Annotated in this window: 55 protein-coding genes (2 of these 55 only partly in view); 40 read left to right on the top strand and 15 right to left on the bottom strand. The window is 49.9% G+C overall.

What is annotated here, in order from left to right:
* The 3 genes from atpA to psb29 all read left to right on the top strand — a co-directional run.
* On the top strand, positions 1–375 hold the 3' portion of the coding sequence (atpA, locus tag AWQ23_RS03820; RefSeq protein WP_030005968.1) for a F0F1 ATP synthase subunit alpha. 1,143 nt of this gene lie to the left of the window's left edge; only the last 375 of its 1,518 coding nucleotides appear in the window; its start codon lies off the left edge, out of view; it ends in the stop codon at positions 373–375.
* Positions 376–459: 84 nt separating this feature from the next.
* Positions 460–1,404 (top strand): F0F1 ATP synthase subunit gamma, encoded by a 945-nt coding sequence (locus AWQ23_RS03815; protein WP_030005967.1) that lies wholly within the window; start codon positions 460–462, stop codon positions 1,402–1,404.
* Positions 1,405–1,707: 303 nt separating this feature from the next.
* Positions 1,708–2,472, top strand: a complete 765-nt coding sequence (gene psb29 / locus AWQ23_RS03810) for a photosystem II biogenesis protein Psp29 (protein WP_062436490.1) — start codon at positions 1,708–1,710, stop codon at positions 2,470–2,472.
* A gap of 54 nt (positions 2,473–2,526) precedes the next feature.
* On the opposite strand, the gene AWQ23_RS03805 is transcribed toward psb29, so the two are convergent.
* Positions 2,527–3,000, bottom strand: a complete 474-nt coding sequence (locus tag AWQ23_RS03805; RefSeq protein ID WP_062432746.1) for a hypothetical protein — start codon at positions 2,998–3,000, stop codon at positions 2,527–2,529.
* 251 nt (positions 3,001–3,251) lie between these two features.
* On the opposite strand from AWQ23_RS03805, the gene cimA reads away from it, so the two are divergent.
* The 7 genes from cimA to AWQ23_RS03770 all read left to right on the top strand — a co-directional run bounded on the left by cimA (position 3,252) and on the right by AWQ23_RS03770 (position 11,251).
* Positions 3,252–4,868, top strand: coding sequence for a citramalate synthase (cimA, locus tag AWQ23_RS03800; RefSeq protein WP_062432743.1), 1,617 nt, complete (start codon positions 3,252–3,254; stop codon positions 4,866–4,868).
* Between the two features lie 350 nt (positions 4,869–5,218).
* Entirely contained in the window at positions 5,219–5,719 is a 501-nt protein-coding gene (locus tag AWQ23_RS03795) for a DUF2231 domain-containing protein (protein ID WP_062432740.1), read from the top strand.
* A gap of 3 nt (positions 5,720–5,722) precedes the next feature.
* Positions 5,723–6,322, top strand: a complete 600-nt coding sequence (locus AWQ23_RS03790) for a DUF2231 domain-containing protein (RefSeq protein WP_062432737.1) — start codon at positions 5,723–5,725, stop codon at positions 6,320–6,322.
* A gap of 19 nt (positions 6,323–6,341) precedes the next feature.
* Positions 6,342–7,235, top strand: coding sequence for a cytochrome c oxidase subunit II (locus tag AWQ23_RS03785; protein ID WP_062432735.1), 894 nt, complete (start codon positions 6,342–6,344; stop codon positions 7,233–7,235).
* Positions 7,236–7,317: 82 nt separating this feature from the next.
* On the top strand, positions 7,318–8,973 hold the full coding sequence (ctaD, locus tag AWQ23_RS03780; RefSeq protein ID WP_062432733.1) for a cytochrome c oxidase subunit I: 1,656 nt from the start codon (positions 7,318–7,320) through the stop codon (positions 8,971–8,973).
* A gap of 120 nt (positions 8,974–9,093) precedes the next feature.
* Entirely contained in the window at positions 9,094–9,687 is a 594-nt protein-coding gene (locus tag AWQ23_RS03775) for a heme-copper oxidase subunit III (RefSeq protein ID WP_062432730.1), read from the top strand.
* 73 nt (positions 9,688–9,760) lie between these two features.
* Complete coding sequence (locus AWQ23_RS03770) at positions 9,761–11,251, top strand: GMC oxidoreductase (protein ID WP_062432727.1); 1,491 nt, start codon at positions 9,761–9,763, stop codon at positions 11,249–11,251.
* On the opposite strand, the gene AWQ23_RS03765 is transcribed toward AWQ23_RS03770, so the two are convergent.
* A complete protein-coding gene (locus tag AWQ23_RS03765; protein ID WP_062432724.1) occupies positions 11,252–12,109 on the bottom strand; it encodes a pentapeptide repeat-containing protein in 858 nt (285 codons plus the stop codon). It lies immediately after the preceding gene.
* A 653-nt stretch (positions 12,110–12,762) separates the two neighbouring features.
* The gene (locus tag AWQ23_RS03760; RefSeq protein ID WP_228657462.1) at positions 12,763–13,404 is read right to left on the bottom strand and encodes a transglutaminase family protein; all 642 of its coding nucleotides are present in this window, start codon (positions 13,402–13,404) and stop codon (positions 12,763–12,765) included.
* A 222-nt stretch (positions 13,405–13,626) separates the two neighbouring features.
* On the opposite strand from AWQ23_RS03760, the gene ureE reads away from it, so the two are divergent.
* The 4 genes from ureE (at position 13,627) to AWQ23_RS03740 (ending at position 17,267) form a co-directional block, all read left to right on the top strand.
* Positions 13,627–14,076, top strand: a complete 450-nt coding sequence (ureE, locus tag AWQ23_RS03755) for an urease accessory protein UreE (RefSeq protein ID WP_062432722.1) — start codon at positions 13,627–13,629, stop codon at positions 14,074–14,076.
* A 107-nt stretch (positions 14,077–14,183) separates the two neighbouring features.
* Positions 14,184–15,542, top strand: coding sequence for an MFS transporter (locus AWQ23_RS03750; RefSeq protein WP_062432719.1), 1,359 nt, complete (start codon positions 14,184–14,186; stop codon positions 15,540–15,542).
* 23 nt (positions 15,543–15,565) lie between these two features.
* Positions 15,566–16,729, top strand: coding sequence for a glycosyltransferase family 4 protein (locus AWQ23_RS03745; RefSeq protein ID WP_062432716.1), 1,164 nt, complete (start codon positions 15,566–15,568; stop codon positions 16,727–16,729).
* 73 nt (positions 16,730–16,802) lie between these two features.
* A complete protein-coding gene (locus AWQ23_RS03740; protein WP_062432714.1) occupies positions 16,803–17,267 on the top strand; it encodes a hypothetical protein in 465 nt (154 codons plus the stop codon).
* A gap of 31 nt (positions 17,268–17,298) precedes the next feature.
* Here AWQ23_RS03740 and AWQ23_RS03735 read toward each other — a convergent pair whose 3' ends face one another.
* The gene (locus AWQ23_RS03735) at positions 17,299–17,595 is read right to left on the bottom strand and encodes a TatA/E family twin arginine-targeting protein translocase (RefSeq protein ID WP_012306345.1); all 297 of its coding nucleotides are present in this window, start codon (positions 17,593–17,595) and stop codon (positions 17,299–17,301) included.
* 34 nt (positions 17,596–17,629) lie between these two features.
* The gene (gene rlmN / locus AWQ23_RS03730) at positions 17,630–18,670 is read right to left on the bottom strand and encodes a 23S rRNA (adenine(2503)-C(2))-methyltransferase RlmN (RefSeq protein ID WP_062432712.1); all 1,041 of its coding nucleotides are present in this window, start codon (positions 18,668–18,670) and stop codon (positions 17,630–17,632) included.
* Between the two features lie 177 nt (positions 18,671–18,847).
* On the opposite strand from rlmN, the gene AWQ23_RS03725 reads away from it, so the two are divergent.
* The 5 genes from AWQ23_RS03725 (at position 18,848) to AWQ23_RS03710 (ending at position 23,807) form a co-directional block, all read left to right on the top strand.
* Positions 18,848–19,696, top strand: a complete 849-nt coding sequence (locus AWQ23_RS03725; RefSeq protein WP_071884902.1) for an alpha/beta hydrolase — start codon at positions 18,848–18,850, stop codon at positions 19,694–19,696.
* 9 nt (positions 19,697–19,705) lie between these two features.
* The gene (locus tag AWQ23_RS03720) at positions 19,706–20,461 is read left to right on the top strand and encodes a phosphonate ABC transporter ATP-binding protein (protein ID WP_062432707.1); all 756 of its coding nucleotides are present in this window, start codon (positions 19,706–19,708) and stop codon (positions 20,459–20,461) included.
* Between the two features lie 26 nt (positions 20,462–20,487).
* Positions 20,488–22,287, top strand: coding sequence for an ABC transporter ATP-binding protein (locus AWQ23_RS03715; RefSeq protein ID WP_062432705.1), 1,800 nt, complete (start codon positions 20,488–20,490; stop codon positions 22,285–22,287).
* 61 nt (positions 22,288–22,348) lie between these two features.
* A complete protein-coding gene (locus AWQ23_RS16145; RefSeq protein ID WP_012306340.1) occupies positions 22,349–22,522 on the top strand; it encodes a hypothetical protein in 174 nt (57 codons plus the stop codon).
* Positions 22,523–22,526: 4 nt separating this feature from the next.
* Entirely contained in the window at positions 22,527–23,807 is a 1,281-nt protein-coding gene (locus AWQ23_RS03710) for an FAD-binding oxidoreductase (protein WP_062432701.1), read from the top strand.
* On the opposite strand, the gene AWQ23_RS03705 is transcribed toward AWQ23_RS03710, so the two are convergent.
* Positions 23,804–24,298 (bottom strand): PH domain-containing protein, encoded by a 495-nt coding sequence (locus AWQ23_RS03705; RefSeq protein ID WP_062432700.1) that lies wholly within the window; start codon positions 24,296–24,298, stop codon positions 23,804–23,806. The genes AWQ23_RS03710 and AWQ23_RS03705 overlap by 4 nt on opposite strands.
* Before the next feature lie 277 nt (positions 24,299–24,575).
* On the opposite strand from AWQ23_RS03705, the gene typA reads away from it, so the two are divergent.
* The gene (gene typA, locus AWQ23_RS03700) at positions 24,576–26,369 is read left to right on the top strand and encodes a translational GTPase TypA (RefSeq protein WP_062432697.1); all 1,794 of its coding nucleotides are present in this window, start codon (positions 24,576–24,578) and stop codon (positions 26,367–26,369) included.
* Positions 26,370–26,466: 97 nt separating this feature from the next.
* On the opposite strand, the gene AWQ23_RS03695 is transcribed toward typA, so the two are convergent.
* A complete protein-coding gene (locus AWQ23_RS03695) occupies positions 26,467–27,084 on the bottom strand; it encodes a cation transporter (protein WP_062432694.1) in 618 nt (205 codons plus the stop codon).
* Between the two features lie 83 nt (positions 27,085–27,167).
* Complete coding sequence (locus AWQ23_RS03690) at positions 27,168–27,533, bottom strand: metalloregulator ArsR/SmtB family transcription factor (protein WP_062432691.1); 366 nt, start codon at positions 27,531–27,533, stop codon at positions 27,168–27,170.
* 260 nt (positions 27,534–27,793) lie between these two features.
* Here AWQ23_RS03690 and acsF point away from each other — a divergent pair, with 260 nt between their 5' ends.
* The 4 genes from acsF (at position 27,794) to AWQ23_RS03670 (ending at position 31,918) form a co-directional block, all read left to right on the top strand.
* Positions 27,794–28,873 (top strand): magnesium-protoporphyrin IX monomethyl ester (oxidative) cyclase, encoded by a 1,080-nt coding sequence (gene acsF, locus AWQ23_RS03685; protein ID WP_062432688.1) that lies wholly within the window; start codon positions 27,794–27,796, stop codon positions 28,871–28,873.
* Positions 28,874–29,130: 257 nt separating this feature from the next.
* On the top strand, positions 29,131–29,973 hold the full coding sequence (locus tag AWQ23_RS03680; protein ID WP_062432685.1) for an inositol monophosphatase family protein: 843 nt from the start codon (positions 29,131–29,133) through the stop codon (positions 29,971–29,973).
* A 62-nt stretch (positions 29,974–30,035) separates the two neighbouring features.
* Complete coding sequence (locus tag AWQ23_RS03675; protein ID WP_062432682.1) at positions 30,036–31,058, top strand: ATP-binding cassette domain-containing protein; 1,023 nt, start codon at positions 30,036–30,038, stop codon at positions 31,056–31,058.
* Positions 31,059–31,141: 83 nt separating this feature from the next.
* Positions 31,142–31,918: an alpha/beta fold hydrolase gene (locus tag AWQ23_RS03670; protein WP_062432679.1), complete on the top strand. Its 777-nt coding sequence runs from the start codon at positions 31,142–31,144 to the stop codon at positions 31,916–31,918.
* Here AWQ23_RS03670 and AWQ23_RS03665 read toward each other — a convergent pair.
* A complete protein-coding gene (locus tag AWQ23_RS03665; RefSeq protein ID WP_062436488.1) occupies positions 31,915–32,841 on the bottom strand; it encodes a homogentisate phytyltransferase in 927 nt (308 codons plus the stop codon). The genes AWQ23_RS03670 and AWQ23_RS03665 overlap by 4 nt on opposite strands.
* A 69-nt stretch (positions 32,842–32,910) precedes the next feature.
* Here AWQ23_RS03665 and AWQ23_RS03660 point away from each other — a divergent pair, with 69 nt between their 5' ends.
* On the top strand, positions 32,911–34,074 hold the full coding sequence (locus AWQ23_RS03660) for a class I SAM-dependent methyltransferase (protein ID WP_062432673.1): 1,164 nt from the start codon (positions 32,911–32,913) through the stop codon (positions 34,072–34,074).
* Between the two features lie 27 nt (positions 34,075–34,101).
* The gene (locus tag AWQ23_RS03655) at positions 34,102–35,178 is read left to right on the top strand and encodes a glycosyl transferase (RefSeq protein ID WP_062432656.1); all 1,077 of its coding nucleotides are present in this window, start codon (positions 34,102–34,104) and stop codon (positions 35,176–35,178) included.
* Here AWQ23_RS03655 and AWQ23_RS03650 read toward each other — a convergent pair.
* The 4 genes from AWQ23_RS03650 to AWQ23_RS03635 form a co-directional block, all read right to left on the bottom strand.
* On the bottom strand, positions 35,175–35,732 hold the full coding sequence (locus AWQ23_RS03650) for a hypothetical protein (protein WP_062432640.1): 558 nt from the start codon (positions 35,730–35,732) through the stop codon (positions 35,175–35,177). The genes AWQ23_RS03655 and AWQ23_RS03650 overlap by 4 nt on opposite strands.
* 10 nt (positions 35,733–35,742) lie before the next feature.
* Positions 35,743–36,981 (bottom strand): type II secretion system F family protein, encoded by a 1,239-nt coding sequence (locus tag AWQ23_RS03645; RefSeq protein WP_062432637.1) that lies wholly within the window; start codon positions 36,979–36,981, stop codon positions 35,743–35,745.
* A gap of 66 nt (positions 36,982–37,047) precedes the next feature.
* A complete protein-coding gene (locus AWQ23_RS03640; protein ID WP_012306326.1) occupies positions 37,048–38,154 on the bottom strand; it encodes a type IV pilus twitching motility protein PilT in 1,107 nt (368 codons plus the stop codon).
* 120 nt (positions 38,155–38,274) lie between these two features.
* Positions 38,275–40,296: a GspE/PulE family protein gene (locus tag AWQ23_RS03635; protein ID WP_062432634.1), complete on the bottom strand. Its 2,022-nt coding sequence runs from the start codon at positions 40,294–40,296 to the stop codon at positions 38,275–38,277.
* Between the two features lie 409 nt (positions 40,297–40,705).
* On the opposite strand from AWQ23_RS03635, the gene grpE reads away from it, so the two are divergent.
* The 12 genes from grpE (at position 40,706) to rimK (ending at position 53,325) form a co-directional block, all read left to right on the top strand.
* Entirely contained in the window at positions 40,706–41,455 is a 750-nt protein-coding gene (grpE, locus tag AWQ23_RS03630; protein ID WP_062432630.1) for a nucleotide exchange factor GrpE, read from the top strand.
* A gap of 116 nt (positions 41,456–41,571) precedes the next feature.
* Positions 41,572–43,527 carry a molecular chaperone DnaK gene (gene dnaK / locus AWQ23_RS03625; RefSeq protein WP_030005934.1) on the top strand — a complete coding sequence of 652 codons (1,956 nt, stop codon included), beginning with the start codon at positions 41,572–41,574 and terminating at the stop codon, positions 43,525–43,527.
* Between the two features lie 121 nt (positions 43,528–43,648).
* Complete coding sequence (gene dnaJ / locus AWQ23_RS03620; protein WP_062432627.1) at positions 43,649–44,776, top strand: molecular chaperone DnaJ; 1,128 nt, start codon at positions 43,649–43,651, stop codon at positions 44,774–44,776.
* Positions 44,773–45,027 (top strand): sulfurtransferase TusA family protein, encoded by a 255-nt coding sequence (locus AWQ23_RS03615; RefSeq protein WP_062432624.1) that lies wholly within the window; start codon positions 44,773–44,775, stop codon positions 45,025–45,027. Before dnaJ ends, AWQ23_RS03615 begins: the two co-directional genes overlap by 4 nt.
* Positions 45,003–46,100, top strand: a complete 1,098-nt coding sequence (rsgA, locus tag AWQ23_RS03610) for a small ribosomal subunit biogenesis GTPase RsgA (RefSeq protein WP_062432621.1) — start codon at positions 45,003–45,005, stop codon at positions 46,098–46,100. Before AWQ23_RS03615 ends, rsgA begins: the two co-directional genes overlap by 25 nt.
* A gap of 46 nt (positions 46,101–46,146) precedes the next feature.
* Positions 46,147–47,535 carry an IctB family putative bicarbonate transporter gene (locus tag AWQ23_RS03605; protein ID WP_062432612.1) on the top strand — a complete coding sequence of 463 codons (1,389 nt, stop codon included), beginning with the start codon at positions 46,147–46,149 and terminating at the stop codon, positions 47,533–47,535.
* Between the two features lie 153 nt (positions 47,536–47,688).
* Positions 47,689–49,899 (top strand): ATP-binding protein, encoded by a 2,211-nt coding sequence (locus AWQ23_RS03600; RefSeq protein ID WP_062432602.1) that lies wholly within the window; start codon positions 47,689–47,691, stop codon positions 49,897–49,899.
* 91 nt (positions 49,900–49,990) lie between these two features.
* Complete coding sequence (locus tag AWQ23_RS03595) at positions 49,991–50,512, top strand: hypothetical protein (RefSeq protein WP_062432591.1); 522 nt, start codon at positions 49,991–49,993, stop codon at positions 50,510–50,512.
* 81 nt (positions 50,513–50,593) lie between these two features.
* Complete coding sequence (locus AWQ23_RS03590; protein ID WP_062432590.1) at positions 50,594–51,127, top strand: DUF4330 domain-containing protein; 534 nt, start codon at positions 50,594–50,596, stop codon at positions 51,125–51,127.
* Between the two features lie 10 nt (positions 51,128–51,137).
* Positions 51,138–51,920: an ABC transporter permease gene (locus AWQ23_RS03585; protein WP_062432589.1), complete on the top strand. Its 783-nt coding sequence runs from the start codon at positions 51,138–51,140 to the stop codon at positions 51,918–51,920.
* A gap of 44 nt (positions 51,921–51,964) precedes the next feature.
* Complete coding sequence (locus tag AWQ23_RS03580) at positions 51,965–52,423, top strand: RimK/LysX family protein (RefSeq protein ID WP_012306314.1); 459 nt, start codon at positions 51,965–51,967, stop codon at positions 52,421–52,423.
* Positions 52,420–53,325 (top strand): 30S ribosomal protein S6--L-glutamate ligase, encoded by a 906-nt coding sequence (gene rimK, locus AWQ23_RS03575; RefSeq protein WP_012306313.1) that lies wholly within the window; start codon positions 52,420–52,422, stop codon positions 53,323–53,325. Before AWQ23_RS03580 ends, rimK begins: the two co-directional genes overlap by 4 nt.
* A 22-nt stretch (positions 53,326–53,347) precedes the next feature.
* Here rimK and AWQ23_RS03570 read toward each other — a convergent pair whose 3' ends face one another.
* Positions 53,348–54,232, bottom strand: a complete 885-nt coding sequence (locus tag AWQ23_RS03570) for an alpha/beta hydrolase (protein WP_062432588.1) — start codon at positions 54,230–54,232, stop codon at positions 53,348–53,350.
* A 316-nt stretch (positions 54,233–54,548) separates the two neighbouring features.
* Here AWQ23_RS03570 and AWQ23_RS03565 point away from each other — a divergent pair, with 316 nt between their 5' ends.
* Together AWQ23_RS03565 and trpE are read left to right on the top strand one after the other, a co-directional pair.
* On the top strand, positions 54,549–54,977 hold the full coding sequence (locus tag AWQ23_RS03565) for a photosystem I reaction center subunit II PsaD (protein ID WP_012306311.1): 429 nt from the start codon (positions 54,549–54,551) through the stop codon (positions 54,975–54,977).
* A 215-nt stretch (positions 54,978–55,192) separates the two neighbouring features.
* Entirely contained in the window at positions 55,193–56,713 is a 1,521-nt protein-coding gene (trpE, locus tag AWQ23_RS03560; RefSeq protein WP_062436486.1) for an anthranilate synthase component I, read from the top strand.
* 23 nt (positions 56,714–56,736) lie between these two features.
* Here the strand turns inward: trpE and AWQ23_RS03555 are convergent, their stop codons facing one another.
* On the bottom strand, positions 56,737–57,150 hold the 3' portion of the coding sequence (locus AWQ23_RS03555) for an MOSC domain-containing protein (protein ID WP_062432587.1). Its footprint extends 396 nt past the window's final position; 414 of the gene's 810 nt are visible here — the last part of the coding sequence; its start codon lies beyond the right edge, outside the window; the stop codon is at positions 56,737–56,739.

Here is a 57,150-nt window from a genome sequence, read left to right as displayed (position 1 = left end):
AAGCTGAAGTTGGAATTGGCCCAGTTTGCAGAACTCGAAGCCTTTGCCCAGTTTGCTTCTGACTTGGATGCAGCAACCCAAAACCAGTTGGCCCGGGGTCAGCGCCTGCGTCAGATCCTCAAACAGCCCCAAAACTCTCCCCTCTCCGTTGCTGAGCAGGTGGCGATTGTTTACGCTGGCTTGAATGGCTATCTTGATGATGTTCCTGTAGATAAAGTGGTTGAGTTTGCTGCTGGCCTCCGTCAGTATCTCGCCACCAGCAAAGCCCGGTACGGTGAAATCATTGCCAACGATAAAGTGCTTTCTGAAGAAGCGGAGAACCTCCTCAAAGAGGCGATCGCCGAGCACAAGCAAAGTTTCGCCGCTGCGGCCTAAGCAGATGATCATGTCGCCTGTGGCCTATGGCTAGCATCACCAGGGGTTGCAGGCGACCCAGAATCGAACTAAGGGATATTACTCATGCCAAACCTAAAGGGGATTCGCGACCGGATTCAATCCGTCAAAAATACCAAGAAAATTACCGAAGCGATGCGTCTGGTGGCCGCGGCAAAAGTACGTCGTGCCCAAGAACAGGTGACTTCCACCCGTCCCTTTGCTAACACCCTCTTGCAGGTACTCTATAGCCTCAAGAGTCGTCTCCGCCTTGAAGAAGCAGATTTGCCCCTCCTCAAGCAACGGGAAGTAAAGTGTGTCGGTCTGTTGGTCATCACTGGCGATCGCGGCCTTTGTGGGGGCTACAACGCCAACATCATCCGCAAAGCCGAACAAAGAGCAAAAGAATTAGCAGCGGCTGGTATCAGCTACAAGTTTGTGCTGGTGGGCCGTAAAGCGGTGCAATATTTTCAGAATCGCCAAGCTCCCGTTGCTAAAACCTATGCTGGTTTAGAACAAATTCCTTCGGCAGCAGAAGCGTCGGACATTGCCGATGAACTGCTCTCTTTGTTCCTCTCGGAAGAAGTGGACAAAATTGAACTGATTTACACACGCTTTGTGTCTTTGATTAGTTCTCAGCCCGTTGTGCAAACGCTGTTGCCTTTGGTACCTGAAGCGCTCACCAACCCTGACGACGAAACTTTCAACCTGATTACCCGGGGTGGTAAGTTCCAGGTCGAACGGGAAAAGGTGGCAACCGAAGTTAAAGAACTGCCCGCAGATATGATCTTCGAGCAGGATCCGAAGGACATTTTGAATGCTTTGTTGCCGCTATATCTCAGCAACCAACTGCTGCGGGCGCTCCAGGAAGGGGCAGCCAGTGAGTTGGCGGCGCGGATGACGGCGATGAACAATGCCAGTGACAATGCTTCTGAGCTGATGAAAACCTTGACGTTGTCCTATAACAAGGCCCGTCAGGCAGCGATTACCCAGGAGCTGTTGGAAGTGGTCGCCGGTGCAAATGCACTCTAAGAGGCGAACAAGTCATTCCCATTACCGTCACTAACGCTAACGGTTACTTGAGGACGGCTTTAATAACATGAAAGGGTGGCATAACCATGTCACTCTTTTTTTATAGTGGCCTAGGGAGGCGATCGCCAAAGAGTTTTAAGGAGTTTTTAGAGGGGATCAATTTACTGACCAAAGGAGATTTTTTGGGGTGAATTTTAATTGAAATATTGAGCCGTCAAGAATCCGTCCCAGACCCATCACCTTGGCAAACGCCTCTGGAAACGTCAAAATAGAATATTGAAATGTCAATTGTGGGTTCCATTTGTGAGTCAAGTTCGCACCGTTTCCGATACGAAGCGTGATTTTTATACACATCATACTCGGCCAATTAATTCGATTTTTCGGCGCGTCGTCGAAGAACTTTTGGTTGAAATGCATTTACTGTCGGTGAACGCCGATTTTCGCTACGATCCTTTCTATGCGCTGGGCGTCGTCACTTCCTTTGAGCGCTTTATGCAAGGCTATCGCCCAGAGGCGGATAAAGTTTCTATTTTCCAAAGTATGTGCCAAGCGATTGGGGGCGACGCCAACCGTTACAAAGAAGATGCAATGGCCCTGGTTGAACTGGCAAAACGTTGTTCTGGGACGCAACTGATTGAGTGCTTCCGGCAAGATGTGCCCCCCGAAGGTGCCCAGGAATTATGGGAAAAAATTGAGGCGATCGCCAAAAATGATCACTTTAAATATAGTCGGTTGTTTGCCATTGGCGTCTATACTTTTTTGGGTGAATCAGAGCCGCAACTCCTCGAAGACACCGAGAAGCGCGACGAAATGCTGACTACAGTCACCGCAGGTCTGAATCTCCCTGAGGAGAAAATGAAAAAAGACTTAGATCTTTATCGCAGCAATCTCGAAAAAATGAATCAAGTCCTAGAGGTCTTAGAAGATGCCCTCGCCGTAGAACGGCAACGTCGGGAAAAGGCAGAAGCAGAGGCGAAGGCCAAAGCAGCAGAAGCCACCGTAGCGACTGAAACCAACGACGAACAAGACGAACAAAAAGAAACCAGCGAATCCGGCTCCGATGCTTAGGATTACTTGTGCAAAACCTTGATTCTTAAATGTTATTTACTAACACTTTGATCTTCAGGATTTTTGATTGCCTTTGTGGGGTAAAAACTGCAGATCAAGGTGTTCTTTAATGGGTAATTGTGGCGGTGAAATCGTTCCCTCTTCTACGGTGTCGATAATCGCCTGTTCTTGAATAAAAAATTCCCCAAAATTTTGTTGCTGGAGTTGCAACTCATGGAATTGTAATTGCCCGGCGATCGCCAATTCTGCCCCAGGCTCCGGCAGCGGAGTTTCCGTAATCACCCAAATGCGCCCGGTGCTGTCCTGCAATTCGTAAGCACCTTGATCGAGGAGAGGTACCCGCTGGGTTACAGTTCCCTGGACATAGACCTCAGCCCCCGGTGACACAGCCCCAAGACTGGCGATGGGCTGCCTGATTGTACCCAGGTTTTCCTGTTGAGATAAAACTGTCCAAGGAGTACAGCCGATTAAATTTACTGCGATGAAGCCGCTAAGACACCACCGACTAACTTTGAAGGCGATCGCCATAGACAACACAAGCTTATAAACGCATCACAAAATCAAAAAAGTATCTCCAGTGTACTCGATTCCCCAGAAGCTTCAAAAATCTTGGGGCCAGTGATCAATGTTTCCAAAGAAATGTCTAGAAAATTTAGCGATGTACTGACCCCGAAATATCAACAAGATTGTCTAAGTTTGTGGAATCGTATCGAGGCCCGCCTTAGCCAGAAACTCCCTTGCTAGGATCAAAAGCAGCATTTCTAGCCGACGGTTCCCCTATGGTTTCTCCCCAAAACCCAGTTCAGATCTACGACACCACCCTCCGCGATGGTTGTCAGCGAGAAGGGCTTGCCCTCTCCCTCGAAGATAAAGTCCGCATCGCCCAACACCTCGACCGCCTCGGCATTCCCTTTATTGAAGGGGGCTGGCCAGGGGCAAATCCCAAGGATGAACAATTTTTTCTACATCTCCGGGAATATCCACTCCAGCAAGCGAAAATTGTCGCCTTTTGTTCAACACGACGTCCCCATTCCGCCGTCGAAACGGACTCTTTACTCCAGGCATCCCTCCGGGCGCAAACCCACTGGATTACTCTTTTTGGCAAATCCTGGGATCTCCATGTCACCCTCGGTTTAGGCACTACTTTGACAGAAAATTGCGCGATGATCCGGGAGAGTCTCGCCTATCTAAAATCCCAAAATCGGCGGGTAATCTATGATGCCGAACATTGGTTTGATGGCTACCAACAAAACCCCGAATATGCCCTCAAAACCCTCGAAGCAGCGATCCAAGGGGGAGCCGAATATCTGGTTTTGTGCGATACCAACGGCGGCACATTGCCCCAAGAAATTATGACCAGTCTCCAGGATATTCAACGGGCATTTCCGGATCTCAAGATTCCCCTTGGCATCCACACCCACAACGATTCGGGGATGGCGGTGGCCAACGCAGTAATGGCCGTGCAAGCCGGGGCCACCATGGTCCAGGGCACCATCAATGGCTATGGCGAACGGTGTGGTAATGCTAATTTATGCACGTTAATTCCCACCTTGCAACTGAAGTTAAATCAGCCTTGTCTCGCACCGGAAAAACTACAACAGCTCACCGGGACGAGTCGCTTAATCAGCGAAATTGTCAATCTAGCTCCCGATGACCATGCGCCCTATGTGGGCCGTTCGGCTTTTGCCCATAAGGGAGGAATTCATGTCTCAGCAGTGCAAAAAAATGCCCTTACCTATGAACACATCGATCCGCAAACGGTGGGCAATGAGCGGCGTATTGTCGTGTCAGAACAGGCGGGATTAAGCAATATTTTGGCTAAAGCGAAAAGCTTCGGCATTGCCTTAGAGAAAACGGATCTGGCCAGTCGAACAATCTTGCAGAAATTAAAGGATTTGGAGCATGAAGGCTACCAATTTGAGGCGGCAGAGGCGAGTTTTCAGTTGTTAATCCGTTCAGCATTGGGGCATCGGCAGGAATTTTTTAAACTGCGGGGGTTCCATGTGAATTGTGATGTGGGAGAAACCCAAAGTACGGCGATCGCCACGATCAAGTTAGAAGTGAACGGGAAAAATTTGCTCGAAGCAGCAGAGGGCAATGGCCCCGTTTCGGCGTTGGATCAAGCGTTGCGGAAGGTGTTGACGAAATTTTACCCAGAGATTGCCGAGTTTCAATTGACGGATTATAAAGTACGAATTTTGGATGGGGCAGCGGGCACTGGTGCAAAAACCAGGGTTTTGGTGGAATCAAGTGATGGCCTGGAACGGTGGACGACGGTGGGCGTATCAGCCAATATTCTTGAGGCATCCTATCGGGCTGTGGTCGAGGGTATTGAGTATGGTCTGTTGCGGCGATCGCCTTATCCCTCTGTGCCTTTACCTGTGGCAACCCTGTGACTCTAAATCTGCGGGGACGGTGTAGATTTTTTGACCCATTTTCCGATGCGGGAGAGTTGACATTTAGAGGCGATCGCCACCCCTCCTTTTTTGATCTGAGCTAGTATGGTTTGCAAGTCAAAATACCTAAAAAATTTTGGGTATCAGTATTCCTCATTGCCGTCTCTTGTTCTAGTTGCCGGACTCACTCAACTCAGATTTTTAGTTTATTTTCTGGTTCTGGTGTTGATCTACTATGACCCAAACCTACCAAACCCAAAGGACTCTCTTTTTGGAAAATTAGTAACTTAAAAGTTGCTAAGGCTTCAGAATTCTTGGGGACTGGGTCGCATCCTCTCCACGCAATTTTCATGTTTGATAATCTTCTTCCCCCCCTCAACGAGCATAATCTGCCCTATCCCGACACAATTCACCCGATTGTGGTGCATTTTGTGATTGCGATGGTGTTATTTGCTTTTTTCTGTGATGTGCTTGGCTATTTCAGCCGCAATAGCAAACTCTATGAAGTGAGCTGGTGGAATATGTTCGTCGCCACGGTTTCGATTTTTATTGCCATTATCTTCGGACAAATCGAAGCAGGTTTGGCGATCGCCTACGATGCCGTTGAACCCGTGCTGAATCTCCACACGATCATTGGTTGGTCTTTGTCGGGGATTATCGCGGCCTTGACGGGCTGGCGCTACGTGATTCGCTCTAAAAACCCGGAAACCTTGCCGATGTCCTATCTGGGTATGGGAGCAATTTTGACGGGGATTGTCTTTTTCCAGGTATATCTCGGCGATAAATTGGTCTGGGTTTACGGACTCCACACCACAGAGATTGTCAAAGCAGCGAAAGAGGGACTTTTATAAGCGATGTATTCTGATCTGATCCATCAACTCGATTTGGGGGCAAACGGCTTACCCTACAGCATTCCCATTCACCCGAATCTGGTGCATCTGACCCTGGGGCTGTTCATCATTGGCATTGCTTTCGATATTGTCGGTGTATTTTTTACTTTTGAGCGTCCCATTTTTAAATACCTATCGATCCCGGCCACCCGTTCTAATTTCTTTGATGTGGGCTGGTACAACATGGTGGCGGCGTCAATCATTACCTTTTTTACGGTGGCGGCAGGTTTCTACGAAATGCTGTTGATGGATGCCCCGTCTGAGGTAAAAAGTGCCTGGAATTTTACTGCGATAGATACGATGATTTGGCACGGCATCGGCGGCGTGCTGTTACTGGCGTTAATCGTTGGCATGACGGTTTGGCGGGGCTTTCAGCGGTATGTCTGGCGCAGCGATCGCAGTCGGCAGGTGCAGTGGTGGTATCTGTTGGCGGGACTGGTGATTATGTTTGTGATGTATGTCCACGGCACATTAGGCGCTCAGTTAGCCGCAGAATTTGGCGCGCACAATACGGCGGGTCATCTGCTCCGGCTCGGTGAAGATCCCAATGTGCTGTTGCGGTAGGGGTGAGAAAACTTAGGCTATGAAATTAAAAACAATTATTTCACTTTCGGCGATCGCCCTGATTTTGGGGGGATTTAGCTATTGGGTCGGGCAATGGTCCTACAGTTGGCTACCGCCCCAGGCTTCCGTGGAATCCCAACTGGTGGATCGGCTCTTTAGCACCCTGGTGGCGATCGGCACATTTATCCTGTTTGGCGTTGCCGGCACGATGACCTATTCGATCCTCTTCCACCGGGCAGGACGCTACGACACCAGTGATGGCCCCCCCATCGAAGGCAACGTCACCCTAGAAATCGTTTGGACAACGATCCCCTTCTTGATCGTGATTTATTTAGCCTATTTCAGCTATCAAACCTACCGCGAGATGAATATTCAAGCTCCGGGACATATGCACCAAGAGGCTTTAGTGACCAATGTTTCTACAGGGAAAACCACCATGGAGATGCCCGTCACCAACGTGGAAGTAACCGCCAAGCAATGGGCCTGGATTTTCCATTACCCTGAAAAAAATGTCACCAGCACCGAACTCCATCTCCCGGTAAACCAACGCGCCCACTTCATTCTGCGATCGCCCGATGTGATCCATGGCTTTTTCATTCCCGCCTTCCGGGTGAAGCAGGACGTGATCCCCTTTGAAGACACCGATTTTGAATTTACACCGATCAAAACAGGGAAATACCGCATCCGTGATTCCCAATTTAGTGGCACTTATTTCGCAGCGATGCAAGCCGATGTGGTGGTGGAATCCCAGGAAGACTACCAAACCTGGTTAAACCAAGCTGCCCGCCAAACCCCGACCCCAGCGCCAAACCAAGCCGTCAGTGAATACGCCCGCCGTCAACAGAAAGAAGACCGCGCCGCCTGGAAAACTGTGCCCCCTGCGCCGCCGCCCGTGGTGAATTATCATCCCTGATTTTGTTTATTGACCTTTTTCCTCTGAATTTTTTTGTCAGTCTTCCATAAATTTTCTGTAATTCCGTAATCGCTCACAAACCATGACCCAAGCTCCCCCAGAAGCCCTGACCAACGAGGGACAACCCCTCACCAACCTCCCGAACTGGCGTACCTTCTTTTCCTTCAGTACCGACCACAAAGTGATTGGACTGCAATATATTGTCACGTCCTTTTTCTTCTTCCTCGTCGCCGGGATTTTCGCGATGATCATGCGGGGGGAACTAATCACCCCAGAACCGGATCTCGTGGATCGCACCGTTTACAATGCCCTGTTTACGATGCACGGCAGCATTATGCTGTTTGGCTGGACATTTCCGGTGTTGGCGGGTTTTGCGAATTATCTGGTTCCTCTAATGATTGGGGCACAGGATATGGCATTCCCTCGACTCAATGCGATCGCCTTTTGGATGGTTCCGGTGTTTGGGTCGCTGCTAATCCTGAGTTTCCTGGCTCCGGGGGGACCCGCCCAATCGGGATGGTGGTCTTATCCCCCGGTGAGTATCCAGAATCCAGCGGGAGTGTTGCTCAATGGCGAATTTCTTTGGTTGGTTTCTGTGGCGCTGTCGGGGATTTCCTCGATCCTAGGGGCGGTGAATATTGTCACGACCATTGTGCGGATGCGATGTCCGGGGATGGGCTGGTTTAAAACGCCGGCATTTGTCTGGACGGTGCTGGCGGCACAAATTATTCAGCTTTTTGGGTTACCCGCTTTAACTGCTGGGGCGGTGATGTTGCTCTTTGATCTGACAGTGGGCACAACCTTTTTCGATGCCTCCCAGGGGGGCAGTCCGGTGTTGTACCAGCACTTTTTCTGGTTCTATTCCCACCCGGCGGTGTATGTGATGATTTTGCCGGTGTTTGGCTTTTTCTCGGAACTGTTCCCCGTCTATGCCCGAAAGCCGTTGTTTGGTTATAAGGTCGTCGTCGTTTCGTCAATGATTATCGTGGCGCTCAGTGGGGTGGTCTGGGTACACCATATGTTTGCCAGTGGTACGCCCCCCTGGATGCGGATGTTGTTTATGTTTTCAACGATGCTGATCTCTGTGCCGACGGGGATCAAAGTTTTTGCGTGGGTGGCGACCCTCTGGGGCGGAAAATTGCGCCTGGATACGCCAATGCTCTTTGCGATGGGGGGGTTGATTAACTTCGTTTTCGCGGGGATCACGGGGATTATGTTGGCATCGGTTCCGGTGGATATCCATGTGAACAATACCTATTTTGTGGTGGGGCATTTCCACTATGTGATCTACGGGGCGATCGTCTTTGGGATCTATGGGGCGGTGTACCACTGGTTCCCGAAAATGACGGGCAAGATGTACTACGAGGGTCTGGGGAAACTGCATTTCTGGTTGACGATGATCGGCACAACCTTGAATTTTCTGCCCATGCACCCGGTGGGTTTGATGGGAATGCCGCGCCGGGTTGCGTCCTATGATCCGGAGTTTGCCTTCTGGAATGTGATTGCCAGTATCGGCGGTTTTATCCTCGGCATGTCCACGATTCCTTTTTTGCTCAATATGATTGCGTCCTGGATTAACGGCGATCGCGCTCCCGCAAATCCCTGGCGGGCGATCGGTTTGGAATGGCTTGTACCTTCCCCCCCGGAACATGAAAATTTCGAGGAGTTGCCCATCGTCATCGCGGAACCCTATGGCTACGGCAAATCGGAACCCCTCACGGAAAATCTGGGGGGTTAAACCCATCATTTTGTCGCCCCATCACCATTCGTAGGGGCGGTTCGCGAACCGCCCTTACCGTCCCCGCCGAGCACCCCCCCTACCTAGAAATTCAGTTTTTTTAACACTGCAATTATTGTTATGACTGCCATCAATGAAACCCCGATCTCGGCAACAAGCCACGGACATGGAGAAGAGGATCATCGTCTGTTTGGATTTATTGTCTTTTTACTCTCAGAAAGTGTGATTTTCATCAGCTTTTTTGTGGGCTATATCGTCTATAAACTCTCGGCAACGGATTGGTTACCGCCGGGGGTTGAGGGTTTAGAAATCCATGATCCGGCGATTAATACGGTGGTGCTGGTTTCGAGTAGCGGTGTGATTTATCTGGCGGAACGGTTTCTGCATAAAGAAAATCTCTGGGGCTTCCGTTTTTTCTGGCTGCTCACAATGGCAATGGGGAGTTATTTTCTCTATGGTCAGGCGGTGGAATGGCAGAGTTTAGAGTTTGGGTTTACGTCTGGGGTCTATGGTGGAATTTTCTACCTGCTGACGGGGTTTCACGGGTTGCACGTCCTGACGGGGGTCTTGCTACAAGGGGTGATGCTAGGACGTTCTTTTCTGCCGAATAACTATGCTGGTGGACAGTATGGCGTGGAGGCAACGTCATGGTTTTGGCACTTTGTGGATGTGATTTGGATTATTCTTTTCGGGCTGATTTATCTCTGGCAATAATTGGGGCGATCGCCGCTCTTTTTTCCCTACGAAAATTTGAGACATAAAATTTAGACATAGTGGTGTGTAAGTAATGATTATTGATGACCAAATTTATGACGTAATCGTTGTCGGAACTGGGGCAGGCGGTGGCACGATCGCCCGAAAATTGGCGGATGAAGGAAAGAAAGTTTTGGTGCTAGAACAGGGGCAATTTTCTGAAAAGGAAAGCTCCGAATTAACTGAAGTCGAAGTTTTCAAAAAAGAGCAATACCACGCCCCGGAACAGTGGTACGACCAGCACGGTGAGCCATTCCATCCCCAAACCAGTTATTGCGTCGGCGGCAACACTAAAATCTATAGCGGGGTGTTGATGCGGCTCCGGGAAAAGGATTTTGAAGCGGTGGAACACAAAGATGGCATTTCCCCAGGGTGGGGGTTAAAGTACGCCGATTTTGAACCCTATTACACCGAAGCAGAAAAGTTATACCAGGTGCATGGGCAAGGCGGTGATGATGCCACGGAACCCTCCCGGAGTCAGGATTATGGCTTTCCCCCGGTCGAAAGGTTGCCCCAACTTGATGCCATTGATCAGCGTTTTAGGAACTATGGCTTACACCCGAACTATCTCCCCATCGGCATCGGGCAGGAAGGACGCACGGACTCCGAAGACACAGGCATTAGTCCCGCTATCCGCGCCGGCGATCGCCTGACTTTGAAAACGGGGGCGCAGGTCACCTCCATCCACACTGACCCCTCCGGCAAAATCGTGAAGGGGGTGCAGGCGGTCATCCAAAACCAAGCTTTTTTGTTTGTGGGGAACATCGTGGTTTTAGCGTGCGGCGCGATTAACTCAGCGGCATTACTCCTCAAATCAGCGAACGCCAAACATGAAAACGGTTTAGGCAATAGTTCCGGGCTGGTCGGTCGCAACCTGATGAAGCAATTGATGACCGTCATCGTCGAACAGGAACCCACCCTCAGAGATGGTCTTTTCCAGCGATCGCTTTATGTGAATGATTTTTATTGGGGTGACCAAGATTTCCCCTATCCCATGGGTCATGTGCAGGATTCCGGCGGCATTTTACAGGATGTCATTTTCTCTGAGTCGCCTCCTTTAATCTCCGTGGCAGCGAAGTTTTTACCGAAATTTGGGCTAAAACAGTTGGCGACCCGCTCCCTGGGTTGGTGGCTGCAAACGGAGGATTTACCGAATCCCGACAACCGTGTGTGGCTGAAAAATAATAAAGTTCACCTCAACTACACCGAGAATAACCTCGAAGCCCACGACCGCCTGTTATACCGTTGGCAGCAGATTCTTAAGGCGGTGGACAAGGAATTTAAAGGAACCCATCCCTACGCTCGGATGCCCATTTCCGTCGTCGCCCACCAGTGCGGAACCTGTCGCTTTGGCACAGACCCCACGGCATCCGTGCTCAATCTGGATTGTCGCCTCCATGACCTCGAAAATCTCTACGTCGTGGATAGTAGTTTTTTCCCGTCCAGTAGCGCCACCAGTCCCATGTTGACGGTCATTGCCAATGCCCTCCGGGTCGGCGATCGCCTGTTAGAAATCCTTAGATAATTAGTCCCAGCGATGTTGCCGCGCTTCATCGACGATCCCCTGAGCTTCTTCGAGGGAAATATCATAGCGATCGCTCAATAATCGCGGAATACGGTTGCAGTCACGGTTGGGATTCATTTTTGGATGCTGGGCATAGGTAGGGAGAGCAACGTTACAGAGAAAGGGCGAGGGCTCTGCCTTGAGTTGAATGGGTTCAAGGTTAAGCACGTCCCGTGAATTGATAAAAAAGAGCAGGGCACCACTGAGGTTCGCCTCGCTGAGGTTGGCATCACGCAGGAGGGTGCAGTTGAGATCAGCATCACTGAGATTGGCATACCTGAGGTCAGCGCCGCTAAGGTTGGCGTATCTAAGATTCACGCTGCTGAGATTCGCATACTGGAGCGCTGCCCCGCTGAGGTTGGCCCCGTTGAGATTGGCGCGGCTGAGGTTAGCTCCATTAAAATTAGCACCGCTGAGATTGGCACCACTAAAGTTGGTCTCAATTAGGCTCGCACCGCAAAAATCAACGCCCTTGAGATCCGCACCAGAGAAATTAGCGTCATTGAGATCCGCACCGCAGAAGTCAGTGGTTTCCGTCTTTTTTGTGGCCCTGCGGAAACTGAGGAATAGAAAAATGCCGCCAACAATTGCGGCGATCGCCCGGAGGTCGCTAGCTAAAATTTCGTGATCGCGATGGGTGTCAACGAGGGTAACGCTTTCGTTTTGGAATAAATGAGGATAATTGGCCTGCTGTCTTTGGCCAGGAAGCAACCATAACCACCCTGTCATCCAGAGCACAACTGGCAAGGTGATCGCCCCCATTGTCCACCCCTTGTTAATTTCTTCCTTTGGCTGCCATGGCTTGAATCGCTTGGGCATTCTTGAGACTCCCCGAATACTGATCCCATTATTGCGTCCTCGATTTGGCAACACTCTAATCTTTATACAGGCTTCAGGATTCTCGGAAATGACAAAGGGGAATTAATACCAAAACCTCCACAGCCCCCAGAAATCGGGTGTTGTGAAGGTAGTGGACTGACCAAAATCAGCTTTACAGTTTTGGGGAACTCAGATTTTGTCGGTGATGAACGTTCTACCAATGTTCGGACATTGGGTGGCCGCAGCGGGCGCAGTCAAAACCTCCGGGTGGATCAACGAATGAGGGGCAACTACAACCGCTATGGGTGCATTTTCCTTTGCCGTTTACGGGGTGGTTTTGGGAAATATCTTTTCGAGGCAGCCGCCCAAATAAAAGTCCTACATTTTTGGTCGGTTGAACGACTGGTGTAAGGGTCTTAGTATTCATCGGTTTGATCGGGTTTACGACTAGACCCCTCCAGGCTAACCTTCCCGGTTGGCGATCGCTAAAAATCTCAAAATTTCCGTAATCAATGGTTAAGGCAGGGCGATCGCCTTAGCTTTACGTTTTTTACCTGTGACAACTCTTTAACATTGCCCACCACCTGCCGCAGATAACCTTTGCCTTCCAACCTACCTGAATTGTTAGCTGGCTAGCACACACTAACATTTGTCTATGCCAAACCATAATTTTTCGCAAATTCTATCGGAATATCTGGAAGGGTATGAAACATCTCATCCCACGTACTCTGTGATTGCAATGCTTTTATGATGACTTGAAGGGGTTCGTCAAGGATTACTGGAAAATCTGCTTCTTCGGTCAACTGGGTCTTAAATGCTAGTTGTTCTTGAGGGGGGACAAACTGAGCGTTGACTCCTTCTTTATTGCCCCTTGCGTCAACTCGATACCAACCAACTTCGGGCAGATAAATTCCATTAAATCCATGCAAACTATATGGCGCGCCCTTATCATCAACACTTAATCGTTGATAGCAAAATCCGGCGGGAATCTGATTTGCGCGCAACAGCGCTGCCAACAAATGACTTTTGGCAAAGCAATAACCCGTTTTATGCTGGAGAACATCTGATGCTCGCCAAGTCACAGGATTCATTTGATAATCATAACTATGACAAATTTCATCTCGTACCCACTCAAAACATGCTTTTGCGATCGCTATTGGTGTCTCATATCCCAATGCAATCTGTTTAGCACGCTCCAGAATTTCTGGATGTCGCCAGTCGATGACTTCACTAACTTTTAAATATTCTTCCATATTGCTTGATACGAGTCGTAAGACCTTAGCTTTAAATTGCATGGATATTTCTCATATAGGATTGTTGCAAAAGCAATATTACAGATTTGTAAGCTTGGCGTGATAACACCCCCGCCGCGTAAATTGTTGAATATGGTGCGTGGGGTCACTTGTCTCAAGCGTTACTTCTGTTATGTAAAGTCGAATGTGGAGTGATCTAGACTAAATTAATGCTTATGTCCTTAGGATAGACGTTTTTCGTTCACTTCCATTTCGCTAGAGCCGATGACTGACGCTGACTTAATCCTGGCCCAAAAATATCAACCCCAGGCACCGATCCAAGTAGATCTGGAGTTGTTCCTCACCGCTGCCGAACGTCAAAAGAGCCGCCAACGCCTAGAGTTAGACAATGGCCAAGCGATTCACTTCAACTTATCCCGTGGCAGCCATATCCATCCCGATGACTACTTTCAAGACGCGACTGGCTCTACCCTTGTGCAGGTTAAGGCAAAACCTGAACCCGTGGTCACAGTCACGGCCTCGACCCCCTTGGAACTGCTCAGGGCAGCCTATCACCTTGGCAACCGCCACATCCCCCTAGAGGTGCATCCCCAGTATCTCCGCTTCTCCCCTGACCACGTACTCGAAGATATGCTTACCCGGTTGGGGTTGCAACTGAAACAGGAAATGCTGCCCTTTTTTCCGGAAGATGGAGCCTATGGCCATCATCACTAAGCACATAATTCAGGCGAATCCTGGGCGGTAACTCCCCAACATAAGGCGATCGCAGGATTTATACTTAAGAGTGATTCCCTTATCAATTTTTTGGTTGCCGAGCACCCATGTCAACGGAAACGGATCTACCGACCCTCTCCCCTAAAGATACTTCCCCAACCGAGATGGGCGTGGCCCCGTCCCAGAGTGTAGATGGTTTTGGGCCTGTGTTGCGCAACCCGAAATTCCTCGTCCTTTGGCTTGGTCAAATCTTTTCACAACTAGCCGACAAGATTTATCTCGTGCTGATGATTGCTTTGATTGCCAGTCACTTTCAAACGGCGGATCAGAGCATTAGTGCTTGGGTCTCAGCGGTCATGATTGCCTTTACGGTACCTGCTATTTTGTTTGGTTCCGTTGCAGGGGTTTATGTGGACCGCTGGTCTAAAAAAGGGGTGCTGATTATTTCGAATTTGTTGCGGGGCGTCTTTGTTTTTTGCATCCCCCTCTTACTCTGGCTCGTGCAAGATCAACCCAATTGGTGGGAGCTTCCCCCTGGATTTGTCTTTTTATTGGGGATTACCTTTGCTGTTTCTACCTTGACACAATTTTTTGCGCCAGCGGAACAGGCGACTTTACCGCTCATTGTGAAAAATAAACACCTGTTAGCGGCTAATTCTCTCTACACCACCACGATGATGGCCCTGTTAATTGTGGGCTTTGCGGTGGGAGAACCCTTGTTGGGCCTGGCGGATCAGCTAGTTGAATCTTTCGGGATTACGGGGACTTGGGGGAAAGAATTTGTAGTTGGGGGAGGCTATGCGATCGCCGGTTTGATTTTGTTGGCCCTGAAGACCAATGAAACGGAAACAGATCGCCAACGGGAACAGCCCCATGTTTGGGAGGATATTAAAGACGGCCTCAGTTATTTGAATCAAAATCACCGGGTGCGCAATGCGCTGATCCAATTGGTGATTTTGTTTTCTGTGTTTGCGGCCCTGGCGGTGTTGGCGGTGAGTTTGGCGGCTCAAATTCCGGGGTTAAAGGCGGAGCAGTTTGGCTTTTTGTTGGCCGCAGGCGGCGTTGGTTTGGGGATCGGTGCTTTCTTTTTGGGGCACTGGGGGAATCAGTTACCCTACCGTACCCTCAGCCTTTGGGGTTCTATCGGCACGGCGATCGCCTTAATTGCCCTTTCTTTTTCGATCCACAATTTGGTTTTTGCCCTCTTGAGTACCACCTGCCTGGGCTTTTTTGCGGCCCTGGTGGGAGTGCCGATGCAGACGACGATCCAGCGCGAAACCCCGGCGATCCTCCGGGGGAAGGTTTTCGGTTTACAGAATAATGCTGTTAATATTGCTCTATCTTTACCTCTGGCCCTGGCTGGGGTGGCAGAAACCTTTTTTGGCCTGCAACCAGTGCTTCTAGGTCTTTCGGGATTGGCGATCGCCGGTGGGGTATTGAACTGGTATATTTCAATCAAATCCTAACGCACACCACAGGATCCCCCTCAATGCATGTTGCTTGGCTCGGTAAAAAATCTCCTTTTTGTGGCAATGTCACCTATGGCCGTGAAGTGACCAATCACCTCCTCGATCGGGGCTATCAAGTGAGCTTTCTCCACTTTGCCCAGCAGGAAGAATGCGATCAGAAATGGCGGGACTGCCCAGAGGTTTTTTTACCCTTCCTCTACAAGTCACAAATTTACACGATCCCCAGTCCGAAATCGAGTCAAGTGCTGATGCGATCGCTCCAAAAGTTCCAGCCAGACCTCGTCCATGCCTCCCTGACCCTCTCGCCCCTAGATTTTCGTCTGCCCGACATCTGCCGCGAACTCAATTTGCCCCTAGTGGCCACCTTTCACCCTCCCTTTGACAGCAAACTACGCAACCTCAAATCCAGTACCCAATACCTCACCTACCAGCTTTATGCCCCCTGTCTAGCCAACTATGACCGGGTGATTGTCTTCTCAGAAATCCAAAAAGAAATGCTCGTCAAACTGGGAGTGCCACGGGATACGGTGCGCATTATCCCCAATGGCGTCGATGAACAAAAATATGCCCCGGCTCTCAGTGCCTACCGCCACACCTTCCAAGCGAAACGGGTATTCATTTACCAAGGCCGCATTGCCCCTGAGAAAAACGTAGAAGCCCTCCTCAAGGCTTGGCGACTGGCCAATATGGGAGAAGATTGTGTGCTGTTAATGGTCGGTGATGGCCCCCTCAAGGCTTCCCTAGAATTGCTTTACACCGAAGATCAAGGGGTCCGTTGGCTTGGGTTCATCGGCGATGAAACCCAGCGGATTGATCTCCTCCGGGCGGCGGATGTGTTTGTGTTGCCCTCTTTGGTGGAAGGATTGTCTTTATCACTCCTCGAAGCAATGGCCTGCGGTTTGGCCTGCATTGCCACGGATGCCGGCGCCGATGGGGAAGTACTCAACCAAGGAGCCGGGGTTGTCCTCGATACCCAGGGTGTCACCGGACAACTGAAAACCCTTTTACCCTTGTTCCGTGAACAACCAGAATTAGTCACAATCCTGGGTCACAAGGCGAGGCAGCGGGTGTTAGAACGTTACACCTTGCAGAACAACATCAGTCAGCTCGAACAAACTTACCAAGAACTGTGTCCCACGGCGGCGTCTGCCCCCCATCCGGCTCCAGTGCAAAGTTTTCCCTAAAAGGTTTACTGTTGACCAAGGTTTATCATGGGGAGACCAATGTATTTTTTGGCGATCGCCTTGATATTGTTCTATGGATTTAGACCAACAACTGCAAATCCTCATTGACCAAGCCCCCCAGGATGGCAAGATGCCCCAGGTGATGGCCCAGGCGATCGTCCCAGTCCTCAAAGCCTTCGCCCAAAAATTGCAATTCCTCGAATACTATGTTTGCCAATCTTTAGAGGGGGACTGGCTCATCACGACCCTTGCTCAACAGAGTGATCCCCAGCAGACCAAAACCGTTATCTACGGCTTCTCAAGCCTCGCCCTCGCCCAACAGCACCAGGGCAGCAATGCCGATCCGTCCCTAATTGCCGTGCCTCTGCCCGTCACCCACCTGTTGTTTCAGCTATTTTCGCTGGCCGCCGTTGATAGCTTGATCCTCACCGAAGCCCAGGGGAGCCTTGAAATTCGCCGCCAGGATCTGCAACAGGCCGTTCAACAACAATTATTAGGCGATCGCCCCCGTCAAACCCCAGACAGTCAGTGGGCCTGAACAAGACACCAAGGACAAACCCAGTTAATCCCTAACTAGATGGGGTATCAGCTTTTGTTTCCTGATCAGAGGTTTCCGGTTTCGCTTCCGTGGCCTCGACTTTTTCGCCGTTCCCTTCCTCTAGGCGGGCCTGCATCGAAACGGTTTTTTCAATTTTTTCGGCTTCTTTCTTAAATTCTTCCTGGAACTCATTGGAGGCATCCTGGAAACTGCGGATCGTTTTCCCAAGGCTCCGGCCAATCTCTGGCAACTTTTTCGGGCCAAAGATTAACAGAGCAATAATAAAAATGAGGGCCATTTCTGGCAGGCCAATCCCGAAAATATTCATAGATTCTGGGGGTTAAGGGTGGATTTTTGCTGTTTTATTTTACCGTTGCCGGGGCAGATCGTCGGAGGTTTGATCGCAGTTGACCACAGGCCGCATCTGCCTCCAAGCCCTTAGAATAACGTACGCTCACCGCGATCTTGTGATCCTGGAGGATTTGCTTAAAGACATTGATCCGTTTTTTCCCCGGACGCTGGAAAGGTACTTCGGTAATGGGATTGTAGGGAATCAAATTCACATGGCTTTGGAACCCTTTTAGTTTTTTGGCTAATTCGGCGGCATGGTCGGGCAGATCATTCACCCCCGCCAGCAAAATGTATTCAAAACTGAGGCGGCGACGGGTGATGGCGACGTACTCGCGGCATTCGTCCAACAGATCCTCAATGGGATAGTGGACAGCGGTGGGAATAATCGATTCCCGGAGGACTTGGTTTGGGGCGTGGAGGCTTACCGCTAGGGTGATTTGCAGATTCTGCTGGGCAAGGGTGCGGATCTGATCGGGTACCCCCACGGTAGAAACTGTCAGCGATCGCTGGCCAATGCCGATGTCTTGGTTCAGGCTTTGGATCGATTTAAGCACCTGTTCGAGGTTGGCGAGGGGTTCCCCCATCCCCATAAACACCACATGGCTGACCCGTTGCTGGAAATCTTCTTGGACAGTGAGCACTTGATCAACGATTTCATGGGCCTGGAGATGCCGGGTAAAACCACTTTTACCAGTGGCGCAAAAATCACAGGCCATGGCACAGCCCACCTGGGAAGAAACACAGACGGTGAGGCGTTTTTCGGTGGGGATACCGACCGTTTCAATAATTAAGCCATCGTGGAGTTGGAGGAGATATTTGCGGGTGCCATCGGGGGCGGTGCGTTGGTGGTGGATCTGCGATCGCCCCACGGGATAGGTGCCCATTTGCTCACGCCAAGCCTTCGGAAAGACGGTGATTTCACTCAGGTCATGGATCCCTTTTTGGTAGAGCCAATTGTAGAGCTGTTTGCCACGGTAGGCGGGTTGACCAGTGGTTTCGATCCAGTCGGTCAGTTCCGGGAGACTTTTGCCGAGGAGTACGTCTTGGGGCATGGGTTGCAAGGAAAAGGGGCGATCGCCTGTGATTGGGTTAAGGGATAAAGTTAAACAATTCCTTTTCCATTGTGGCATAGGGGCCGCTGCTTCCTGATCAGGTGCCCAGACAATTGAAAAACTGTCCTTAAATCCTTGGCTCCCCCAGGGAATCTGCCTATGATTTAAAGGTGGTGTATGGCAAGGAAAATCATGTTGGGCTGGCTATTAATTGGACTGGTATTACTCTATCTGGGGGGCTGTGGTTATCTGTTTTTTGGGCAGCGGCGGATTATTTTTGAACCCCAAGCCCAACCCTTACATCCAGTGCCGTCGGATTTTGCGCTACCCTACGAAACGATCACGATCCCCGTCACTTCAACGCAACAATTAACAGGCTGGTGGCTACCCCAGAACAAGGGGGACAAAACGCTACTATTTCTCCATGGGAATGGCGGGTTAACGGTTTACAATTTTCAGGCGATCGCCCTCTGGTACCAAGCGGGCTATTCAGTCTTGGCCTTTAACTATCGGGGCTATGGCCAGAGCAGTCCTGGCTTTCCCCAAGAATCCCAGGTGTACGAAGATGCAGCGGCGGCCTATACCTTTCTCACCCAGACTAAGGGGATCCCAGCCCAACAGTTGACGATCCACGGCCATTCCCTCGGCGGGGCGATCGCCATTGAATTGGCCCAGCGGTACCCGGTGGGTGGATTATTTCTAGAGGGCACCTTCACCTCGATGTTCGCCATGTCTACCACCAAACCCCTCTATCGAATTTTTCCCGTCTCTTTCCTTTTACACCAGCGGTTTAATTCAGCAGCTAAAATTACCCAACTCCAGCTACCGATTTTCTTTTGCCACGGGGAATTGGATGAAACAGTCCCCAGTACCATGGGGGCGCAACTGTGGGCGATCGCTAATGAACCCAAGCAATTTCAAGCTGTGCCTGGAGCCGACCACCATAACCTCGCCGCCGTGGGTCCAACCACGATCCAGCAGGGGATTACCTGGCTCGAAACCAAGCGTGCCCTCTGCCACGGGTAATTAAAACAGATGACAGAACCAATTTTTGTGGGGCGATCGCTCTCTTGTCACTTCCGGGGTGTTGCAGCCCTGACGGAACTCAACTTTGAAATTTATCCCGGCGAGAAGGTGGGCCTGATTGGGGCCAGTGGCGCAGGCAAAAGTACACTCCTTAGTCTCCTCAATGGTCAACAACAACCAACCCAAGGGCAATTGCTCATTTGGGGGGAAGTGATCGCAACCCTCTCCCCAAGGGGACGGCGACGCATCCAACGGCAGCTCGGTACCATTTACCAACAACTCCATTTGGTCGAAAGTCTGGCCGTCATTCACAATGTCAACGCGGGTCATCTGGGACGTTGGTCGTTCCTCCAGGCAACGTTTTCCCTGATCTTTCCCCAGGAGCGTTCCTTGGCCGAAGCCGTCTTAAAACAGGTGGGCATTCCCGAAAAACTCTTTGCCAGAACCAGTGACCTATCGGGGGGACAAAAACAACGGGTTGCCTTGGCGCGGGTCTTGGTGCAAAATCCGGCGGTGATCCTCGCAGACGAACCGATTTCTAGCCTTGATCCTCAACTAAGTCGGGAAATGATGGATCTGCTGGTGCAGCTTTGTGAAACCCAAGGAAAAACCCTCGTCGTCAGCCTCCACTCCCTGGAATTTGCCCGGAGCCACTGCGATCGCCTAATTGGTCTCAAGGGCGGCAAAATTCTGTTTGATCAGCCCACCACAACGGTCAGTGAGGCCCAAATCAACCACCTCTATGGTGAGCAATCGATATACTAGATGTCTGCATTTCTTGAAAAATTTCCATGGCGATCGCATCCTCTTCTGTTCCAAAAAATGATTGGCAACTGGCCGGGAAGCTCCTTCCCTACGCCAAGAAAAATCTCATTACCCTTGTTGTGTCGATTGTTTTGCTGATCCCCTTGGCGATCGCCGGTGCGGTTCAGCCCCTCGTTGTCGGTCAGGCAGTTTCCCTATTGCGGGGCGAAACCGTGTGGGGCATCCTCGCTGATCTCAGCATTCCAGCAGGGATTAACCGTTTAATCTGGATTCTGTTAGCCACCATTGTGATTCGCTTGGCCTTCACCTCGATCCAAGGGTACCTCGTCCAAAAAGTGGGCCAGGAAATTACCGCAGGCATCCGCCAGGATTTATTCGATCACGTCACGTCCCTTTCTTCTCGCTTCTTTGACCGGATGCCTGTCGGGAAGCTCGTCACCCGCTTAACCAATGACGTGGAAGCCCTGGGGGATGTTTTTGCCAGTGGGGCGATCGGCATCATTAATGATGTCATTTCCCTGGCCGTGATTATTGTGTCGATTTTTCTGTTGCAATGGCAACTGGCGATGCTCCTCATTTTGATGTTGTTGCCTGTCACTTTTTTGATCGTTTATTTTCAGGGGCAGTACCGCAAAGCCAACTACCAAGCCCGGGAAGAACTCTCCCAACTGAACGCGATGCTCCAGGAAAACGTTGCGGGGATTAATATCGTGCAATTATTTCGTCGGGAGGCCCTGAATGCCGAGTTATTCCGGACGGTTAATGACCGCTATCGTCTGTCCGTTAACAAAACAATCTTCCATGATTCGGCTGTTTCTGCCACCCTGGAATGGATTTCCCTCGTGGCGATCGCCGGAGTACTTTGGTTGGGAGGCTGGCTGATTTTCCAGGATGCTCTGAGCTTTGGGGTGTTGTCTGCCTTTATTCTCTATTCCCAGCGATTATTTAATCCCCTGCGCCAATTTGCCGACAAATTCACCATGTTCCAGTCGGGACTAACGGCCATCGAACGGGTGACAGAATTGATGTCGGAACCCATCGAGATCCAAGATAAACAACAGCATTTAACGACTTCTTTAAATCTCTCGGATTCGGCCTCTGGTGAAATTATTTTTGACAACGTTTCTTTTGGCTACAAACCTGGGGAATATGTCCTAAACAACCTGAATTTCAAGATCAAACCCGGTGAAAAAATCGCCCTTGTGGGGCCAACGGGGGCCGGAAAAAGCTCGATCATCCGTTTACTCTGTCGCCTGTATGATCCGAGTGAAGGACGGATTCTCGTCGATGGCATTGATATTCGTGATCTGCCCCAAGAAGATCTGCGGCGGCACATTGGCGTCATCCTCCAAGAAAGCTTTCTTTTTGCTGGAGATGTTCAACGCAACATTACCCTGGGGGAAGAGTATCCCTTTGAGGCGGTAAAGCAGGCTGCAGTGCTGACCAACGTCGATCAACTCATTGAAGAATTGCCCCAGGGGTATCGCACAGCCCTCCGGGAGCGGGGTACAAATCTTTCTGGGGGCCAAAAACAACTGTTGGCCTTTGCCCGGGTCGCAATCCGTGATCCGAAAATTCTGGTACTCGATGAAGCGACGGCAAGTCTGGATGTGGGTACAGAGGCGCTAATTCAGTCGGCCCTAGAACAACTCCTCGAAGACCGCACAGCGATTATTATTGCTCACCGTCTCTCAACCATCCGGGATGTGGATAAAATCATTGTCCTAAAGCAGGGAGAAATCCTCGAAACGGGGAATCACGATCAACTCCTCGCCCAAAATGGGTTGTATGCCAGCCTCTATCGTTTGCATATGTTGGGAGACTAGACGGGGCGTTTCCTTTGCTTGGTATGATAATGAACACAGAATTTTCATAAGGAACGGGCCGATGACAACCCACTTCATTACCGCAGAAATTGATCTCCAGGAAAATCCAGCAGATTTGCCCAAGGAAATTGAAGCAGAGCTCGAAAAGCGGGGTGATGTGCTCCGGTGGGCAATTACTGAAGTTGAAGAAAATACGGCAAAAGTTGAGGCGATCGCCTTAACTCCAGAAGACTAAAATCATGGCTTTGGTGGTTGATCCCGGTACCCAGAATATCGATCTAAAAGCGTGGCAATATTGTCATCCCCATTGGCATCGGCAGATGGAACGGATCAGCCGTCAAAGCCCCGAAGCCCTGCTTGTGCCCCACTCCCGCGCAGCCCTAACGGAAATCTTCCGCACAGCCCACCGGGAAAAAATTACGATTATCCCCTGCGGTAACGGCACAAAGCTCGCCTGGGGCGGACTCACTCCGAAAGTAGATTGGTTGGTGAGCACCCGGCAGTTAAATCGCATCGTGGATCACGCCGTTAATGATCTAACCATTACGGTGGAGGCAGGGATTACCTTTGCTGAACTACAAAACCATCTCAGGCCCCATAAACAGTATCTCCCCCTCGACCCCAGTTTCCCCAACCAAGCGACCCTAGGGGGAATTGTGGCCACAGCGGATACCGGCAGCTTGCGTCAACGTTACGGTGGTGTGCGGGATTTGCTGCTGGGGATCACCATGCTCCGGGCCGATGGCACCTTGGCAAAAGCCGGGGGAAAAGTAGTTAAAAATGTGGCGGGCTATGATTTGATGAAGCTCCTCACAGGTTCCCATGGCAGTTTGGCGACGATTACCGAATTAACGTTTCGCCTCTATCCGATTCAAGAGCAGTCCCAAACGATCTTAATGCTTGGGTCGTCCGCGCAAATACGCCAGGCCCAGAGCCAAATTTTAAATTCTGTACTTACGCCAGCGGCGGCAGATCTGCTTTCACCTCGACTATTACAACGGTTACAAAGGGGAACTGGAGAAGACTGGGGTTTGCTGCTGCGTTTTGAGGCGATCCGTGAGAGTATTACGGCACAACTGCAGGAGTTAGAGGCTATCGGGCAGCACCTGGATTTAGTCAGCCAACCGGAGCACCTGGATCTGTGGGAACAACTACGGGAAGCTTTATTTGGGGAAATGGTCGTCGCCAAGGTCGGCATTCTATCCCATCAAAGTATGGCTTTGCTGCAACACATTGAGACCCTAACCAATGGTCAGGCGATCGCCCGGATCCATTGCAAAAATGGCCTGGGCATCGTTGCGTTTCCCCATGACCAATTTCTCCGACAATTCCGAGCCATCCGGGATTTTTGTCAGGCTCACCACGGTTTTTTCACAATTATGGACGCACCCTATCGCCTCAAGCAGCAATTTGAACCCTGGGGCTATCCAGGTAACGCCCTGCCGTTGATGCGCAACATTAAACAGCAATTTGATCCCCAAAATATCTTGAGTCCCCAGCGTTTTGTGGGCGGCATTTAACGACCGAGAATAGCGGTGACAAATTGTTCAGGCTTCCCTGGGGTGACGACAATGGTCTGGTTAGGCCATTTCAAAACCACTGCTAACCGAACCGCCGTGGCATAGGCATTGTAGTGACCCAACTTTTTGTTCCAAAACTTTCCGGTAAAGGCAAATAGACCACCATTACCAAACAGCCGTAACGAACCATCCATGGCGGTGGGATCGTAGGTGGCACTTTCTAGATTTTCTAAAGCGATTTCTGTGCGCCACCCCAAGCGTTCAACGTAAAGGCGATCGCCGTCCAGATGATAGCCTCGCACCATAAATAATGCCGTCATTACCACAATGCCGATGGGCAAAATAATCCACAGCAAAAAATAAGGATTCTGTTGTTGGAGTCCTAAAATCAAAAACAGCAGCACCATGGCCAACAACACTACGCAAACAAGAGTTGTAATGGTGATTAAAGTTTGACTCCAAGGAGCCTTAAAAAACAGACTATTTTCCATAACTGTTATGAGAAGCTGATTTCACGGTAGCAAAGTTCTCCAAGAATTACGGCAGCGGTAAAGTTTTATCTCTGTTGGCCAGTATTGCCTGTCGCCCTTCAACATTTCCGCACATTTATCTCGTAAATCTTGGTCGTGACGGTGCTACCCTGGATTTCTCGCCCGCCTAATAGCCGAAACTTCACAACTTAAATATTAAGAAAGATGATAATTAGGCTACAATTGGGCAGAAATTGTCAAAAAAATTTACAGGTCTTAGGAACCATCCGTAAAATTTATGTCTCTTCCCATTCGTAACGTCGCGATTATTGCCCACGTTGACCACGGTAAAACGACCCTTGTTGATGCTCTCTTACATCAATCCGGCATTTTCCGAGAAGGCGAAGACATCCCCGATTGCGTGATGGACTCCAATGACCTCGAACGGGAACGGGGTATTACGATTCTTTCCAAAAATACTGCCGTCCGTTACAACGACATTCTGATCAATATTGTTGATACCCCTGGCCACGCCGACTTTGGTGGTGAGGTAGAGCGTGTCCTCGGCATGGTAGACGGGTGTATTTTGATCGTCGATGCCAACGAAGGCCCAATGCCCCAGACCCGTTTCGTGTTGAAAAAAGCCCTCGAAAAAGGTCTACGACCAATTGTTGTTGTCAACAAAATCGACCGCCCCAACGTCAATCCTGAAACTGCCGTTGATAAAGTTTTTGATCTGTTCGTCGAGCTTGGTGCCGATGACGATCAATGTGACTTTACCACTCTCTATGCTTCTGGTTTAGCCGGTTTTGCGCGGGAATCCCTTGAAGATACCAATGAGGACATGGAACCTCTCTTCCAAGCAATTCTGCAGCATGTGCCACCGCCAGCCGGAGATGTTAATAAGCCCCTCCAGTTGCAAGTTACGACCCTTGATTACTCCGATTACCTTGGCCGGATTGTCATTGGTCGCCTCCACAACGGCACGATTAAAGCTGGACAACAGGCAGCCCTAATCAAAGAAGATGGCACCATTGCCAAGGCAAAAGTGGCTAAACTGATGGGCTTTGAAGGCTTAAATCGTGTTGAACTCGAAGAAGCAACTGCTGGGATGATCGTCGCTGTTGCCGGGTTTGCTGATGCCAATATTGGGGAAACGGTGACGTCCCCTGAAGATCCCCAAGCTTTACCGCTGATCAAGGTCGATGAGCCTACATTACAGATGACCTTCTCTGTAAATAATTCTCCCTTTGCGGGCCAGGAAGGTTCTTTTGTGACCTCTCGCCAAATCCGCGATCGCCTCGAAAGGGAACTCGAAACCAACGTGGCCCTACGGGTCGAAGATGGTGAATCCGCCGATAGCTTTGCTGTATCCGGTCGAGGTGAACTTCACTTGGGTATTTTGATTGAAACCATGCGTCGGGAAGGCTACGAATTCCAAGTGGCCCAGCCCAAGGTGATTTACCGCGAAGTGAATGGCAAACCCTGTGAACCCTTTGAATACCTCGTGCTCGATGTCCCGGAAGAAGCGGTGGGTAGCTGTATCGAACGGCTCGGTCAGCGCAAAGGAGAAATGCAAGATATGCAGGCAGGCGCAGGTGGCCGTACCCAACTCGAATTTGTGGTACCCGCCCGTGGTTTGATTGGTTTCCGGGGTGAATTTATCCGGATCACGCGCGGTGCTGGCATTATGAACCATAGTTTCCTAGAATATCGGCCCCTCTGTGGTGACTTCGACACCCGCTATAACGGCATCATCACCGCCTTTGAAGAAGGCACAGCGACCTTCTATGCCCTTAAGAACGCTGAGGATCGCGGTCAATTCTTCATTACCCCAGGCACTAAGGTTTACAAAGGCATGATTGTCGGGGAACACAACCGTCCCCAAGATCTAGAGCTAAATGTTTGTAAGGCAAAACAGCTCACGAACCACCGGGCTGCCAGCGGTGATGAACTGGTTCAGTTACAAGCCCCCATGGAAATGAACCTAGAGCGTGCCCTCGAATATATCGGCCCTGGGGAACTCGTAGAAGTCACGCCCGAATCGATTCGTCTTCGTAAAGTGGAAACGAAGAAAATGGCCAAACGCTAATGTTCTAGGCATGACCCAACACCTGAAGGGTGAATGTTAGTGATTTTAAGAAAGGCTGATCCTGCCATGATGTGGGATCAGCTTTTTTTATTTCTAGTTATTTTTGTTGCATTTCTCGCCACGATTGCGACAAAACTTTACTGGCTGATTTGGCGAAGACAAAGGTCAGGAGAAAACCCACCAACAAATCCGGCAGATTAGAATTCGTGAGAAACACCAATCCGGCAGCAATTAACACGGATGTATTGGCAATGATGTCATTGCGGGAACACAACCAAACAGAAGACATATTGAGATTATCGTTGCGGTGACGTGTTAAAAGCAGTAGGCAAAGTAAATTCGCAAGTAACGCGACGATACCAATCGTCCCCATAATGGAAGCTTCCGGGCTAACGCCTACGAACAATTGGTAGCTCGCCCTTGCAAACACTGCAACTGCAAACAAAAACATAATGACTCCCTTAAGGAATGCGGCTCCAGCCTGGGCCTGCATGCTCTTGTTAATGACATACAAGCTGCTGGCATAGACCAAGGCATCCCCCAACATATCCAAAGAATCTCCAGTTAAAGAGAGGGAACCCGCTCGAATCCCAGCCCCAAACTCGACCATAAACATTACTGCGTTAATAAACAATACGATCCAAAGTACTTTTGCTTGTTGTTGCTTTAGTTTCGACAACGCACAAGCTTTAGCTTGACAGCAATTATCATCCATGACTTGGTTTTACATTTCGATATTCAAATTAATATTAGAATGTTTTTGCCGATAAGTGCAGATCGAGTTGAAGTTGATTTGTTTTATTGTGCAAGTTTGTTAAGGGCGTGGCTCAGGATTTCAGCAACCCGTTGATCTCGGAGGGAGTAATAGGCTAGTTTCCCTTCATTCCGATATTTCAGGATTTTGAGATCGCGTAATTTTCGTAAGTGATGGGAAGTCGTGGCAATTTTGATGTTGAGTAAAGCCGCAATGTCACACACGCAGAGTTCTTCACTTGTACTGAGAGCGGCCAGGATCTTGAGACGGGATTTGTCGGCTAAAGCGTTAAAGAGAATCTGAGCTTCTCCGAGTAAATCACCCTCTGGTAATTGTTCACTGGCTTGGGCCACCAAATCCGTATTAACACAGCGGACTTGGCAGATATCCTGTGATTTTGGCTTTATCACAACTTTTAAGGGCGCAAATTCTACAATTATTTAATTGTACTCATTGGGTCATCGATCCCAGAAGGCGATCGCCTTTATTTTGCGATTTATCTTGCAATATTTTGTAACAATGTGTATCAACTATTCACAAAAAAGGGTTTAAACCCTGGTGTAGAGCTTGTTAGACTGTAACCTAATCAAAACCCCAAGTCTCACGCGGTTATATTTGGCAAAAAAGAGACTGATCCCCATAAAAAACGGAAGCAATAAACATTACAGATATGGTAAGCACTGTTAACAAATCTGCTGGCGTAGAGGAATTGCGCCCCGGCGTGAAAGTTCCGGCGAAGGAAACTATCCTGACTCCCCGCTTTTACACCACCGACTTCGATGAAATGGCGAAGATGGATCTTTCTGTCAACGAAGAAGAGATGGAAGCGATCATCGAAGAATTCCGCGTGGACTACAACCGTCATCACTTTGTTCGGGATGAGTCTTTTGATATCTCCTTCGACCATATCCAAGGGGAAACCCGGCAACTCTTCATCGAGTTCCTGGAGCGCTCCTGTACTGCTGAATTTTCCGGCTTCTTGCTCTACAAAGAATTAGGCCGTCGCCTCAAGGACAAGAATCCCCTGTTGGCTGAAGGGTTTAACCTGATGTCCCGGGACGAAGCGCGCCACGCTGGTTTCCTCAACAAGGCGATGACAGATTTTAATCTCTCCCTTGACCTTGGTTTCCTCACCAAGAGCCGCAGCTACACCTTCTTTAAGCCGAAGTTTATTTTCTACGCTACCTACCTTTCGGAAAAAATTGGGTACTGGCGTTACATCAAGATTTATCGTCACCTCGAAAAGAATCCCGAAGACCGCATTTATCCGATCTTCAAGTTTTTTGAAAACTGGTGCCAAGACGAAAACCGCCACGGGGATTTCTTTGATGCCCTGATGAAAACCCAGCCCAATATCCTTAATGACTGGAAAGCGCGGTTGTGGTGCCGTTTCTTCTTACTCTCTGTCTTTGCGACGATGTATCTCAATGATACCCAGCGCCATGGCTTCTACGAGTCCATTGGTTTGAATGCGCGGGAATTTGACAAGGAAGTCATTTGGGAAACCAACAACACCGCTGGTCGGGTCTTCCCGATTATCCTCGATGTCGAAAAGCCTGAGTTCTACGAGCGTTTAGAAACATGCGTGCAGAACGGCGAAAAGTTGCGGGAAATTGATGCCAGTGATGCGCCTGCTCCTGTGAAGCTGTTGAAGAAGTTACCTGCTTATCTCTCCAATGGAGTTCAGTTTATTAGCTTGTACTTGATGAAGCCGATCCGCGTTGATCAACTGGCTGGTACTGTCCGGTAAACTCCACGCCTCTCTAGCTTCCCGAACGGGAAACACCCTCCGCCTTCGGCACCTCCCTCAAGGAGACCCCCCTCTAACTCCCCTCAAGGGGAAAATCATTGGCCTCCTTCTTTTTTTCAGAGGGAGGATTTTTTTGTCTAGAGATAGCGAGATTGCAGGGTTTTGGGCTATGGTTGTTTAGCCAGGCGAGGTATTGATTGACTCAGTGGCGATCGCCTTTTTTGGACTGGGATAAAGTTTCTGGATCTAGCGCACCGATGGTTGATGCATTATTTTGGACGGACATTTTGACCTTTGCGGCGGACACAAGTCACCGGATTGGCGCAGAATTAACGGAAAAATTTGGGAAGCTCACGGCAGTTCGTAAGGCTGATGGTAGCTTGGTGACGGAAGCGGATCGGTGGTCTGATCGAGAAATTTGTCAGGCGATCGCCAAAACCTTTCCTGACCATGGCATTCTCAGCGAAGAAAAAACGCATATTTTGCCTGATAACGATTGGTGTTGGGTGATTGATCCCATTGACGGCACAACGAATTTTACGCGGGGCATTCCGATCTGGGGCATTTCTCTGGGGCTACTCTACAAAGGCACCCCCGTTTTTGGTTATGTGCATTTCCCTTGGTTACGCCAATCCTTCCATGGCTATTGGTACGGGGACTCCGGTTTAACGGGGCCGACGGGGGCGTTTTGTAATGGCGAACCCCTCCAGACCAGCGACGATGAACCGAGCCTAAACCATATATTTAACCTCTGTGCCCGCAGTACGGCAGTGGCAGCCCAACCGAATTTTCCCTGTAAGATCCGCTTGATGGGGGTTGCCAGCTATAACGTCTTAATCGTGGCTTCGGGAGCGGCCCTGGGGGGTGTGGAAGCCACTTCAAAAATTTGGGATATTGCGGCGGTATGGGCGATTATCCAGGCCGCTGGGGGGGCCATTGAATCCCTTGAACCGAACCCGATGTTTCCTTTAAAGGTAGGCCAAAATTATGGCGATCGCCCTTTCCCTTGTTTAACGGCGAGTCGGGCAGAACTGATTCCCGTCTTCAAACCCTGGGTACAATTTATCGGCGATCAAGTCTGCGAAAAGTACGGATTGTAAAGAACTTCGATACAATACACAACTGAGCATTTTGACGAACCATTGCGAGGACTCCCCCGACCATGACTGTTGCGGTTGCCATTGACCACCTCCAGAAAAGCTACGGCACCACCCAAGCGGTAAAGGATGTTTCCTTCACGGTGGAACAGGGAAAAATATTTGGGCTGTTGGGGCCGAACGGTGCAGGCAAAACGACGACGATTCGCTGTCTCTGTACCCTCGCCCAACCGGACGGAGGCCAGATCGAAGTCTGCGGTATTTCTGCCCTGACCCAACCGAAAGCAGTGCGACAACGGCTCGGCTATGTGGCCCAGGAAGTGGCGATCGACAAAATTCTCACCGGGCGGGAACTGCTAAATTTACAGGCGGCCCTCTACCATCTCCCGAAAAGCTTTATTCCCCAACGGGTGGAACAACTCCTGAATGCCCTAGGTTTAAACGATTACGCTGACCAGAAAACAGGCACCTATTCCGGTGGTTTGCGAAAACGCTTAGATTTGGCGGCAGGTCTGCTCCATCAACCGGATGTGTTGGTTCTAGACGAGCCGACGGTGGGCCTCGATATCGAAAGCCGCGTCGCAGTTTGGGATTTTCTGCGGCAACTGCGGGCGGCAGGCACGACAGTGATTATCACTAGCCATTATCTCGAAGAAATTGATGCCCTCGCCGATAGTGTCGCGATTATTGATCAGGGCCAAGTCATTGCCAATGGTACCCCCAACGAACTCAAGGATAAGGTGGGTGGCGATCGCATTACGTTACGCATCGAAGAATTTACCTCTGCCCAGAATGCCGAAAAAGCGAAAGAAGTGGTGTCGGCTTTGGATTTTGTTGAGAGCGTGATTATTAATGGCTCCCAAGGGAATTCTTTGAATCTGGTGGTAAGTCGCCAGGGTAATCACCTGAGCACCATTGAGCAAAGCATTCAAGCGGCTGGACTGCCCATTTTTAGCTTGAGTCAAGCGCGACCTAGTTTGGATGACGTTTATCTCGCGGCTACGGGTAAGACCCTCATGGATGCCGAAATCGAAGCGGCCAGCAAGCGGGATCTCAAAAAAGAGAAAAAGCAACAAATGAAAGGTTAAACCCATCCATCGTTTCTGGAGAATTTGTCCACGCAAAAGTTGATCGCTCAAAAACCCTCGCTAAAGATTATCAAAAAATATTTATGGGATGTGTTGTTCGGAATGGACGCCTACGTTTAAATCAAGGCCAGATTTTTTGGCGGGAAACAGGACAGGGAAAGGCGATCGCCTTTATTCACCGGGAATATAGCGACAGTAGTCAGTGGTTAGATTTTTTTGAAAATTTAGGGCGAGATCATCAATGCTTTGCGCCGGATTTGTTGGGGTTTGGGGATTCTGATCCAGCAGTTTCGTCCCAGTCTATTCAATGGCAGAGTGAAATTTTAGCGGAATTTTTTAGCCAATTAAATCTGAAGAAAATATATTTTGTGGGAGATGCCCTTGGAGCTTGGGTTGCTACCCGTTATGCCCTGAACAATCCCGAAAAAATTCAAGGCTTAATTTTGCTTTCCCCGATTGGTTTTGAAGCACCCAATAATGCTGGTTATTTCCTTGAAAAATGCTTGCTATTACCAATTCCAATTTTGCCTTGGGGACTTAAATTACTTTATCCCCTAGGTAAGCTAATTGGCCTCGGTCAAAAGATTCAAAAACTGCTCAACTATCGACAACAGTTGCTTAAATCTCCGGCCAGTCGACGACTTTTGTTTCAGCGGCATCCCAGCGAAATTCAGGCAGAATATCTAAACTCTGAATTGTCTCAGCTAACTGCACCTACGTTAATTGTTTCAGCCGATCAAGGCTCCCACCAAGCGCTATTGTTTGCCAAAAAAATTCCCCAATCACAAATGGTTAAAGTCCAAGACAAAATAGAGGCGATCGCCTTAATCAAAAACTGGCTTAACCAACAGCAAACCTAAAGCCAATGGGCGAGGGGAAACAAAAGATATTCCAGAAAGAAGAGTTTCCAAATAAATTGATAAAAGCTGGCAATGGATTTTTTCGACGCAAGATCAATCTGACGACTACGCCACCACAGCAGAGCACCCAGGATAATGTGACACCCAATAAATAGCAGTTGATTCAAACTGGTGGTCATCATTATTTCACCGACAATCATACCGGCGTAACAGGCAAAAATAATCCCCAACGAAAGCTGAAAAATTCGTTTTTTACCCAATAAAATTGTAAAGGTTGTGATTTGATATTGGCGATCGCCCTCTAGATCCGGTACGTCTTTAAAAATGGCGATCGCTACCGTAAACACAATAATAAACCCCGTCAACAGCCATACCATCGGCGTAATCACCACTGGGTTCTGTAACATCGTCTGAAAATGGGCAAAAAGGCCAAGGTTCACCACCACACCCCGCACCGTAAAAATACACATCGCTGCGAGTAGGGGAAACCGTTTCAGGCGCACTGGGGGCAGAGAATACATTGTCCCGATGGCCAAGCTCCCCCACACCGTCACCCCAAGCCACAGGCCACTAAAAGCACTCAAAATCAGCGCTAAAGCTCCGCAAAACCAGACAATACCCCAACCTGTTTTTCGAGAAAAATGTCCCGCCGCCACTGGTAAATGGGGTTTATTAATTTTGTCAATGTCAATGTCCGTCAGTTGATTGAGGCCGACAATAAAGACATTGCCCGCCAGACAAGCGAGCCAAGCACCAAGCACCGACTGACCATAGCCCCAGGAAAATGTTTCAGGGGTCACCGCCAACAGCGCCAAAGCCCAAACACTCAGACTCGTGCCGATAATCGTATGGGGCCGGGAAAATTGCCATAGGGAAGCAAGAAATGACGGTCGCGGGGCAGTGGGAGAAATAGAAGACTTCACAGGTAAAAGGTTGCACCTCAAAAAGGCGGCAGCATACACTAATCGCACATCATTTTAACGGACTTGTCCATGGCTTCTCCCCTTTTGGCGATCCTCCAGGAAAAACTCCAGACCGCACCGCACCAGCGCCTCACCTTTGCTGAGTTTATGGAATTGGCGCTCTATCACCCCACGGTAGGTTACTACAGTAGTGGGAAGGTGGCGATCGGTGCCCAGGGGGATTTCTTCACGGCCACATCCCTCGGCCCAGACTTTGGGGAATTATTGGCAGAACAGTTGCTCCAAATGAAACAAATTTTGGGGCGATCGCCGTTTCAGATCGTCGAAATGGGAGCAGGCAAGGGCGACTTGGCGAAGGATATTTTGTTTTACCTCCAGCAGCATTATCCAAAAGAACTTGAAGAAATTGAATATTACATTATTGAAAAATCCCCGGCTCTCCGCCAGCAACAACAGGAAAAATTAGCAGGGTTTTCCTATTGCAAAATTCAATGGTGCGATTGGTCAGAGTTACTTGAAAATAGTATCCAAGGCTGTTTTATTTCTAATGAATTGCTTGATGCCTTTCCGGTACATTTGGTCACAGTGAATACCGGGAAACTTCAGGAGGTTTACGTTCAATATAATCCTGCTCAAAATGCATTGGAAGAAGTGAATGATTCTCTATCTACACCAGAGATTCAAGCTTATTTTGATCACTTAAATATTGATTTCTCTAATTATCCTGATGGTTATCGCACAGAAGTTAATCTAGGGATGCTGAGTTGGTTAGAGCAGCTACAGACCAAACTAAAAACCGGCTATATTCTCACCATTGACTATGGCCATCCAGCGGCAAAATATTATCATCCCCAACGGTCTCAGGGCACTTTGCAATGTTATTTTCAGCACCGTCGCCACGATAATCCCTACACCAATTTAGGCGAACAGGATCTAACAGCCCATGTGGATTTTACCAGCCTCCAAAACCATGGCGAATCCCTAGGATTAGCAACTTTAGGTTTAACGCAACAGGGACTTTTTTTGATGGCTTTAGGGTTAGGCGATCGCCTCAATGCTTTATCCCAAAACCCCACCGATGTGATGACCCTCTTTCGCCGCCGAGATGCCCTCCATCAGTTGATCGATCCCATGGGTTTGGGGGGCTTTTATGTCTTGGTTCAGGGAAAAAATCTCACGGATGATCAGCTTCAGACTTCCCTAAAAGGTTTAACCCAGCCCCCCATGGTCTAATAGTTTTCAACGATTGCGGAAGGTTCTATGCGTCCTGTTTTGTATTTGGCGATTACGAGTCATGGGTTTGGCCATGTGGTGCGGGTGGCTTCGGTGGCGGCCCAGGTACAGAAATTACTGCCCGATGTATTGCTGATTTTTGTGACGACGGCCCCCCATTGGCTGATCAGAAGCTATGTAAAGGGAGATTTTATTCAACGGCCAAAACGCTTGGATGTGGGAGTTATTCAGGCGGACAGTTTTTCCATGGACTATGGCGCGACCCTAGAGAAATTGCGGGAAATTCGTCGGCGATCGCCCCGGATTATTGCGAGTGAAGTGGACTTTTTACGGTTAAATCGTGCCCAATTGGTTTTAGCTGATTTGCCGCCCCTGGCGATTCCCATTGCCCATGGTGCGGATATTCCCTGTTGGTGTATGGGGAATTTTGGTTGGGATTTTATTTACCGTGCTTGGGGTGGAGAATTTATTCCCGAAGCCGATTGGATTACAGAGCTTTATCGTGAAGGTGATCGCCTGTTTCGTTTACCGCTGCACGAACCCATGGGGAATTTTGCAAACGTTACCGATGTGGGACTGACGGGTGGCGATCCGCAATATGATCTGGCAGCCCTGCGGGAAAAATTTCAATTAACTCATCCCAAGGAAAAAACTATTCTTCTCAGTTTTGGCGGCCTCGGTTTTGCAGGAATGCCCTATGAAGCCTTGGCGCAATTTCCTGATTATCAATTTATTAGCTTCGACCGGAACGCCCCCGATTTAGCAAATCTCCGCAAAATTACAGAGACCCAATACCGCCCCGTTGACTTCATGCCCCTGTGCGATCGCATTATTTCCAAACCGGGCTTTAGTACCTACGCCGAAGCCCTGCGCCTCGATCTTCCCGTTGTGACCTTGCCTAGGGATGATTTTGCCGAAGGGCCAATTTTAATTAAAAACCTCCAACAATATGGCCACCACCAAATTTTAGATCCAGAGCAATTTGCCCAGGGTGATTGGGATTTTCTTCGGGAATCACCCCAACCGCCCCAAGACAATCAACCCATCGATAAGACGGGCACAAAGGCGATCGCCCAAGCCATTGCCGAATTTCTCAGCCATTAATTTCCCGTAACAAAAACCTCAGGTATAGACTCCGGTTCAGGAAACGGTGATTCCCCCAGGACAAAGGGGAGGTGCGCCCCCGTAAGTCCCTTAATAATGTGCTCAGGGGTTGTCGGGAACACCACAAACAGAGGGTGAATTTGGGCCGGAAGATTACTGATCATGTGGGCCTCCGACTCTGGCATTAACCACTCGTAATCTTGATCAAGGTAAACCTGGGTATGACGCCAGCGCAGCAATAGCTCCGAAAAAGTTTCCCCAGGCCGATGGATAAACACCATAATTTCGGCATCTAGCTTAATTTGCCACTCCGGATCACAGGTTAAAATCGCCAGATCACAAGGCAAAATCAAGGTTTTTGGAGTGGAGCGCTGTTCATTTCTGCTGAGGTGGCGCATCACCGGCAGCGGCATCACAATTAAACTCCCCTCAGGACGCCGGACACTGGGCACCAAAGAAAGGTAAGGGCGATGTTGCTTCAGTAAGGCGATCGCCGTTTGTCGATCACTGTAGGCCGCTAAAAGCGTTTCATACTGACTTTGCTGTCCGGTCATCGTTTGCTCTCTAACCCAAATCTTCAAATACCTTAAACATCGGCAGATACATCGATAGCAAAATAACACCAACCATCGCCGCAATAATCACCATCATCGCTGGTTCTAGAATACTGGTCAGTGCCTTCACCGTCTGCTCTACTTCATCTTCGTAGAAATCTGCCACCTTCATCATCATGCTATCTAATTCCCCTGTTTCCTCACCAATGGTCATCATTTGAATCGCAAGGATCGGAAAAACCCGGTCGCGATCGAGGGCAACACTTAACATCCCCCCCTCTTGAATTTCAGACTTGGCATCATTAATCGCCTTGGCAATGACCACATTCCCCGCTGTTGCTCCGACAATATCAAAGGAATTGAGGATCGGTACCCCAGACCGGGTTAATGTCCCGAAGATCCGACAGAACCGAGCCACCGCATTTTTCCGGAGCAAATCCCCAAACAGAGGCAACTTGAGTAACAAAGAATCAATTTGCCACCGCCCCATTTCGGTGTTGTAGTAGCGGCGGATCGCAAAAAAGAGAATATTGGCACCAATAATCATCAGGAGCACATTCCCAAAAGGCATTGGCAATAACCCTTCGTTGGTTCGCAGAAAGTTACTGATCCCCATCATGATGATCGTTAAAGCCGGCAGTTCTGTGCCAATACTTTCAAAAATATCGGCAAAAACCGGAATCAAAAAGACGGTCATCCCAAAGAACACCGCCACCGCCAAAAATGCCACGGCCATTGGGTAGGTCATAGCTGATTTGATTTGGTTTTCCAGTTTGGCCATGTCTTCGAGTACCTTCGCCAAACGGTTCAGGACTTCATCGAGCACCCCACCAATTTCACCGGCTTCTACCATGCTGACATACAGGGTATCGAAGCATTCTTCGTGGGGCCGCATCGCGTCGGAAAGATTCACCCCCTGCTGAACTTCGGCCTTGATGGCAGTGAGGGCTTTACGCATCTTGATGTTGGAGTGGTTTTCTCCCAAGATGCTTAGACAACGAACGATCGCCACCCCAGCATTGATCATCACCGCAAATTGTCGCGAAAATACGGCTTTATCTTTGATGGAAACTTTTGCGAGGGCTTCTTCTAAAAACGAGAGATCGATTTCCCCCGGCTTCATGATCTTGCCCACTTCTGGATAGCGCGTCGCTAGCATGGTGCGGGCTTGTTCGGGGGAATTGGCTTCGATTTTTTCTTTTAGCTTTTGACCGTTGCGATCAACGACTTGTGCGACATACTGTGCCATGGCTTTCGTTCACTGGGAAAAATGGAATAAAGGGTGTCTTTTGCCAGCTTAACTGACAATATTTATTTAGCGACGTTTTGCGGTTGGACTAGCCCCCAAGGCTCCCCCAACGAGTCGTTGTAGTTCATCGGGTTTACCACTCTTCGACAGGGCTTCTTCAAAGGTAACGGTGCCTGTGGCCACTAAACCCGCCAGGGCTTGCTCCATAGTTTGCATGCCGAGTTTCATGCCCGTTTGGATCGCTGAGTAAACCTGGGCGCTTTTTCCTTCACGAATCAGGTTGGCGATCGCCGGGGTGACAACCATAATTTCTTGGGCCATAGAGCGCCCGAATTCACCGGGTTTCGGATTCGCTTTTTTCACTAGACATTGACTAAAAACAGCCAAGAGAGAGTTGGAGAGCATCGCCCGAATTTGGGGCTGTTGGATCGGCGGGAACACGTCTAACATCCGGTCGATGGTGCTGGCGGCGGAGTTGGTGTGGAGCGTCCCGAAGACGAGGTGCCCGGTTTCAGCGGCGGAGATAGCCAAGGAGATAGTTTCGAGGTCTCGCATTTCCCCGACGAGGATGATGTCTGGATCTTCCCGGAGCGCGGCCCGGAGCGCATTGGCAAAGCTTTTGGTGTCTTCTCCCTTTTGCCGTTGGTGGAAGAGGCTTTTGTGGTTTGGGAAAACGTATTCAATGGGGTCTTCGACGGTGAGGATATGTTCGGCACGGGTGCGGTTGATTAAGTCCAACATCGCAGCCATGGTGGTGGTTTTCCCGGAACCCGTTTGGCCCGTAACGAGGACTAAGCCCCGGGGGCGTTCGGCCATTTCCCGCACAATATCGGGTAAACCGAGTTGATCAAAGTTGGGAATTTTAGAAGACAGGGCCCGCAGGCAAGCAGCATAACAGCCCCGTTCTTTGTAGACATTGACCCGGAAGCGCGCGAGTCCTTTCACACCATAGGAACAGTCTAGTTCCCAATTTTGTTCTAGGTCTTTGCGTTGGGTGTTGTTGAGCATACTGAAGATGAGCTTTTGGGCATCTTGGGCGGAGAGGGGCTCGTCATTAATGGGGCCAAGTTTCCCACTGACTCGGAAATAAACGGGGGCACCGGCCTGGATGTGCATATCGGAGCCGCCCATTTCTACGAGTTGCTCCATGAGGTCTTCGATCATGTAATCCATTAGCTTGTTACTCCTTGGGCGATCGCCTGCGATAGGAAAAGAAAAAAGTTGGAGTGAAAGATTGTCGCTGCCATTATTCTGCCCAAAAGGCGATCGCCAGGGAACAGAGAGTGAAGAGTCTTAACTAAAGCGGGGCGTCATACAGTAGGGACAATCTAGCCAATCCGGCTGCAACTCAGCATTACAGGTGTCACAAACCAGGCCCGTTTTTCGTTTCGCCTTTAGTTCTGCCTCAAGACCAGAGTCCGTAAAGGTAACACGGTCTACTTCCTCAAAGGTCGTATGGCCTTCTTTGACCAACTCCAAACTGTAGGCCAAGATACTCAACATGCCCTCTTGCACTGCCACTTCTTTGATCATGTCCGTGGTGGCCCCGGTATTAATCAACCGTTCAATTTCTTCGCTATTTTGCATAAACTCATAGACCCCCACCCGGCCTTTGTAGCCGCCGCCGCCACATTTAGGACAGAGACTGCCGGCTTCTTTGGCCATTTGGATTTGCTCTGGCGTCAGGGTATTGGCCCGGTACACCGTTAAAGGATGGCGATCATTACTGGAAAGGCCGTAGCGTGCCAGCTCTTCCACTGTGGGCTGATAGGGGATGCGGCATTCCCCACAAACCCGTCGCATCAAGCGCTGGGCCAGAACTCCCAGGAGTGACCCGGAAATCATAAAGGGTTCAACTCCCATCTCATCTAGACGGGCGATCGCCCCTGGAGCATCATTGGTGTGGAGAGTCGTTAGTACCAAGTGCCCCGTTAAAGCCGCCTCAATGGCTGTTTTTGCCGTTTCCTTATCCCGGGTTTCCCCCACAAGAATGACATCTGGATCCTGCCGCAAAAATGCCCGCAAAATTGAGGCAAAATCCATCCCCTTCTCCCGGATGACCTGCACCTGGGTAATGCCCGGCAAAGTATATTCAATGGGGTCTTCTGCGGTACTGATGTTGATGCCTGGCTCGTTGCGCTCCGCCAGAATTGAATACAAAGTTGTTGATTTTCCTGAGCCTGTTGGCCCCGTCACCAAAATTAGACCAAATGGCCGCTGGGCCATTTCCCGCACCTGCCCCAGAATATCTTGGTTGGTAATTAACAAATCCAAGCCCAACTGGGTTGAAGAATTATCGAGAATCCGTAAAACAATTTTTTCGCCGTAGCGACTGGGTAGGCTATTGACCCGAAAGTCCACCTTGCGCCCCTTAAACACCCGCCGAATCCGACCATCCTGAGGCGAACGACGTTCGGCAATGTCTAGGTCCGCCATAATTTTGAACCGGGCCGTCACTGCTGGCACAATCCGTTTGGGCAGCGGATCAAAAGCATATTGCAAAACCCCATCTTTACGGAAACGAATCCGCAGATCATTTTCTTGGGGTTCGATGTGAATATCTGAGGCCCCTTCCTGGAGGGCTTTGAGCAGCACTTTATTGACGAGTTTGATCACCGGAGCAGAGCTAGCCTGATTTTCATTCATCAGGTCGGCGCTTTCTTCTTCCTGCTCGTCTAATTCCCCGGCTACACCGAGATCAAGATCTTCGATATCAACTGCTTTTCTCAGTTCCGCTGCTTCGGCGGCCTTGGCTGCTTGTTCCTGCTGTTGGATTTGAATCTGGACTTGCTGTTCTAAATAGCCATCTAGAACCTGACGATAGTCATCTTCTGTGATCACGATGCGCCGTAACGTCAGATTTTGCAGGCGAAAAAGACGGTTTAAATCATCTTGGGCGGCTAGGTTATCGGGCTCTACCATCGCCACAATCACTTCATCTTGAACCCGCCGGATCGGGAGGAGACGATGGCGGCGACATAATTCTACGGGCACGAAGGAATTGATCAACTCGCCCATCTGATCGATGTCAATTTTTTGAACTTCTGGGTCAATGGAATTGAGACCGTAGAGGATCTTCAGTTCAAAGAGATGATGCTTTTTGTACTGTCGGACTAGCTCAGGGGACAGGGCTTTCCCGGTTAGTTCTTCGACAATGGCCGTGAGGGGGCGTCCACTACGCCGGGTTTCAACGAGGGCTTTTTCCATCTGTTGATGGTCTACAACTCCCTGTTGAATGAGCTTGTTGCCGAAAGGAGAGAAATCATTGCGGAGGGCAAGGGCTCTTGTCCGTTTGGGAAGGGAAGAGTGGGTCATAGGAAAAACCAGACAGCATTGGCAAATGACGGCAGACTAAGCAAAAAAGAAAAGCGGGATAGTTGTGGGCAATATGATGATTCGTAGTTCAATGCTGAATGTAGCAGAAAGAATCTGCTTTTTGGGATCAAGGGGATCGGTCGGGGCTTAATAATGGCAACTGTCTGTGTCGGTTACGATGCCAGGGTTGTTTCTTCCTAATATAGCGGTTGCTTGAAGTTTTATTCTTTTTACCTGGGAAAGACGGGATCCATAGGGGACAATGTTACATTTGGTAATGTTAAAAGACCTATATTTGATGTTTTTACTCTAGGTTAGGCGATCGCCCACCATCACTACTAGGATAGAAACGACTAAAAACATCGATATAACCCAATAGCCAATCCTAAAACAACTAGTTCAAGCAACCATGGTAGAAGACGCGAAAAATCTTGATAGCCCAATTGATCCAGGAAGCACGCCCGAGTCTGTTTCCGACGAGGCCCCCGAGACAACCATCGAGTCTAACCTTGGGGAGGATGCCACAACGATCGAGGCTCAAGGAGAAACAAACACCGATACCGCAGATCAATCCCCTGACCAGGAGGTCGATGACACGCCCCTCGATGGTGCCGAACTAGAAGCTGTCATTGCCGCTCTCCAGCAGGAGGTCAGTACCCTGCGCCAACAGCTCAGTACCCAAAGTCAACAAACCGAAAATTTCAAAAGCCAATATATGCGGATCGCCGCCGATTTTGAAAATTTCCGCAAGCGCACCAGCAAAGAAAAAGAAGAAATGGAATTGCGAATCAAGTGCAATACCGTCAATGAAATCTTGGGCGCCGTTGACAACTTTGAGCGGGCCAGATTGCAGATCAAGCCCTCCACCGATGGCGAAATGACAATCCACAAAAGCTATCAAGGGGTCTATAAACAACTTGTCGATGGATTGAAAAAAATTGGTGTCTCTGCCATGCGTCCAGAGGGAGAAGAATTTGATCCCAATTTCCACGAGGCGATCTTCCAAGAACCCACCAGTGAGCACCCAGAAGGCACTGTGATTGAGCAGGTCGTGCGTGGCTATCTTTTAGGGGACATGGTGTTGCGCCATGCCATGGTTAAGGTTGCCGCCGCGCCCGAGGAACCCCCCAGCGGTGAAACCAGCACCAGTGAAAGTTAAGGGTTAAACCCAATTTTTGCGATGGGGCCTGTAGACATAAACTGTTGTAGTTCCTGGCCCCAGACAAAATCTTCAGTAGTATTGAAAAAATCCTTATCGTCTTTCGGCCGCGAACCATGGGCAAAGTAATTGGCATCGATCTTGGCACTACCAACAGCTGTGTTTCTGTCCTTGAGGGCGGTAATCCCCTTGTCATTACCAACGCAGAAGGGGCACGGACTACGCCAAGTATTGTCGGTTTTGGCAAGAGCGATATTCGCCTCGTGGGTCAATTGGCAAAACGCCAGAGCGTAACCAATGCCGAAAACACAGTCTATAGTATCAAGCGGTTCATTGGCCGTCGCTGGGATGATACGGAACAAGAACGCCGTCGGGTTCCTTACAAATGTGTTAAAGGAAAGGACGATACCGTTGATGTCGCGGTGCGGAAACAGGTTTTTACGCCCCAAGAAATTTCAGCAATGGTGCTCCAAAAGCTCAAGGCCGATGCAGAGGCGTTTTTAGGGGAGGAAGTTTTTCAAGCGGTCATCACCGTGCCAGCCTACTTTACCGATGCCCAACGTCAAGCCACCAAAGATGCCGGAACAATCGCCGGTCTTGAAGTGCTGCGAATTATTAATGAACCGACCGCTGCGGCCCTTGCCTATGGCCTAGACAAACAAGACCAAGAACAATTTATCCTCGTATTTGACCTTGGGGGTGGCACCTTCGATGTTTCCATCCTGCAGTTGGGAGACGGAGTGTTTGAGGTCAAGGCGACCTCTGGAAACAATCAACTGGGTGGTGATGATTTCGATAACGCCATTGTGGAATGGATGGTTGAACGGTTTCAGCAACTCGAAGGCATTGATCTAAGTAGCGATAAGATGGCCCTCCAACGGCTCCGGGAAGCGGCAGAAAAGGCCAAGATTGAGTTGTCTAGTACCATTACGACATCCATTAATTTGCCGTTTATCACGGCTGATGACACTGGCCCTAAGCACTTTGAAATTGATTTGAGTCGCTCGAAGTTTGAGGAATTAGCCAAAGATTACATTGAGGCGACCCTCCGCCCCGTAGAACAAGCATTAAAAGATGCAGAATTAACTGTTGATAATATTGATCGGATTATTTTGGTGGGGGGTTCCACGCGCATCCCCGCAGTCCAACAGGCGATTCAAGGTTTTTTCCATGGCAAACAAATTGATCGTTCTGTAAATCCTGACGAGGCGATCGCCATTGGGGCCGCAATCCAAGCCGGGGTCCTCAATGGTGAAGTGAAAGACGTTCTCCTCCTTGATGTCACCCCCATTTCCCTCGGCATCGAAACCCTCGGCGAAGTCTTTACCAAAATCATTGACCGTAACACCACCCTGCCAACCAACAATTCCCAAGTTTTTTCCACCGCCACCGACGGCCAAACCTCTGTAGAAATCCATGTTCTGCAAGGTGAGCGGGCCCTCGCAAAAGACAATAAAAGTCTAGGAAAATTTCTGCTCACAGGGATTCCCCCTGCTCCCCGGGGCTTACCTCAAATTGAAGTTAGCTTCGAAATCGATGTCAACGGCATTTTGCAGGTGTCCGCCCAGGATCGCGGTACCGGCAAAGAACAGGGCATTAAAATCACCAATACCGGTGGCCTTGACCCCGCTGAAATCGAAGCAATGCGCGCCGAAGCCGCAAAATACGCCGAACAAGACCGCCAACGTCTCCAAGTAGTTGACCTCCAAAACCAAGCCGACAGCCTCTTCTACAGCCTTGATGCCACCCTGCGAGAAAATAGCGAATTGTTAACCAATGAAGTTAAAACCCAACTAATCCAAAAACGCGCTGTTTTAGAACAATCCTTTACCGACCGTTCCTTCTCGACCGCAGAAATTCGCCGTCTACTCGAAGACTTTAAGACCGCACTCCTGGCCATTGGCTCAAAACTCTATGACCGCGAAGGCGATACACCGATCTATCGCCCCATCTCAGTGACCCCTGTGCCAACCACTGCCGACGATGATTTAATTGAATTTCCCACCGAAGCTGGTGTTGTCATTGAAAATGGCGAAGGCAATATTACTGGGGATTATGAAACCATTGATTGATTGGGTTATGGCTAAACCTTGACCCAGATAACACATCTATTCCCCATAACACTTTTCAGGTTTTCCCAGTTCAAGTTAAGATTGGTAAAGGCTAGATTGTGCTCGTTATTAGAAAAGGTTTATGGCAGGCGACTTTTACGAAATTCTTGGTGTCTCCCGTGATTGTGGGAAAGATGAACTCAAGCGGGCTTATCGTCGTCTAGCTCGTCAATATCACCCAGATGTTAATAAAGACCCTGGGGCCGAAGAAAAATTTAAAGAAATTAATCGCGCCTATGAAGTCCTCTCGGAACCGGAAACCCGAGCCCGCTATGATCGCTTTGGTGAAGCTGGTGTCTCTGGGGCTGGGGCTGACTATGGCGACATGGGCGGCTTTGCTGATATTTTTGAGACCATTTTCAGCGGGTTTGGTGGTATGGGCACTGGTGCCACCGGGGGCGGCCGCCGACGCAGTGGGCCGATGCGGGGTGATGACCTCCGCCTAGACCTAAAGCTCGACTTTAAAGAAGCGATTTTTGGGGGCGAAAAGGAAATTCGTATTCCCCACCTAGAGACCTGTAAAACGTGCAGTGGCTCTGGAGCAAAGGCTGGTACTTCGGCAAATACCTGCGGCACTTGTAATGGCACTGGCCAAGTGCGGCGGGCGACCCGGACTCCCTTTGGTAGTTTTGCTCAAGTTTCTGTCTGTCCAACCTGTAATGGGGAAGGGCAAGTGATCGCCGAGAAGTGTGAATCCTGTGGTGGTGCTGGTCGCAAACAAGAAACCAAAAAGCTCAAAATCACGATTCCTGCCGGGGTTGATAGTGGCACACGGCTGCGGGTATCACGGGAAGGCGATGCTGGCGTTAAAGGTGGCCCCCCTGGGGATCTTTACGTTTACTTAGCCGTCAATGCGGATAAAGAGTTTCGTCGCGACGGTACAAATATCCTCTCGGAAATTGAAATTAGCTATCTCCAGGCAATTCTTGGGGATACGGTAAAGGTTAAAACCGTTGATGGTACAGAAGATTTGACGATTCCGGCTGGTTTACAGCCCAATAAAGTGCTTACGTTGGAAGGAAAAGGGGTGCCTAAACTGGGTAATCCAGTGAGCCGTGGTGATCATCTAATCACGGTAAAAGTCGTGATTCCGACGAAAGTAAGTCGAGAAGAAAAAGAACTGTTGCACCAACTGGCGAAATTAAAGGGAACTGAACACAGTAAAGGTGGTTTTGAAGGGTTATTGGGGAACCTATTCCATAACAAATGAGCAATCCGCAAGCATTAGAGGCAGACGCACGGTTAGATTTGCGGGGGACTCCCTGCCCGATTAATTTTGTGCGCACAAAGTTACAACTCAAGAAAATGGCCGCCAATACCTTGCTCGAAGTGTGGCTCGATGCGGGGGAACCCATGGAGCAAGTGCCTGATAGTTTGACGATGGAAGGGTATTTGGTAGAAAAGGCGATCGCCCAACCGGAGGGCCACTACGTATTATGGGTACGTTGTCCGGCGACATGAGTGGTGGCTTAGTCCCAGAGAACTGCCAGGGAACCGTAACGGCGGTTCAGGCAAACTTTTACCATGTGCAACTCCAAGCTGGGGCAGGACATTTGCTCTGTACAAGGCGAGCCCGCTTAAAAAAAATTGGTCAACGGGTCATGGTGGGAGACCAGGTCATCGTTGAAGAAGTTGATTTTCAAGATAGACGGGGGGCGATCGCCCAGGTTTTATCCCGCCGCACCGTTTTAGATCGCCCCCCTGTGGCCAATGCTGACCAACTCTTACTGGTGTTTGCCCTAGCGGAACCATCCCTTGATCCCTGGCAACTGAGTCGCTTCTTGATCAAAGCAGAATCAACGGGGTTGCCGTTATTATTGGGTCTTAATAAACAAGATTTACTCTCTAAAAAAGAACAACAGACCTGGGCTGAACGCCTCCAACAATGGGGCTATCGGGCTGTCTTTTTTAGTGTGCTCCAGGATGCTGGCATTGCCGCCCTAGAAGCTAGTCTTAAGGATAAAATCACCGTGGTGGCTGGGCCTTCGGGGGTGGGAAAATCAAGTCTGATCAACCGCTTAATTCCCCAGGTGGAGCTACGGGTGGGCGAAGTTTCAGGCAAATTGCAGCGGGGACGACACACAACCCGCCATGTGGAATTATTTCCACTGCCCCAGGGGGGACTTTTGGCCGATAGTCCTGGGTTTAATCAGCCGGATTGGTCGGTGCTGCCCCAGGCGTTGGGGGGATATTTCCCAGAGATTCGTGCCCAACTCAAACAAGAAAATTGCCAGTTTAAGGATTGTTTACACCTGCAGGAACCCAACTGCGCGGTGGGACGGAATTGGGAACGCTATGAGATCTATGAAAAATTTCTCGAAGAGGCGATCGCCTACCGTGAGATCCAGCAGCAGCAACGGGATGAAGAAGATCACCTCAAGGTCAAAATTACAGCGGCGGGCAAACAAATCCATGAGCCGAAACTAGCGACCAAAAAATATCGACGAACTTCCCGGCGGGAACGGCACCAAAATTTAAAAGATTTATACGAAAAGCAATCCCTCGATGAGTTGTATGGGAACGACGACGGCTAAATCTCTTTTACAATGAACAGTTACACAATACTGAGGTTGATGGTTCATGGCGGCAGTGTGGCAGCAGATTCTCTTTTTGCGCTTTCCCTTTGAGCCTTGGTTAAGGGCCAGTGTCAGTTACCGGGTGTTTGGACTTTTGCAGGGCTGGCGGGGCGGCAGTTGGCTATTGCAATGGGCAGAACCCCTGGGGGCAATGATTCTCTGTGTATTGTTGGTGGCAGCGCCCTTTGTCTCGACAACCTTAATCGGATTTTTGCTGTTGGCCTGTGCGGGCTATTGGATTTTGCTAAGCCTGTCTGATCTGCCCCTGGGACAAGTGACAGGAATTCATCTTTTGGTTGCACTATATGGGGGCATCGCGGCGATCGCCACGGTCTTGTCGCCGGTTAAGGGGGCGGCCCTGTCTGGGTTGGTGCAGTTGTTGCTATATCTGATTTTCTTTGCGTTTTGTGCCCGGGTACTGCGATCGCCCAAAATTCTCGCGGCGGTCATTTGGGTGTATTTAATGGTGTCCCTGGTGGTGAGCGGCTATGGTATTCGTCAGGAATTTTTTGGGGTAGAACAGTTGGCCACCTGGAACGATCCTTTGTCGGAGTTTGCCAACGATACTAGGGTTTACAGTTACCTAGGCAACCCGAATCTTTTGGCGGGTTATCTCCTGGGGGCGATCGCCTTTAGTGGCGTAGCGATGCTGATTTGGCGCACCAAGATCCAGAAAACTTTAGCAGCGGTCATGTTTGTAACCAATGCGGCTTGCCTATTTTTTACCGATAGTCGGGGGGGCTGGCTGGCGATGGTGGGAGCGGCCGTTGTGGGGGGATTATTACTCTACAGTTGGTATGGCGATCGCCTCAGTCCTTTTTGGCGTAAATGGTTGCTGCCCTTGTGTTTCGGCTTTGGGGCGGGGTTACTACTCATTGCGGTATTGGGCGTTGATGCCATTCGCCTACGGTTGCTGAGTATTTTTTCCTGGCGGGGCGATAGTAGTAATAATTTCCGGATTAATGTGTGGTTGGCGGTACTGCGGATGATTGGCGATCGCCCCCTGTTGGGGATTGGGCCAGGCCATGATGCCTTTAATGCGGTGTACCCCCAGTATATGGAAAGTCGTTTTTCGGCCCTGAGTGCCTATTCAATTTTTCTGGAGACCGCTGTGGAAACTGGTTTACTGGGTTTGACCACATTTGTGTGGTTGCTGATCAATATCTTTAGCCAAGCTTTACAAAGCCTTAAAGACTTTCAGTCCCAGCATAAAATAGAAGGACTATGGTTAGTTGGGGCGATCGCCGCGATGACAGGACTGTTGATCCAGGGCCTCTTTGATACCGTTTGGTATCGTCCCCAGGTCAATACCCTCTGGTGGTTGATGGTGGGCATTATTGCCGCCCAGATCCCCCAGTGCCAACCCACTGGAAGAGACAACCCCAGCCCTTAATCTCGATTATTTTTTCTGGCTGAGCTACCGGGGAACTTTTTGTCCCGTGGTTTCAGCGTGCGGCCTGAAATTTTGATCTGCATCTGCTCTTTGGAGAGGAGCGGTCTGATTTTTCTTCCCATTATCTCCTGCCCTGAGGTTTGCAATTTTGTCATGATTTTAGTCGGTGAGCACCAAGCCCATTTCCTTGAATTTTTCCTGGAGACCCTCCGGGGTATTGCCGCAGTGCAGGTTGCCCCCAGCGCCGCCCATCTGTCGGCTTTGGCGATCGCCAATCATCCAGAACTGATCATTGTGAACCTCGATTTTGTGTCCCGTCCGGAGCGCAAACTGTTTGCCCAGCTCAAAAGTGATCTGCACAGCCGCGATATCCCCCTGATTATTACCACCACGGATATCCATGCCCAAACCCGGGCCGAAGCTTTCTCGTTTGGGGCCGATGATGTGTTGCTATTGCCCTGCACCAGCACCGAATTACAAAAACGTGTCCAACAACAACTTAACCACAAACATCTCCAAGCCCTGTGGTCAAACCAAACCGAGCAACTGCAACGGACAATCACCCGCCAAAGAATTCTTCGCGTCGTGATCAATCGGATTCGTCGTACCCTCAACCTCAACGAAATTTTTCAGAGCACAACCAAGGAAATCCATGATGCCCTGCACTGCGACCGGGTGGTGATCTACAAGTTTAACCCCGACTGGAGTGGTCACTTTGTGGCTGAGGCCATGTCTCCCCAATGGCGATCGCTGATGAATGACGCCAGTGCGCGACAGCGTGAACTCCTAAAATATTCCGCAGTGCGTGATGACCGTTGTATTGTCAAAGTTTTTGAAAGTGAGCTACCGGGCTGGGTAGAAGATACCTATCTCCAGGAAACCCAGGGGGGGATTTATCGTCAAGGCAATACCTACCGGGCAGTCCATGATATTTACAAAGCCGGGTTTCCTCCCTGTTACATCGAGCTCCTCGAAAACTTCCAAGCCAAAGCCTATATCACCCTACCGATTTTCCTAGGCGATCGCCTTTGGGGACTCCTCGGCATCTACCAAAACAACGCCCCCCGCACCTGGCTTACCGAGGAAATCGAAATGCTGCGGCAGATCGCTACCCAACTGGGTGTGGCCCTCCAACAGGCCAAACTCCTAGAAACCCTACAGGCAGCCAAGGAAGAAGCAGAAAAGGCAAACCAAGCAAAAAGTCAATTTTTGGCCAATATGAGCCATGAACTCCGCACACCCCTCAGCGCCATTTTGGGGTTTACGGAGCTACTCACGGGGGATACTAACCTCACTGCCGATCAACTCGAATCCCTCGACATCATTACCCAGAGTGCCCAGCACCTGCTGAACCTGATCAACGATATTCTCTCCCTCTCAAAAATTGAGGCCGGGGAGACCAGCATCCTTCGAGAAGCCTTTAATCTCGTTGAAGCTCTCAATGTTATCTACGATTTTGTTGTCCTTGCGGCGAAACAAAAGCAACTAGAACTGATCTTTGAGCGTGATGCCAATGTACCGGAGGTGATTTACCTCGATGAAAAAAAGCTCAAGCAAGTCTTAATTAATCTCTTGAGTAATGCCATTAAATTTACTGAGGTGGGTCGCGTTACCCTCAAAATTACCTATGATGCCCACCAACAGAACTTACACTTTGCCGTAATTGATACGGGGCCTGGCATCCCAGAACATGAGCAGAACAAATTATTTCAGGTTTTTCAGCAAACCAGCACAGGAATCCGTTCGCGCCAAGGTACAGGCCTGGGCCTCGCCATCAGTCAGCAGTTGGTACAGCTCATGGGGGGAGAGATCCGGGTAACAACGGCAGAAAATCAGGGTAGTTGCTTTTGGTTTGAGCTGTCCCTCGCTTCGCCAGAAAAAGATCAAGCAGACATTTCAATTCAGGCTTTTGGAGAACACACGGGGCGATCGCCCAAAATTTTGCTCCTCAAGGATCAAGTCGAGCAGCGGGAATTACTCTGTCAGCGACTGGCCAGGGCTGGTATCGAAACCCAGGCGATCGCCATGGAAGCAATCTCTAATCACCCATGGCAACAATGGACACCAGACCTAATTTTGGTTGACCTGAAACTGGCCTCCGTCGATGGTGCGGAGATCTTGAGCAATATTCAACAACAGCTCCAAACAGTCCCCCTAACCGAAGACCCAAAACTCATCGTGATTACCGCTGATATCTTTCAAAATCAGCAAGATGAGCATTCGCGGTTAGCTTGTGATGACATTATTTATCACCCGGTCTCTTTGGAGGAACTTCTAGGTAAGGTTGCCCATCATTTAGAGCAACATAGGGAAATTTTGCATCCCGTTGACGTCCACCCAAAATCACAAACCTCCCCGTCCTAAATCCAGTTCGTTATGCTGAAGTTATCAGCGATTACCTTGTTTGAATCCCCTTGGCCTAAAGGCTACTAATCTTTAAATTTTGTCACCGCCGATGGCTTCTACTTCCCCGAAAAAACAACCGCCTCGCCTGATCACCTTTAAACAACTCATTAAAACCCACCATGGTCGCGCTTATTTCCTGGGTGGTAGTTGCTTGGCGATGTTAACCCTCACAAGTGTGGGCTTCGCAACCCTGGTCAATCCTCGGGTGCCGATTCCGGTGGTGGATAGTCTTTTGGGACAATTGCCAGCCCAGACAGCGGCGCGGGTTTTGGAGGAAACGGAATCCCCATCATCTCAAACGGTCAGTGGTGCGGACGCCCCTCCGGCAACAACAACGCCGCCACCCGCCGAGACTAATGCTCAGACGAATTCTCCTGGGGGAGAACCGTCCGTGTTACCCCTCTGGATTTATGGAGTCATTGTGCTTTGTGCTTTGGTGGGGCCTTCCCTATTTACCTATGCCCTTTACCGACTCTATCAACAGTCCCGACGACGGCCTCAAATACAGAGACAAGCCTCCCCGGAAGTTGGGCGATCGCCGCTGCCGATGTCCCCTCCCCAAGACGGTTAAGGGCGAATTTATCGGGGGACGGCGGCCACCTCCCCTATAATGTGGAGGGTAAAAAAACTTTTAGTGTATTTCCACAAACATATGGCTCTGTTGGATTCAAAAGGGCGTCTTTTCGGCAAAGTGAGCATCCTCGATCTGGGGGCGCTTCTGATCATTCTTGGCGTAATTTTTGGTATTTTTTTCCTCCCCGGTCGTTCGGGTTCCGTGGCCCAAATTGGGTCAGCCATGGAAGCGATCGAGGTGGAAGTCCTGGTGCGGGGCCTGAGTGTGAAGTCCCCAGAGACCTTTGTGGCAGAATTTCAAGGGTCTGAAACTACCTCCATCGTGATCCGCAATCAACCCTTTGCCAATGTCGGCATTAAGTCCATTGAGCTTTTACCCCGGACAACCCCTGTGCCCCAGCCGGACGGCTCTGTTTTACCGTTGAATGATCCCCGTCCTGAGGTGCAGAATATTGGGGATTTTCGGATTGTGTTAACCAGCGAAGCCCAGAAAACAGATAATGGCTATGTTTTTGGCAACAACAAGGTCAAAATTGGCCATACCCTGCGCCTTGAGGGGTTTAATTACGATTTCAATGGCAGCGTGATTGATATCCGGGCAGTGGAGAAATAGGCTCGACTCCATGGGCAAGTATTGGCGCATTTTAGGACTGTTTTGGAGTACGGCGATCGCCGCCGAATTGGAGTATCGTTTAAATTTTTTCATTGCGGCCCTCAGTAGTGTGGGGAATTTGGCGGGCAGCCTGTTCAGCCTCTTTTTGTTTTACCGCACAGGGTATCAATTTTCCGGTTGGACTTGGCAAGAGGCGATGTTGGTGGTGGGCATGTTTACCCTCTTGCAGGGGGTGGCCAATACTTTTTTTTCGCCGAATCTCAACCGGATCGTCCAACAGGTACAGGAAGGCACCCTCGATTTTGTGCTGCTCAAGCCCATCAGTAGTCAATTTTGGCTCTCGGCGCGGATGATTTCCCCCTGGGGCTTGCCTGACTTAGTTTTAGGACTGGGAATTTTGATCTACATCGGGCTGCGGTTGGGTCTGTCACCGCTCAATTATGTGTTGAGCCTGGTTCCCATTGGGTTTGGGATGTTGATCCTCTACAGCCTCTGGTTTATGTTGGGGGCAACGAGTATCTGGTTTGTGAAAATTTATAATGTCACCGAGGTGCTGCGGGGCTTCCTTGAGGCCGGACGTTACCCGATTGTGGCCTATCCGGGGGTCTTTCGTTTTTTCTTTACCTTCATTGTCCCCATTGTTTTTTTAACGACCATTCCTGCGGAAACCATGTTGGGGCGATCGCCCTTGGGGTGGATTGCTGGTGCCGGTTGTTTAGGCCTGCTGCTGCTGTTATTGTCTAATGTGGTGTGGCGGTTTGCCCTACGGTTTTATACCAGTGCTTCTAGCTGAAGCCTTAGCAAGAATTTAAACTTTGTCTCCTAGACTGCCGTTGTATGAAAAGAAAACCCATCCTATCGACCATTGGTTGGCGAGAATGTGTGGCGCTCCCGGATTTTCAGATCCCCGTGATTCGCGCCAAAATTGACACCGGTGCTGGCTCCTCCTCGATCCATGCCACCCGCATTCACTATTTTCATCAAGGCGATCGCGAGATGGTTCGTTTCCAAATTCACCCCCACCAGCACAATATCCATGACACCGTTACCATAGAAGCCCCTTTGGTCGAACACCGCAGCATCAAAAGTTCCAATGGCCAAAAGCAACTGCGGCCCGTCATCGAAACCCATGTTCAACTAGGCGAACACCGTTGGCTCATTGAACTCAACCTCACCAATCGCTCCTTAATGGGTTACCGGATGCTCCTTGGACGCCAGGCCCTGCGCAAACGATTCCTCGTTGATGTGAGCAAATCTTTTCTCCAAAGCCAACCGGATCATCCCCACCAACCATGAAAATTGCCATTCTCTCCCAAGATCCAAAACTCTATTCCACCCGTCGTCTCCGGGAAGCCGCCGAAAATCGCCACCACGACGTCCAGGTGATTAATTTCATGCGCTGTTACATGAATATCACTTCCCACCAACCCTTTGTCATTTACCAGGGGCAGCGGTTAGAAAATTTTGACGCGATTATTCCTCGCATTGGGGCATCGGCCACCTTTTACGGTACGGCGGTGGTGCGTCAGTTTGAAGTGATGGGAGGGTTTAGTGCCAATACATCCCAGGCGATTTCTCGGTCCCGCGATAAACTGCGATCGCTGCAAATTTTAGCCCGCAAAGGCATTGGACTCCCGGTGACAGGTTTTGCCCACGCGACCCAGGACATTGATGGCCTCATCGAAACCGTGGGTGGTGCCCCCGTGGTCATTAAACTTTTAGAAGGCACCCAGGGTATTGGTGTGGTGCTCGCGGAAACCCACCAGGCCGCCAAATCCGTGATCGAAGCCTTTCGGGGGTTGGATGCCAACATTTTGGTGCAAGAATACATCGCCGAAGCCAAGGGCACGGATATCCGCTGTTTCGTGGTGGGCGAGAAAGTCGTGGCGGCAATGAAGCGCCAGGGTGCAGAGGGAGAATTTCGGTCTAATTTGCACCGGGGCGGCAAAGCGGACAAAGTTCGACTCACCCCCGAAGAGCGTAGTACCGCTGTCCGGGCCGCTAAAGCGATGGGATTGCGGGTTGCTGGGGTGGATTTGTTGCGCTCAAACCACGGGCCTCTGGTGATGGAAATTAACTCTTCACCAGGATTAGAAGGCATCGAAAAAACCACCGGGGTTGATGTGGCCGGAAAAATTATTGAATATCTCGAAAAGAATGCCGCTCCTGGGAAAACTACGGATCGCATTCAGTATTAGAGGTCAGGTTGTGGCTCACAAGCTAGAAGAAAAGCTGCAAAATTGTCTCAAGGCGATCGCCCCAGGTAAGTTCATCATGGCGACCAAGGGGATCTTCAAGGGTAAAAAGATTCACATTTTCTTGGTATTGGAACTCTTCGATTAAAAGCGATCGCATTTCTTGGCCCCGTAATCTCGCCCGTGCCTCCTGGTGCTGGGCATCAGCCATTAAACCCCAGTCTAGGTAAATTTTGGGGCGCAATTCAGGATTGCTCAAAACGGGAGTCGCGGCAAAAACCAACGCCGAATTTTCAAGGGATATTTTAAAAGCTCCATCTAAACCATTTATGGACATTGGGTTTGCCTCCAGTCCCAGCCAAAAAGAGGGGGATAAAGCGGCCACTTGGGGAAACTGGCGGGGGTGCTGGGTAGCCGTGTAAAAAGCAGCCAACCCGCCTTGGGCAGCACCGACGATGAGCGTTTGATCGGTTTGGGTGCGGTATTGCTCATCGATAAAGGGTTTCAGTCCTTTGGCAAGATAACGGCTGTAATCGGCTAAGCCGCCGCTTTGATCCGGGACGTGGGAATATTCGTAGCCATGATCATTGGGGCAAATGGCCACGACAATCAGTTTTTGCAATTGCTCCCGCAGGTACAGCCGACTCAAGCGTTCTGCCACCTGCCAACATTGACCAAAATCCCCATCGGGGAAAAAAATATGGTCGCCATCGTTGCAGTAAAGTACGGGCAGGCGATCGCCAGTTACTTCATAATCTCGTGGTAAAAAGACATGGATTTTGCGGGGTTGATCAAAATACGCCCCAAAACCCTTGAGTTGCAACTGATCATAGGTATGGAAAAAACCGCCCCAATGGCCCTGATCATGGAACCAAGCCCGTTGTCCACCTTTGTAAAATTCTTCTGCCATAGATGTTTTTTAACCTGCTGGGTTCAACCCATCCCCTAACCCAAAAATTCCAAAAACAACGGATGCTCACCTTCTACTAAGCCTCGGTTTTGCAGTGGAAAAAAGGGGATTTTCTCGCATTCTAGTGGCTTTTGCCAGAAACTTTTGCCCCTAGGGCCATTCCCACCAAAACAGTCCCTAAAGGATGATAAATTTGCCTGTCTGCTTCCCTTACAAATAGAAAATAACTGTTACAGTTCTTGACACTTGATCTATGGCGTAGGGGTCTGGTGATAGCATTTGCGAAACACCCTTTATTTAATAAAGATTTTTGAGCATGTCTAACGAGCTTACTGGAAAAACACCGAAATTCGGTGGCAGCACGGGTGGTCTACTCGCCGCTGCTGAACGGGAGGAAAAATACGCCATCACCTGGTCTAGCGCAAAAGAGCAGGTTTTTGAACTGCCCACCGGTGGTGCAGCGGTCATGAACGAAGGCGATAACCTCATGTACTTTGCCCGCAAGGAACAGTGCCTTGCCCTCGGGACTCAGCTGAAAACACAATTTAAGCCCAAGATTACCGACTATAAGATTTACCGTGTCTTCCCCTCCGGCGAAACTCAGTTCCTCTATCCTCTCGATGGTGTACCTTCTGAGAAGGTAAACGAAGGTCGCGAATACAAAGGGAAAGTTGACCGCAATATCGGGAGCAACCCCGAACCGGCAACCCTGAAGTTTTCTGGTGTGGCCCCCTACGAAGCCTAGATTTTTACCACAACAGTTCGGGCGGAAGTTGACAGTTTTAGTTTGAGTTATGAAGGCTTTCTTGGTGGCGGCGATTAGCCCAGACCGATGAGGAAAGTCTGTTATGATGAAAAGCTGAACAAAAGGCTTCCGCTTCTTTGTGTCTAGCTCTATTTTTACTTTTATCTACCGTCCCAGCGGCCCTCCATGTGCCCCAGGCGACCGACGCATTTCCTATGATTTTTCCTGATTTCGAGCAGTTTCGGCATCTCAGTCAACAGGGTAATTTTATTCCGGTCTATCAGGAGTGGGTGGCGGATCTCGAAACACCAGTGTCGGCTTGGTACAAGGTTTGTGCAGATCAACCCTACAATTTTCTGCTGGAGTCCGTTGAGGGGGGCGAAAATATTGGTCGCTATAGTTTCCTCGGTTGCGATCCGGTTTGGGTCTTAGAAAATAAAGGCGATCGCACCACGCAAAAATTCCGTGATGGGGCCGTCCAAGAATTTAGCGGCAACCCCTTTGATGTGTTGGCCCAATGTCTCGCCAGCATTAAGCCTGTCCAACTGCCGGAATTACCACCGGGGATTGGTGGTCTATTTGGGATGTGGGGCTATGAGTTGATGCGCTGGATCGAGCCACGGGTGCCAGTGTACGAACGCCAAGAAGAGGATCTACCCGATGGCCTCTGGATGCAAATTGATAGCTTGATTATTTTTGACCAAGTTAAACGCAAGATTTGGGTCATCACCTATGCTGACCTGCGGGATCCGGCGGTGCCCCTAGAAGAAGCCTACCTAAATGCCTGCGATCGCGTGACGAAATTAGTCCTCAAGCTCAAGTTGCCTTTGCCCGTTGCCGCCAAACCCTTAGAATGGCTCGCCAACCCAGATGGGGAAGCCCTCAAGTACGAAAGCAACACTTCCCAAGCACAGTTTTGCCAGAACGTCGCCAAGGCAAAGGAATACATTAAGGCCGGAGATATTTTTCAGGTGGTGCTGTCCCAGCGGCTTCAAACAAGCTACGAAGGCCATCCCTTTGATCTCTACCGTTCCCTGCGCCTGATTAACCCTTCTCCCTACATGTCTTTTTACAATTTTGGGGATTGGCAACTCATCGGCTCTAGCCCAGAGATTATGGTCAAAGCCGAGCAAACGCCAGACGGAAAACTCCAGGCGATGCTCCGACCGATTGCGGGCACGCGACGCCGGGGGAAAACCCAAGCTGAGGATTTAGCGTTAGAAAAAGACCTCTTGGCCGACCCTAAGGAAATCGCTGAACACGTGATGCTTGTGGATTTGGGCCGCAATGATCTCGGTCGCGTCTGCGAAAAAGGTACGGTGACGGTTGGGGATTTGATGATCATCGAACGTTATTCCCACGTGATGCACATCGTGAGTAATGTGATGGGAGATTTAGCCCCCGACCAATCTGCTTGGAATCTCCTCCAGGCTTGTTTCCCCGCTGGAACAGTCAGCGGTGCGCCGAAAATTCGCGCTTTAGAAATTATCAATGAACTAGAACCCGAACGGCGCGGCCCCTACTCTGGCGTCTACGGTTACTACGACTTTGAAGGCCAACTGAATACGGCGATTACGATCCGGAGCATGATCGTGCGATCGCAGGGGAATCAGCACCAGGTTTTTGTCCAGGCGGGCGCGGGCATCGTCGCAGACTCCGAACCAGAGCGGGAATACCAAGAAACCCTTGATAAGGCCAGGGGGATGTTGGAAGCGATTCGCTGCCTTCAAGTTTAATGACGTCTGGGGGACAGGGAATTTTAAAACATCGTTGAATCTAGGATCACAGCATCTCCCACTGAAATCTTGCCTGAACTGGTAGGCATGAGGTTAATGCCAAAAAGAATGCCTTTGGCAGTGCGTCGAAAGGTACCGAGGGTGCGGAGGGGTTCTTGAGTTGGGTGGCGATCGCCTGTGATTTGATTTGTTGTAATCACAATGCAACGTTCGCAGGGTTTGGCGGTGACAAAGGTCGTGCCACCAATGTCCACAGTCTGCCAATGATCTTCCGCAAAGGGTTGTGCTGTCTCGACTACCAGATTGGGACGAAACTGATTCATCGAAACGGCTGCCCCTAATTTTTCTTCCAGCAACTTTAAAGAAGCAGTATTGGTGAGGAGCACCGGATAACCATCGGCAAAACTGACATTTTGGGTCTCCCACAGGGCATATTT

Origin of the sequence: Picosynechococcus sp. PCC 73109 (assembly GCF_001521855.1) — a bacterium.
Classification (GTDB): Bacteria; Cyanobacteriota; Cyanobacteriia; order Cyanobacteriales; family MRBY01; genus MRBY01.
This window is presented reverse-complemented; position numbering and strand designations above follow the sequence as displayed.

What these genes read in the sequence shown, in the direction of transcription:
- AWQ23_RS03815 (WP_030005967.1), top strand. Translation starts at nt 460, where the DNA reads ATGCCAAACCTAAAGGGGATTCGCGACCGGATTCAATCCGTCAAAAAT.
- AWQ23_RS03805 (WP_062432746.1), bottom strand. Translation starts at nt 3,000, where the DNA reads ATGGCGATCGCCTTCAAAGTTAGTCGGTGGTGTCTTAGCGGCTTCATC.
- cimA (WP_062432743.1), top strand. Translation starts at nt 3,252, where the DNA reads ATGGTTTCTCCCCAAAACCCAGTTCAGATCTACGACACCACCCTCCGC.
- AWQ23_RS03795 (WP_062432740.1), top strand. Translation starts at nt 5,219, where the DNA reads ATGTTTGATAATCTTCTTCCCCCCCTCAACGAGCATAATCTGCCCTAT.
- AWQ23_RS03790 (WP_062432737.1), top strand. Translation starts at nt 5,723, where the DNA reads ATGTATTCTGATCTGATCCATCAACTCGATTTGGGGGCAAACGGCTTA.
- AWQ23_RS03785 (WP_062432735.1), top strand. Translation starts at nt 6,342, where the DNA reads ATGAAATTAAAAACAATTATTTCACTTTCGGCGATCGCCCTGATTTTG.
- ctaD (WP_062432733.1), top strand. Translation starts at nt 7,318, where the DNA reads ATGACCCAAGCTCCCCCAGAAGCCCTGACCAACGAGGGACAACCCCTC.
- AWQ23_RS03775 (WP_062432730.1), top strand. Translation starts at nt 9,094, where the DNA reads ATGACTGCCATCAATGAAACCCCGATCTCGGCAACAAGCCACGGACAT.
- AWQ23_RS03770 (WP_062432727.1), top strand. Translation starts at nt 9,761, where the DNA reads ATGATTATTGATGACCAAATTTATGACGTAATCGTTGTCGGAACTGGG.
- AWQ23_RS03765 (WP_062432724.1), bottom strand. Translation starts at nt 12,109, where the DNA reads ATGCCCAAGCGATTCAAGCCATGGCAGCCAAAGGAAGAAATTAACAAG.
- AWQ23_RS03760 (WP_228657462.1), bottom strand. Translation starts at nt 13,404, where the DNA reads ATGCAATTTAAAGCTAAGGTCTTACGACTCGTATCAAGCAATATGGAA.
- ureE (WP_062432722.1), top strand. Translation starts at nt 13,627, where the DNA reads ATGACTGACGCTGACTTAATCCTGGCCCAAAAATATCAACCCCAGGCA.
- AWQ23_RS03750 (WP_062432719.1), top strand. Translation starts at nt 14,184, where the DNA reads ATGTCAACGGAAACGGATCTACCGACCCTCTCCCCTAAAGATACTTCC.
- AWQ23_RS03745 (WP_062432716.1), top strand. Translation starts at nt 15,566, where the DNA reads ATGCATGTTGCTTGGCTCGGTAAAAAATCTCCTTTTTGTGGCAATGTC.
- AWQ23_RS03740 (WP_062432714.1), top strand. Translation starts at nt 16,803, where the DNA reads ATGGATTTAGACCAACAACTGCAAATCCTCATTGACCAAGCCCCCCAG.
- AWQ23_RS03735 (WP_012306345.1), bottom strand. Translation starts at nt 17,595, where the DNA reads ATGAATATTTTCGGGATTGGCCTGCCAGAAATGGCCCTCATTTTTATT.
- rlmN (WP_062432712.1), bottom strand. Translation starts at nt 18,670, where the DNA reads ATGCCCCAAGACGTACTCCTCGGCAAAAGTCTCCCGGAACTGACCGAC.
- AWQ23_RS03725 (WP_071884902.1), top strand. Translation starts at nt 18,848, where the DNA reads ATGGCAAGGAAAATCATGTTGGGCTGGCTATTAATTGGACTGGTATTA.
- AWQ23_RS03720 (WP_062432707.1), top strand. Translation starts at nt 19,706, where the DNA reads ATGACAGAACCAATTTTTGTGGGGCGATCGCTCTCTTGTCACTTCCGG.
- AWQ23_RS03715 (WP_062432705.1), top strand. Translation starts at nt 20,488, where the DNA reads ATGGCGATCGCATCCTCTTCTGTTCCAAAAAATGATTGGCAACTGGCC.
- AWQ23_RS16145 (WP_012306340.1), top strand. Translation starts at nt 22,349, where the DNA reads ATGACAACCCACTTCATTACCGCAGAAATTGATCTCCAGGAAAATCCA.
- AWQ23_RS03710 (WP_062432701.1), top strand. Translation starts at nt 22,527, where the DNA reads ATGGCTTTGGTGGTTGATCCCGGTACCCAGAATATCGATCTAAAAGCG.
- AWQ23_RS03705 (WP_062432700.1), bottom strand. Translation starts at nt 24,298, where the DNA reads ATGGAAAATAGTCTGTTTTTTAAGGCTCCTTGGAGTCAAACTTTAATC.
- typA (WP_062432697.1), top strand. Translation starts at nt 24,576, where the DNA reads ATGTCTCTTCCCATTCGTAACGTCGCGATTATTGCCCACGTTGACCAC.
- AWQ23_RS03695 (WP_062432694.1), bottom strand. Translation starts at nt 27,084, where the DNA reads ATGGATGATAATTGCTGTCAAGCTAAAGCTTGTGCGTTGTCGAAACTA.
- acsF (WP_062432688.1), top strand. Translation starts at nt 27,794, where the DNA reads ATGGTAAGCACTGTTAACAAATCTGCTGGCGTAGAGGAATTGCGCCCC.
- AWQ23_RS03680 (WP_062432685.1), top strand. Translation starts at nt 29,131, where the DNA reads ATGGTTGATGCATTATTTTGGACGGACATTTTGACCTTTGCGGCGGAC.
- AWQ23_RS03675 (WP_062432682.1), top strand. Translation starts at nt 30,036, where the DNA reads ATGACTGTTGCGGTTGCCATTGACCACCTCCAGAAAAGCTACGGCACC.
- AWQ23_RS03670 (WP_062432679.1), top strand. Translation starts at nt 31,142, where the DNA reads ATGGGATGTGTTGTTCGGAATGGACGCCTACGTTTAAATCAAGGCCAG.
- AWQ23_RS03660 (WP_062432673.1), top strand. Translation starts at nt 32,911, where the DNA reads ATGGCTTCTCCCCTTTTGGCGATCCTCCAGGAAAAACTCCAGACCGCA.
- AWQ23_RS03655 (WP_062432656.1), top strand. Translation starts at nt 34,102, where the DNA reads ATGCGTCCTGTTTTGTATTTGGCGATTACGAGTCATGGGTTTGGCCAT.
- AWQ23_RS03650 (WP_062432640.1), bottom strand. Translation starts at nt 35,732, where the DNA reads ATGACCGGACAGCAAAGTCAGTATGAAACGCTTTTAGCGGCCTACAGT.
- AWQ23_RS03645 (WP_062432637.1), bottom strand. Translation starts at nt 36,981, where the DNA reads ATGGCACAGTATGTCGCACAAGTCGTTGATCGCAACGGTCAAAAGCTA.
- AWQ23_RS03640 (WP_012306326.1), bottom strand. Translation starts at nt 38,154, where the DNA reads ATGGATTACATGATCGAAGACCTCATGGAGCAACTCGTAGAAATGGGC.
- AWQ23_RS03635 (WP_062432634.1), bottom strand. Translation starts at nt 40,296, where the DNA reads ATGACCCACTCTTCCCTTCCCAAACGGACAAGAGCCCTTGCCCTCCGC.
- grpE (WP_062432630.1), top strand. Translation starts at nt 40,706, where the DNA reads ATGGTAGAAGACGCGAAAAATCTTGATAGCCCAATTGATCCAGGAAGC.
- dnaK (WP_030005934.1), top strand. Translation starts at nt 41,572, where the DNA reads ATGGGCAAAGTAATTGGCATCGATCTTGGCACTACCAACAGCTGTGTT.
- dnaJ (WP_062432627.1), top strand. Translation starts at nt 43,649, where the DNA reads ATGGCAGGCGACTTTTACGAAATTCTTGGTGTCTCCCGTGATTGTGGG.
- AWQ23_RS03615 (WP_062432624.1), top strand. Translation starts at nt 44,773, where the DNA reads ATGAGCAATCCGCAAGCATTAGAGGCAGACGCACGGTTAGATTTGCGG.
- rsgA (WP_062432621.1), top strand. Translation starts at nt 45,003, where the DNA reads ATGGGTACGTTGTCCGGCGACATGAGTGGTGGCTTAGTCCCAGAGAAC.
- AWQ23_RS03605 (WP_062432612.1), top strand. Translation starts at nt 46,147, where the DNA reads ATGGCGGCAGTGTGGCAGCAGATTCTCTTTTTGCGCTTTCCCTTTGAG.
- AWQ23_RS03600 (WP_062432602.1), top strand. Translation starts at nt 47,689, where the DNA reads ATGATTTTAGTCGGTGAGCACCAAGCCCATTTCCTTGAATTTTTCCTG.
- AWQ23_RS03595 (WP_062432591.1), top strand. Translation starts at nt 49,991, where the DNA reads ATGGCTTCTACTTCCCCGAAAAAACAACCGCCTCGCCTGATCACCTTT.
- AWQ23_RS03590 (WP_062432590.1), top strand. Translation starts at nt 50,594, where the DNA reads ATGGCTCTGTTGGATTCAAAAGGGCGTCTTTTCGGCAAAGTGAGCATC.
- AWQ23_RS03585 (WP_062432589.1), top strand. Translation starts at nt 51,138, where the DNA reads ATGGGCAAGTATTGGCGCATTTTAGGACTGTTTTGGAGTACGGCGATC.
- AWQ23_RS03580 (WP_012306314.1), top strand. Translation starts at nt 51,965, where the DNA reads ATGAAAAGAAAACCCATCCTATCGACCATTGGTTGGCGAGAATGTGTG.
- rimK (WP_012306313.1), top strand. Translation starts at nt 52,420, where the DNA reads ATGAAAATTGCCATTCTCTCCCAAGATCCAAAACTCTATTCCACCCGT.
- AWQ23_RS03570 (WP_062432588.1), bottom strand. Translation starts at nt 54,232, where the DNA reads ATGGCAGAAGAATTTTACAAAGGTGGACAACGGGCTTGGTTCCATGAT.
- AWQ23_RS03565 (WP_012306311.1), top strand. Translation starts at nt 54,549, where the DNA reads ATGTCTAACGAGCTTACTGGAAAAACACCGAAATTCGGTGGCAGCACG.
- trpE (WP_062436486.1), top strand. Translation starts at nt 55,193, where the DNA reads ATGATTTTTCCTGATTTCGAGCAGTTTCGGCATCTCAGTCAACAGGGT.